This window comes from Collinsella sp. OM08-14AT (assembly GCF_003438115.1).
GTDB lineage: Bacteria > Actinomycetota > Coriobacteriia > Coriobacteriales > Coriobacteriaceae > Collinsella.
The window spans coordinates 6,133-63,803 of record NZ_QSTE01000012.1 but is presented as its reverse complement, the minus strand read 5'-3'; the positions used below and the strand labels follow the sequence as shown (position 1 = coordinate 63,803).

Genomic DNA, 57,671 nt, shown 5'->3' with positions numbered 1-57,671 from the left:
AGGACCGAAGCAGGTCTATCCAAGGCCCTGCAACAGCTTGAAAGCCTGAAAGACGAGGCAACTGCGCTGAGCAAGCCGCATGCCAATGACAGCGAGATCGCAGCCCTCGCCCGCCTGCAATCGCAGAATCAGCTGGCAACGGAGATGGTCAAAGCCATGCGCAAGCGGACCGAAAGCCTGGGTTCGCACTATCGATCGAATTAAACTGGACACCTATCTAGAGCAGAGCACAACTAATCGATATCTATGGGCCCCGTGACCTCGAAGTGGCACGTGGCCCATTCGTGTCCGCACGGCAGCGTATCCTTATTCTGAGTACAGAGCGGGCAAAGCGCGCATAGACAATAGATCAGCGAGGAGGAGATATGGACAGTAGAGATATCGAGAAGTGGCGTGTCGAACTTGATAGCTACGCCAATGTGGAAGACGGCGTTGAGTATTGGCTCGCACGCGATTTAATGGAACCCATGGGGTACACTCGATGGGAGAACTTTGCCGAAGTTGTTAAGAGGGCAAAAGTCTCGTGCGAAACAAACAAAACTCCAGTTGATTCCCATTTTCGTGACACCACGAAAATGGTAACTGCCGGTGTCGCCGCTCGCGCGGTTAAAGACTACAAGCTTACGCGCTATGCATGCTATTTAATCGCCCAAAACGGAGATTCAAACAAGCCAGAGATCGCGCTCGCCCAGGCGTACTTCGCCGTGCAGACGCGCCGCCAAGAGCTCATAGAGCAGCGCTTCGCAGAGATTCAGCGCTTGCAGGCGCGCCACTCGCTATCTGATTCAGAGAAACAGCTCTCGGGTATTGCGTTCAAACGCGGCGTGGACTCCAAAGGATTCGCAATCATCAAGTCGAAGGGCGATGAAGCGTTATTCGGCGGCAGAAGCACGGCGGAAATGAAGCAACAGCTCGGCGTATCCAAGAGCTCGGCATTGGCGGACGGGCTAGCCGATGTTCTCATCAAAGCAAAGGACCTTACGAACTCGATGACGGCCTTCAACGCCGAGGAACACGACCTGTACGGTCTGGACCAGATCAAGCAAGAGCACGTCGAGAACAACACAAGCGTGCGTGGCAGCCTCATCGACCGCGGAATTGTACCTGAGAACCTACCGCCTGCCGAAGATACAAAAAAGCTCGAGCGTCGCGTGAAGGCAGACGAGAAGAAACTCAAGGAAGGTACTGACGGTTTTACCGATCCCCAGGGTAGACTCGATCTGTGAAAGCGGCCGTGCCCTTTCGGGTTCGACCCCATGAAAGGTCAACAAAAAAGACGGTCAACTATCGCTGACCGTCTTAACATGCTTTGGTGGGCCGTCAGGGGGTCAGCCTGCTTTGCAGGCGGCCGCTGCGGCGCTTTGCGCCTTGCGCGCTGCGTTGGTAAATGCTTACGCATTTCCTCAGCTTCGCGCCCCGACGGGTTCGACCCCATGCGAGGTCAACAAAAAAGCGACCAGCCTAAGCCAGTCGCTTTAACATACTTTGGGTGGGCCGTCAGGGGGTCGAACCCTGGACCTTGGGATTAAGAGTCCCCTGCTCTACCAACTGAGCTAACGACCCGATATCAACACGAAGCAAGAACTGGGGTGGGTAAAGGGACTCGAACCCTCGACCTACGGGACCACAACCCGTCGCTCTAGCCAACTGAGCTACACCCACCGTGTCCTGTGCGCTTCGCACTCGACTATTATTGCAAGGAACGCCACGCGATGCAAGCCCCAATTTTCAAGAATTTTGAAAAGAGTTTTTCGAGACCATTTCGAGCATTTCCCACCGGTTTCATAGGAGTAAACTTGCCCCACTGCAAATGCTCGAAAGGACCGGCATGAAAGAACTCTCCAACCGCACGGCAACGTTTACCGATTCCGTCATCCGTCGCATGACGCGCATCTCCAACAAGTATGGCGCCGTCAACCTGTCACAGGGCTTCCCCGACTTTGATCCCCCGGCGCAGCTGCTCGATAGCCTCAGCACCATCGCCACCGATCCCAAGCCGCTCTACCACCAGTACTCCATCACCTGGGGCTCTCAGGCCATGCGCGAGGCGCTTGCCGCCAAGCAGGAGCACTTTATGGGCATGCCGATCAACCCCAACGAGAATATTGTAGTCACCTGCGGCTCCACCGAGGCCATGATGGCCGCCATGATGACGGTCACGAACACCGGCGACAAGGTCGTCATTTTCTCGCCGTTCTACGAGAACTACGGCGCTGACACCATTCTCTCGGGCGCCGAGCCCATCTATGTGCCGCTCAACCCGCCCACCTTTGACTTCGACCGTGAGGTCCTCGAGGCGGCCTTCCGCGACAACGATCCCAAGGCGATCGTCCTATGCAACCCGTCCAACCCCTGTGGCAAGGTCTTTACGCGCGAGGAGCTCACTTTTATTGCCGACCTGTGCAAGAAGTACGACGCCTACTGCATCACCGACGAGGTGTACGAGCACATCGTCTACGCTCCCCACGAGCACGTCTATATGGCCACGCTGCCCGGCATGTTCGAGCGAACCATCAGCTGCAGCTCGCTGTCTAAGACGTACTCCATCACCGGCTGGCGCCTGGGCTACACCATTGCCCCAGCCCAGATCACCGAGCGTATCAAAAAGGTCCACGACTTCCTCACCGTCGGCGCCGCCGCGCCCCTGCAGGAAGCCGTCGTCACTGCCCTCAATTTCGACGACAGTTATTACCAGGAGGTCCTCGACCTCTACACCGCCAAGCGCGACCTATTCTGTCAGGGACTCGACAGCATCGGCCTCACGCACAACGTGCCGCAGGGCGCGTACTACGTGATGATGGACATCTCTGAGTTTGGCTATGACAGCGACCTCGACTTCTGCGAGGATCTGGCCTCCAAGGTGGGCGTGGGCTCCGTTCCGGGCTCCAGCTTCTTCCGCGAGCCCGTCAACCACCTCATCCGCTTCCACTTTGCCAAGCGAGACGAGACGCTCAACGCAGCACTGGAGAACCTCAAGTTCCTGCGTGATAAAATCAAACCGCGCGGGTAAGGACGGCCCGGCACTAAATGCACCCCGAGGCCGGCCACATCCTGGTCACGCGCGACCCGCGCGACACCATCGGCGAGCACAGCGGCTGCCCCTTCCACGACAACTGCCTCGAGGGCCTCATCGCCGGCCCCGGCGTTAAAAGGCGCTGGGATGGCAAGAGCGCCGGAGACATGGCCGATGACCCGGAGGCCATGGATCTGCTCGCCGGCTATCTGGCGCAGGCGCTCATGACCTTCATCCTGTGCTATGCGCCGCAGAAGATCGTCATCGGCGGCGGCGTGGCCGACCACACCCCCATCGTGCCGCTCGCGCGCAAGAAGTGCGCCGAGATGCTCAACGGCTATATCGTCACGCCCGAGGTCAACGACATCGATACCTACATCGTCAACAACAGCCTCGAGGGCAAGCAGGGCATCATGGGCTGCCTGGCCCTAGGCGCACAGGCGCTTCAGTAACAGACGCACCCACAGGGCGTGGCGCACCCGGCAAATCCGACCTATGGAACGACGCCGCCACACCTCATATAAGCCCTCCAATAAAAAAGGCCGCCTAGGACCAAACAATGCGTCCTTAGGCGGCCTTTTTGGCGCACATCAGCGACCGTAAGAGATATCGGAGCACAACGCCCGTTGCCGCTCCACAGCAGTCGATCATCACATCAGCGATCATGCCGGCGCGTCCCGGCACAAAGAGCTGAATCGTCTCGTCGATCGAGGGAATCAGCAGCAGGAACACTGCCGTGGGCAGCAGCACGTCAAAGGTGCGTCGGCCCTCAAAATCAAAGGCGTGCGTTGCCAGGATGCCGAGCACCAAATACTCGGTAAAATGCGCGCACTTACGAACAACAAAGTTGGTCACCCATTCATATGGAAGTCCCACGCCGTGCAGGAAACCGCGGATAGCTTCCATGACCGTTAGGCTCAGTGAGCCCGACCCCGAGCCGGGAACCAGCGAATTGCCCCAGATCAAGAGCGCCATCAGGCAGGTTACGACCGCCCATTTTCGATTGATCTTAACCATGCAGAAGTTATGCCTCCGCACGGAGCGGCGCGAAGCTGGCGGTACCGCCCTCGATAACGCTCAGATAAGCACGGCCCGTACGCTTGGCGGTAGAGGACTGAAGACGCTCGATCTCTTCCTCGAGGATCTGATTGACGCGCTCGTGACGACGATTTTCCATAATGCCGGCGGCAATAGCCTCGGCCCGCTCGATGCTCTCACGCGAGATACGGGCAGTATCCTCGGGGAACACAGCGCTGTGACGGCCGACATAGGCGGGGGCAGCAGGCTGAGGGGCAGCGACGGGAGCGGGGGCTGAAACAGGAGCAGGCTCGTCAATCTCATCCAGAATCGCGGTGGCGGCGGCCCACATACCCTCGTGGCCCGAGTAATCGGCCATGGGGACATCAACCTCGAGCGAGGCGTCCGGAAGGTCGCCGGTGTCGATGCGATCTTGGGCATCAATCGATGCGGTGATGGCTGCAGGCTCATCGAGGTCATCGAGATCGATGCCCGCGGCACCGGAGATGATAGGCATGCTGGCGAGGTTTGCATTGTACGGCGCAGCCTCAGCCGCCTGCTGCTGGGCAGGAGCGCCCCAAAGCGAGCTTTCGGCGGCACGGCGGGCGGCAACAGCCTCCTCGTCCGCGGTCATGGCTTCATCAACGTACGAATTATCGGCAGAAGCGTTCGCGTCCGCCGAGGTAGCGCTGTAGGCGTTATTGACCGCCGCATTGGCGACGAGTGCCACGAAAGCCGCCGTGCTGCCCGCAGGGGCGGCCTGGGAGCCAGACACGGCGCGTGCCGCGGCGGCGATGTCGTCGCGATTGAAGGAGCCGGTCTGCCCGCCGTTGGTGAGCTCGTCGATGGCGACTTGATAGACGTCGCGCGAGTGTGCAGGGTCGCAGCTCACCGGCGAATCGTCGTCGAGCATACTGTCGATCATGGACCAAGCCTCGGCCTCGTCCATGGCATCTGCGGCTCGAGCGATGGTAGGGACACCATCATCGGCATGACGGCGCTGGAACGCACCAGTCAGGCCGGAAAGGAATGCCGAGGTAGACTGCTCCGCCTGAGCCTGAGAAGCAGAAGCCGCAGCGTAAGGAGTCGCATCCTGCTGCTGAGCTGGAATCGAGGCGGTCTTGAACTCGCTTTGATGCTGATTGAGATTGGCGGCACCGCCCATGGCATCAGGCTGGAACAGACGCTCTTCACGCCGCGCACGGTACTCGGAGATACCCAGCGAGGCGGCATAGATACCCACGCCCGCCACCGCGCCCACGGCGAAGGGAACCGCACCCGCCACGACCGTCTCGTTCACCGACGAAAACGGCAGCGTCGCGGCATACATAACCACGGGAGCGGCAAGGCCGATCCCGCACGAAAGTCCGGCAAGGACTGCTCGTTGTGTTGCATCAGAAGAAGCCATGAGCTCTCCCCATCTTCCAGCACCCAAATCGCATCATTCAGTTGGCTGCGCGAGAGAAGATGAAGCGGGGCTATGCCCCAAAGCAACGGTATATGGTTCGTTTCATCTGCGTTTTCCGTCGCGAAGCTTAAAAGCTATTATGCGAAACCGCCCTGTCGATTGCAAGCGACGATGTCGGATTGAAACGGGAAACCTGCTGCTTGCCAGTCTTATGGTCAAAAATAAGCGCGGAGCGGCGATATGGAAAAGGGCCGAGGCTCAAAGCCCCGACCCTTTATCGCATTGATGACTATCGCTGCGCGTGGATGACAACCTAGAACGTCTGCTCGTAGTCGCTGTGCTTTTTGGCCGAACGCACCAGGAACTCCTGGTTGGTGTTGGTGCCCTTAAGACCCTTGATAAACGATGCGGCTGCGCGCTCGGTGTTGTTCATGCCGGCAAGAATGCGACGCAGGCCAAAGACAAACGGGCGCATCTGCTCGTCGACCAGCAGATCCTCGTTGCGCGTACCGGAGGCAACGGGGTCAATGGCCGGGAAGATACGACGGTCGGCAAGATCGCGGTCGAGCTTAAGCTCCATGTTGCCGGTGCCCTTGAACTCCTCAAAGATGACTTCGTCCATCTTGGAACCGGTGTCGATGAGGGCAGAGGCCAGGATGGTGAGCGAGCCACCGTTCTCGATATTACGGGCTGCGCCCAGGAAGCGCTTGGGCGGATACAGGGCCGCCGAATCGACGCCGCCCGAAAGGATGCGGCCCGAGGCGGGCGCCGCCAAGTTGTAGGCGCGGGCAAGACGCGTGATGGAGTCGAGCACCACCACGACATCGCCGCCCAGCTCCACGATGCGCTTGGCGCGCTCGATGACGAGCTCGGCCACGCGGGTGTGGTTGTCGGCGGGCATATCGAAGGTCGAGGCCACGACCTCGCCCTTAATGGAGCGCTGCATATCGGTGACCTCTTCGGGGCGCTCGTCGACGAGCAGGCAGATGAGGTGCACCTCGGGGTTGTTAATCGAGATAGACTGGCAGATCTTCTTGAGGATCGTGGTCTTGCCGGCCTTGGGCGGGGACACGATCAGGCCACGCTGACCCTTGCCGATCGGCGACACGATGTCGATGGCGCGACCGGTAATGGAGTCCTTGCCGTGCTCCATGCGCAGCGGCTCGTTGGGATAGACCGGAGTGAGGTCACCAAACTTGGGGCGGTTGCGAATCTGCTCGGGGTCTAGACCGTTGACGGTCGTGATTTTGGCGAGGCCGGCGCGCTTGTCGCCGCCGCGCGAAGGACGCAGTGAGCCCTCGATGACGTCGCCCGTGCGCAGGCGCGCGGAGCGGATGAGGTAGGCGGGCACGAAGGCGTCGTCGTTGGACTTCATGTAGCCATGGGCGTGGATGATGCCGGAGCTGTCCGGGCGAATCTGCAGAATGCCCTTGATGTCGCGGAAGCCCTCTGCCTTCGCGGCGGTGACGTAGATCTCCTCGACGAGCTCGGCTTTCTTCTTGCCGGTCGTCTCGATCTCGAACTCCTTGGCCTTCTCGCGCAGCTCGGCGACCTTCATGGCAGCGAGCTCCTCACGCGAAAGCGTGGGCTCGGTGGGGGCGGCGTTACGCTCCTTGTTGCGCTGTTTGCGATCGCGCTGGCGATTGCGACGGTCGTTGTTGCGCTCGTTGCGTTCCTCGTTGCGCTTGTGCTGGCGACGGTTGGAACGAGTGCCGTCTTCGGCCTCGGCGGGCGCGGCAACATCGGTTGTGGCGGCGTCGGCATTGGCCGCAGCGGCGTCATTGGCCTCGGCGCCGGAATCAATCTGCGCTTCGACATCAGCCTGCTGCTCGGCGGCCTTGGCCTTAGCGGACTTCTTACGACCGCGCTTGGGCTTCTCGGATGCAGGCTGTTCGACGTCCTGGGGCTCGGCGGCATCAGTCGATACATCGGCGGTCGCCTCGGTGGAATCCTCGGACGCGCCCTTCTTGGAGGCCTTAGCCTTGGACGTGCGCTTAGCAGCGGTGCGACGGCTGCGACCGGGACGGACGTCGGCGGGCTCGGCATCGGCGGGAGCGGCCTCGGAAGTCGTAGCATCCTGGACGGGTGCATCGGCAGCGGTTGCAGACTCGGCGGTCGCCGCAGCATCCCGAGCGGCGGCGGCTGCGGCTGCGGCCTTCTCTGCCTCGACGAAGGCCTTGGGCTTGCGACCGCGACGGTGCGGGCGCAAAGCCGGATCGACAACGGGAACTTCGCTGGCCTCGACAGGCACAGCGGGCTCAGCAGGCGATGCGCCCTCCCCTGCCGCGGAACGGACCGAAGCCTCAGTGAGCTCGGGGGCTACCTGTTCCGCAACCTGCTCGGCCTTAGCAGCCGTGCGGCGGCGTGTGCGCGGTGCCGGCTTCTCGGTCGGCAGGTCGGCGGCAGGGGTCTCGGGCACAGACGGAGCTGCAAGCTCGGTCAGAGCCGCGGCCTCGCGCTCGGCAGCACGACGGCGGGCGCGCACCACCTGAGCCTCGCTAATCTGCGCCAACGCACGTGCCTGCGCGACCTCATCGGAAATCGGCGCCGAGGAGTCAGCTGCAACGGTGCGCTTGGCGCGCGTCGTGCGCGTGGTACGGCGCTTGGGCTTGGTGACCTCCTCGCCGTCAGTGGCAGGCTTGGCCGTGTGGCGCGTGAGCTTGGGCTTTGCCGGAGCAGCCTCCTCACCAGTTGCAGGCACGGCCTTCTCAGCCGCCACAGGCATAGGCGTCGAAGCAGCCTTAGGCGTCTCAGGAGCCGAGGCTTGCGCGGGCGCCGCGACCTGGTCCGACGCAACCGGTGCAGCGGGAGCGGCCTGCGTCGTCGTTATTTCGTTTTCTTGCTGTTGATCAGACACAGTGTTTGCTCAACTTTCTTTTCAAGCCCTGTAATCACATGCTCCCTGCATAAACCTTCAGGGCGGCTAAACAGTCTAGTTCCGTTCAAAACGACGGATATCATTGATCTGTATCGAGATGATTGCGTCATATACGCAGCGTTAGTGTAACACAACCGCAACCACCTGCAACTTAGTCATTGGACGTTCTTAAACGCCCAGTCATCAGGGACACTCCTCCTCAAAAGCGCCTTGAAATGTCGCGCCAGAGGAGTGAAGCCGTGGCACCCGGAATAGCCGCGCCACGAATCGCGCCCATCTACTACGTTTGCACCCGAGCCCCTGACCATACCCTTGTTTTTTTCATAAACAACGAGTCTGCTACCTGCGGTTTTAATATCGTACTTTTCGGCATGGTTCGGGATATGCGTCCAAACGTAGGAGATGAGCACGATTCGCGGCGGACGGTATCCCGCCACCCCTCCGCGAGACAAAAATGATCCATTTTCCTCCGTCCCCAAGGGACAATTTTCAAAACTACGCCGGATTACGGGGCCAGAATGCTGCAAGCCAACCATACCCTGCATTTTCAAGAAACAATAAACCGTCTAGCTGCGGTTTTATTTTCACTGCTGTCGCTATGGTCGCCAGGCAGCGATTCAGCCCCGTAAACCGGTATAGTTGCGATTTGGTAGCATTTTCCAACACGCCTAAAAGCCCCGCCAAACGAAAAAAGCCCGACCTCCGCATGGAGATCGGGCTTATAGGGTTCAGCAAAGCCGAACCTACACGGTCAAATGACCCGCAGATTACATCTGCTCGGGCGCGGAAACGCCAACGAGGGTAAGCACCAGGGCGAGCGTCACGCGGACGGCGTCGCAGGCGGCCAGACGGGCGCGCGAGAGCTCGGGGTCGACGGGACGGCCCTCGCTCGGCAGAACCTGGCAGGCGGCGTAGAAGCTGTGGAAGTCGCCGGCGAGCTCCTCGGCAAAGTGCGTCAGGCGGAACGGGGCGCGATCGCGAGCGCAGCTGGCAATCAGGTCGGTGAGCTCGTTGAGCTTACGCGACAGGGCGAGCTCGGTCGGGTCGGTCAGCAGCGAGTAATCGACGTTCTCACCGATGGCCTTGGCGGCGACGGCCTTCATGCCCATCTCGGCGGCCTGCTCGGCAGTAACGTCGGCGGCACGGCGCAGGATGGAGCACACGCGAGCGTGAGCGTACTGCACGTAGTACACCGGGTTGGAGTTGTCGCGCTTCTTGACGGCCTCGATGTCGAAGTCGACCATCTGGTTGGAGCTCTTGGAGATGAGCGTGTAGCGAGCGGCGTCGGAGCCGACCTCGTCGACGAGTTCCTGCAGGGTCACCATGGTGCCCTTGCGCTTGGACATACGGACGGGCTTGCCGTTGCGCAGCAGGTTGACGAGCTGGCCCAGCAGAACCTCAAACTTGCCGGGATAGCCAAGAGCGTCACAGACGCAGCGGACGCGCTCGATGTAGCCGTGGTGGTCGGCGCCCCAGATGTCGATGACGTGGTCGACGCGCTGGAACTTATCCCAGTGATAGGCAACATCGGAGGCGAAGTAGGTGTACTCGCCATCGGACTTGATCAGGACGCGGTCCTTGTCATCGCCCAGGTCGGTGGAGCGGAACCACAGGGCGCCGTCCTTGGTGTAGAGGTAGCCCATCTTGTCGAGCTTCTCAAAAGCGCGGTCGACGGCAGAGGTACCGGCGGTCTCGCCCTCGGTGTCCTTCACGTACAGCGAACGCTCGGAGTACCAACGATCGAAGTCGCAGTTGACGGCGTGGCAGAGGTCGCGCATGTTGTCGACCATCTTTACGTAGCCGCGCTCGCGGAAGCTCTCCATGCGCTCCTGCGGATCGGCGTCGACCCACTTGTCGCCGTCGGTGCGCCAGAACTCGGCGGCCTCGTCGATGATGTAGTCGCCGCCGTAGGAGTCCTTGCCCAGGGTCTCGGCAAAGTTGTCCTGATACGGATGGGTCTCGGGGTGCTCGTCGTTCTCGTCGGCAACAAAGGCGTCGCGGTCGGCAATCAGCAGCTTGTGAGCCTCGTCGATATCCACGCCCTGCTTGGCGATGATGTCGGCAAGCTGCATATAGCGCGTGCTGATGGAGTTGCCGAAGGTGTTCATCTGAGAGCCGTGGTCGTTGATGTAGAACTCACGCTGGATGTCGTAACCGGCGTGGTCCATAACACGGCAGAGCGAATCGCCCAGCGCGGCCCAGCGGCCGTGACCGATGTGCATGGGGCCGACGGGGTTGGCGGAAACGAACTCGACCTGGGTCTTCAGGCCACCACCGACGTTGGACTTAGCGAAGTCCATGCCCTTCTCGCGAGCCTCGCCAAAGATGGCATTCTTGACGGCAACGGAGAGGTAGAAGTTGATGAAGCCGGGGCCTGCGATCTCAACCTTCTCAATCGCGGGGTCCTCGGGCATATGGGCAACGATGGCCTCGGCGATCTTGCGCGGGGCGCAGTGAGCCAGCTTGGCGGACTTCAGGGCCATGGTGGAGGTCCACTCGCCATGAGAAGTGTCAGCCGGTCGCTCGATAGCGCAATCGTCAAGTTCAAATGCGGAAAGGTCGCCGGCCTCCTGGGCCGCAGCAAGCGCAGCGCGTACCAGCTCTTCAATCTTCTCGGGCATAGATCCTCCTTGTGTTAAAGCCCCCGAGCTCTTGGTCACTCGTAGGGCAAAAGCCAGAGTTTGTAGCACTCTATCACAAGCGAGGGACACTGTCGCAGGGTAAAGCCAATCGAAATTGCATATGCACAAAATTGACTACAGCTTGTATGGAGTCACTCAAAGATGCCAGTCTGCCTGCAGATTATGCACGCGTTGAAAATGCATAAAGGTGTGAATGAGCTGTGTCTTTTATCGAATACTCTTACCTATCAGAGTTGTGTGCTTTTCCTGCATAAAGCGAGGATTTGCGCACGTCAGCGTGTTATTCTAGACATACGTAAATTCGTATAAGTTGGAGGTAGCATGTTCTCAATCGGTCAACACGTCATTCATCCGGGTCAGGGAGTCTGCACCGTCGTCGGTTTTAGGGACGACACGCCGCAGCCCATGTTGTTGCTCGAGGCCAAGCAGGGGCATGCGCAGACGATCCTTATGTACCCCGTGGCGCAGGCCGACCGTCTGCATGCCGCCATCTCTCAGCAAGATGCCGAGCATCTGCTGAGCCACTATGACGAGCTGGAGTGCGACACCTTTACCGAGCGCAACAGCTCGCTTGAAGAGACACACTTTAAGCAGCAGCTCAAGCTGGGCGCGCCCGAGACGGTCCGCGTGGCAAAGACCATGATGCACCGCATTCGCCAGGCCGAGGAAGCCGATAAAAAGCCCAGCTCTTACTATATGCGTGTACTCAAGGAAGCCAAGCGCCGCTCCATCGAGGAGTTCGCCGTGGCATTGGGCGTCACCGAGGAGGCCGCCGAAGCCCGCCTAGCCCAAGCCGCCCTCAACTAACCTGCCAAAAAGGGACAGGTTTATTTTGGCAGGTTCTATCTGGCCAAACATCAACAAACAATCAGTAAATGGTCGGGTGCTCCGTTTTGTTTAAGAGCGCCCGACCATTTTTCTATCGCCGCAAAAATGCGTGAAGCCCATTTGCGATGACATCACGCGAGGGCCGTCCAGATCGACGTAACCAACGCCCGCATCCACAACAAGCGCGCCCGTCTTACTCAATTACCATTAAAAAGCATCAATTTGAAAACGCAATTATATTTCGGCAGGTAGCAGCTATAGTCGGTGAACTGAATCTCGACAACCGAAGCCCCCGAATGAGGTATCTTCAGCCCATCCAAGCTAAAGGAGGGGCCATGCCGAGAAAACCTCGTTCAAAGTCACCAACCGGTTATTTCCACATCACGTTGCGTGGAAACGGAGGGCAATTGCTGTTTGACGATGCCGAGGACCGAATCGCCATGCTTCAGATCCTCGATGCGATCCTCCCCAAACACAATATCGAGCTTATCGCTTGGTGCCTTATGGGAAACCACATTCATCTGCTCATCGACGATCCGGACGACCGCAAGAGCGACGCGATGCATGCGATAGCCGTATCGTATGCGGGCAGGTACAATGCGCGGACGGGGCATATCGGCCACGTGTTTCAGGAGCGGTTTTGGGATTCGCCCATTAAGTCAGAAGTATATTTACTCGAGGCAATTCGATACATTCATTTGAATCCACAAAAAGCGGGACTGGCAGCATACGACGAATATCCCTGGAGCAGCCATCGCGAGTATCTCATGAGTGCCAGGTCACGGCCGCATGTTACCGGCAGCGTTGTCGGTGTTATATTCCCAACACCTCGCTCATACCTTCGGCTCATGGAAAGTACGCCGTCGCTTCCCTATCGCCCCAGCGCAACAGCCAAGGTTCGCGAGGAAGATCTATGCGAATTTGGCACGGCAATCGTGCAGAGTGTCGCAGGATGTGCTCCGACGGAACTCAAATCCGCCTCCAAGCCACTTCGCAATGAGGCGATTCTCGCGCTTCGAAAACAAGGGCTAACGATTAAGCAGGTTCAGCTGCTGACCGGACTGGGAACATGGATTATCAAGAACGCGTCGTAGCGTCGCGTTTGCCGAGTTACGGATACGGCGAAGCGCAGCTGTCTGCCGCGAGGCGCCGCCATTCGCCAGCTTCACCATGTCAAACAGAAAACGCTTCCGCTGAATAACATCCAACGGAAGCGTTTTCCCAGATAAAACCTACCAAAATAAACCTGTCCCTTTTTGGCAGGTTAGGCCTGGAAGGTGTCGCGGTCGGGCGCGAAGGACTGCATGGCCGCGATGGTGCGGTCAAAGAGCTCGGGGAGCTCCCAGCCGAGCATCAGGGCGCCCTGCGAAATCACGTCGCGCGAGCAGCCGGCGGCAAAGCGCTTGTCCTTGAACTTCTTCTTGAGCGACTTGGTCGTAAAGTCCATAACGCTCTTGCTCGGGCGCATGATGACGGCGGCGCCGATCAGGCCGGTGAGCTCATCGCAGGCAAACAGGATCTTTTCCATCTGCAGCTCGGGTTTGGGCAGCGAGGTGTTGAAGTCCGACGTGTGCGTCTGGATGGCGCGAATGAGCTCGGGAGACGCACCTTCACCCTTAAGAATCTCGGCAGTATAGATGGTGTGGTTCATGGGGTCGTCCTCATGCTCCTCCCAATCCAAGTCGTGCAGCAGGCCGACGATGCCCCAAAACTCCTCGTTCTCGGGGTCGAACTCGCGCGCAAAGTAGCGCATGGTGCCCTCAACCGTCTCGCCATGGGTAATGTGAAACGGGTCCTTGTTGTGCTCGTTGAGCAGTTCGAATGCGCGGTCGCGGGTGATTCCGGCGGTGAGCGTCTGGGACATGGCAATACCTCCAGGTGAGTCGATGTTAGGACACGGTGTCACTATCGTATATCGCCGCGGCTCAAGCCGAAAGGCAAAAAAGTTATGCGGAGAAAAAAGCCGGGCGAACGTGTCGCCCGGCAAAACCGCAGATAAAACCTGCCAAAATAAACCTGTCCCTTTTTGGTAGGTTTAGGGGCGGACCTGGCCGGTGCCGCGGAGCTTGTATTTGTAGGTGGTGAGGGCCTCGGCGGCAAAGGGGCCGCGGGCGTGGAGCTTTTGGGTCGAGATGCCAATCTCGGCGCCCAGGCCAAACTCGCCGCCGTCGGTAAAGCGCGTGCTGGCGTTGGCATACACGGCCGAGGCATCGACCTCGTCCAGGAAGCGCTCGCAAGCATCCGTGTCCTCTGCAACGATGGCCTCGGAGTGCATCGTGCCGTAGCGGTTGATGTGCGCGATGGCCTCGTCCTCGTTCGCCACGACCTTCACGCTCATCTCGAGCGCCAGATACTCGCGACCCCAGTCCTCCTCAGTCGCGGCAACGTAGTCATCGCCCTCGGCAAGCCCGGTGTCGGCGCATGCGGCGCACGTGGCCTCGTCGCCGTGAATGAGCACGCCGTGGTCATGCAGCACGGCCACGACCGCAGGCAAAAACGCATCGGCCACGGCACGGTCGACCAGCAGCGACTCGGCGGCATTGCACACGCCCACGCGCTGCGTCTTAGCGTTGACGATAATATTGAGCGCTTTATCGAAGTCGGCGGATTCATGCACGTAGATGTGGCAGTTACCCGTGCCCGTCTCGATCACCGGAACGAGCGACTCGCGCACGCAGCGCTGGATCAGGCCTGCACCGCCGCGCGGAATGAGTACGTCGACAACACCGCGGAGCTTCATGAGCTCGCCAGTGGCCTCGCGGTCGGTGGACTCGATCATCGACACGGCCTCGCGCGGGAAGCCCTTGGCCTCGAGCGCATCGGCCAGCAGCTCAGAAATCATGGCACACGAGTGATAGGCCAGCGAGCCGCCGCGCAGAATGCAGGCGTTGCCGGTACGGATGCAGATGCCCGCGGCGTCGGCCGTCACGTTGGGACGCGCCTCGTAAACCATGGCGACCAGGCCCAGCGGCACACTCACACGGGTCAGGTCCACGCCGCTTGCAAGCACGCGGTGGTCGAGCACGCGGCCCACGGGATCGGGCAGCTCGGCGAGCTTTTCCAGGCCGGCGGCCATGCCCTCGACGCGCTCGGGCGTCAGCAGCAGACGATCGAGCAGTCCGGCCGAGGTACCCGCATCGCGCGCAGCGGACATATCGAGCTCGTTGGCGGCGACGATGGAGTCGACGCCGTCGCGCAGCGCCGCGGCCATGGCGCGCACGGCCTCCTGGCGCTGTTCATCGCTCGCCGTGGCAAGCGAGGCCGACGCTGCCTTGGCGGCAACGGCAAGATCGTGGACATACGTGGCTATATCGACCGACATGGGCGGCCCTTTCTCCTAGAAGTTTGCAACCATGGTAGCCGATTTGCGCATGGCCTCGCCCGCGGCGGTAGAATTGGTCAACCCGAAACACCGCAACGAACGGAAGACTCACATGGCCCTCATCACTTCGTACCACGTCCCCGGCCTGTATGTCGAGGACCACAGCATCGACGTCCCCCTCGACTGGCGCGGCCTGGAGCCGATGCTCCTGGCCGTCGGCAGCACCATGCGCCGCGGCGCTATACCGACACCCATCGCCGGTGCGCCCGAGAGCATCAAGCTCTTCTACCGCGTGGTTTGCGCACCCGACCGCATCAACGACGACCTGCCGCTCCTTCTCTTTTTGCAGGGTGGCCCCGGTGGCGAGAGCCCGCGTCCGCTGTCGCCCACAAGCGATGGCTGGATCGAAGAGGCCGTCAAGCATTTCCGCGTCGTGCTGCCCGACCAGCGCGGCACCGGACGCAGTAGCTGTGTAGACGGGCGCACGATTGCCGCACTGGGCGAGCGCGCCGAGGCGGCAGGCTCCGATGCGGCCCGCTCGCAGGCGGACTTCCTCAAGCGTCACCTCGCCAGCTCCATCGTGCGCGATTTTGAGTACCTGCGCCTGGTGGGCTTTGGCGGCAAGCCCTGGGTCACACTGGGGCAGAGCTACGGCGGCTTTTTGACGTTGAGCTATCTGTCGCTCTTCCCCGAGGGCGTGGCGGCAAGCTTTACCTGCGGCGGCATTCCGCACGTGCCGGCGAGCGCCAGCGAGGTCTACGCGCACACCTTCCCGCGCATGGCCGCCAAGACGCAGCAGTATTACGACCGTTACCCCGCCGATGTCGAGCGCGTGGCAGCCCTGGCCGATGCGCTCGAGGCTCAGAAGCCCGTGCTGCCCGACGGCTCGCCAATGACGGTCGAGCGCCTACAACTCATGGGCAGCGACTTTGGCATGAAGCCGAGCTTTGAGAGCATGCATTGGATTATCGATCACGCGTTTGTTACAGGCGACGGTACGCTGAGCTGCGGCTCCTCGGTATCCGACAGCTTTTTGATGCGCGCCTTCGAGCGCACCAACACGCGCACGAATCCGCTGTACTGGACGCTGCAGGAGTTCATATACGCCGACGGTGACACTATGCCCATTGGCTGGGCCGCAGCTGAAGAGAAGGCACACCACGCCGAGTTCGACACCCTCGCGCGCCCGCTCATGTTTACCGGCGAGGCCATGTTCCCGTGGATGTTCGAGCAGATGCCCGAGCTCAAGCCCTTCAAGCCCGCCATGGACCTGCTGATGGAAGACACCAGCTGGGACAAGATCTATGACCCGCAGCGCCTGGCGTGCAACGAGGTGCCCCTGCAGGCCGCGGTGTACTTCGATGACATGTACGTGGACTCGGGCATGCAGCTCGATACGCTCAGCCGCGTGGGCAACTCGCATGCCTGGGTGACCAACGAGTTCGAGCACGACGGCTTGCACGGCAGCGTGGTGTTCAAGCACCTCTTCGACGAAGCCCTCAACCGCGGAGACCTGCGCCAGATCTTCTAGCAAAGGAGTGTCCCAAAGTGCCGGCACATAAGGAACGTCCCCAAGTGCCGGAAAAGGAGAGGCAGCACTGCTGGCAAAACGAGCCGCAGCGCTGCCTCTCTTTATGCAAACACTATCAAGTTGTCCCTATGGATCGCGGGCTTCTCGGCCAGGTCTGCGAGCAGGCGGTTGCTGGCAATCTGGTCCTGGCGGCGGCCGGCGGCAAGCTCCAGCACGTCCGAATCGGCCTCGGCGATACCACGGGCGACAACCATGCCGCTCGGGTCGCACACGTCGAGCACATCGCCCTCGGCAAACTGGCCATCGACCTCGCGAATACCCACCGCGAGCAGCGACGATCCGCGGCTGACCAGCGCCTTCGCGGCGCCGTCATCGACCGTCACCGAGCCGTGCGCCTTGTCGCCCAGTGCAATCCACAACTTGCGCGGCGCAATGTCCAGGCGCTCCGCCGGCGGATCGAACAGCGTACCCACGCTCTCGCCGCGGGCCAGACGCACGAGCGCATCGGGCTCCTCGCCCGAGCAAATCACGCTTTGAATGCCCGCCGTCATGAGAATGCGGCTCGCGCGAATCTTGGTGATCATGCCGCCCGTACCCACCGATGTGGAAGAATCGCCCGCCGAGGCGATAATCTTGGCATCGATCTTATGCACGACCGGGATAAACTCGGCCGTCGGATCCTCATGCGGATTGGCGGTGTAGAGGCCATCGATGTCCGAGAGCGTCACGCACAGATCGGCAGAAACCAGGCAGCTCACAAGCGCCGCCAGCGTGTCGTTGTCGCCAAACTTGATCTCATCGACGGTGACGGTATCGTTCTCGTTGACGACCGGCACCACGCCGAGCTCCACCAGGCGAAGCAGGGCGTCGCGCGCGTGCAGGTAGGACGTGCGGCGCGCCGTGTCGTGACGCGTGAGCAACACGAGCGAGGTGAGCAGGTCGCGCGCATGGAACTCCTCGTCGTAGGCCGACGAGATGATGCACTGACCGGCCGAGGCGCAGGCCTGCAGGCTCGGCAGGTCGCCGACCGGCTTACGGTCGAAGCCCAGCACGGGATAGCCGCAGGCAATGGCGCCCGAGCTCACCACGATCAGGCGCCAGCCAAGCTCGCGCAGCGCTGCGGCCTGGTCGGCAAGCCCGCCGATAAAGGCGCGGTTGACCTTGCCGTCGGCGCCCACCACCGTGGACGAACCGATCTTTACCACCATCGTTTTATAAGAAGTCGTCATACGTCAAACCAATCAACTGTTCAGCGAACGGCCGAGCTGGCGGCCAAGGAAGCGTGACTCGCCCCTACCGCCCAAGGAATTAGTGAGCCCAGGGAAAGGCAGAAGCCGCGGCCATGTTCTTGCGCACAAGCTCGTCGCGCACCTGTGCCAAGCCCTGCTCCATGCCCACCACATAAGTCTGCGGGTACAGGAAGCGCTTGTAGACCGGATCCAGATGGTCCAGTGCCCAGGTGCAACGCTCGCGTGCGTCCTCAATGCTCTCGCGCGGGGCAACGGCGCTGCCATCGCGCACGATCGGCGCCAGCAGCTCGCGATACTCGAGCTCGGACACATCGGTCACCAGCGCAGCATCGTTCACGGCCACGAGGGTATTACCGCGCGCGGCGCCCTCCCCAGACAGATGATCCTCGTCATAGATCATGTCGCAGATCGGGCCGCCAAAGCCGTCGTAATAACGGCGCACGCGCTGCACACCCGGGATCGTGCGCTTGTAGGGCTGCTCGGAGAGCTTAACCACCGGCGTCCACGGATCCGTCTCGCTCGCACGGCGGGCGGAAAGCTTATACACACCGCCAAGCGCCGGCTGGTCGTAGCAGGTCGCGAGCTTGGTACCCACACCAAAGCTATCGATGGGCGCACCCTGATCGAGCAGCGACTGAATCGTGTACTCGTCCAGATCGTTGGAAACCGAGATCCCTACATAGGGCAGGCCCTCGGCATCAAAACGGCCACGCACATATTTGGAGAGCTTGGCGAGGTCGCCCGAGTCGATGCGAATAGCCGACAGGCGCTCGCCCACCGCCTCCATCTCCTTGGCAACCGTAATGGCATGCTCGCAGCCCTCGCGCACATCGTAGGTGTCGATGAGCAGCGTACAGTTCTTGGGGCTCGACTTGGCAAAGGCACGGAAGGCCTCGAGCTCGGAATCGAAGCTCATCACCCAGCTGTGCGCATGCGTGCCAAAGACGGGAATACCGTAGCGGCGGCCGGCGAGCACATTGGACGTAGAGGAACAGCCGGCAACGTAGCTCGCGCGCGCGACGGCCAGGCCGCCATCGGGACCCTGGGCGCGGCGCAGGCCAAACTCGGCCACGGGACGGCCGTCCGCCGCCAGCACCACGCGCGCCGTCTTGGTGGCGACAAGCGTCTGGAAGCCGACGATGTTGAGCAGCGCCGTCTCGAGCAGCTGGCACTCCAGCGCGGGGCCGGTAACGCGCACCATGGGCTCACGCGGAAAGACGAGCTCGCCCTCGGGGACGGCGTCGATGTTTACATGCGCACGAAAATCGCGCAGGTAGTCGAGGAATTCAGGCTTGAACATCGCGCCGCCGGCCGGGGCCTGGAGCGAGGCGAGGTAGTCGATGTCCTCGGGCGTAAAGCGCAGGTTCTCGACCAGCTCGGGCAGCTCGGCGGTACCGCACATGACGGCATAGGCGCTACCAAAGGGATGGTCGCGGTAAAACGCGGTAAAACAACCCTGCTCATTGGCCTTGCCGCTCTCCCACAGGCCCTGGGCCATAGTGAGCTCGTACAGATCGGTAAGCATTGCGATGTCGGTGGGATGAGAGATATCGGTCAAAGCCATGGGGCGACCTTTCGGATGCGTTGTGCAGAGGTTGAGGGTTGGACAAGGGCAGAGTGTTCGGACATGACGCCCGATGTAAATCGGTTAGAGCAGGCCCATGCTGGTCAGGATCGTGTAGCCCATAAAGATGACAAACGCGATGAGGGCAAGGACAATGATGATTTTTTGAGCCGGCGCCATGCCAGGGATCTCGTTCTCGCCCGTAGGCTCCTTGGAGGTAACCATGCGCTGGGCAAAGGTCATCTCGTCACGGCTCGGCTTGGGCTCGACGGACTTGGAACGAGCGGCCTTTTTAGGCTGAGGTTTGGGCGCGGCAGGTGCAGGCTTCGCGGCAGCGGGCTTTGGCGCGGGCGCCGGTGCGGGTGCGGCGTTCGCGGCGACCTCCTCGGCCTTCGCACGCTCGGCACGCAGGGCAGCCAGCTCCTCACGCTCGCGACGGGCCTCTTCCCGAGCCTCGCGGCGTGCCTTCTCAGCGCGGAGCTCTTCCAACTCAGCGCGCTCCTCGTCGGACAATGGTTGGGACTCAAGCTCGGCCATGGTACAGCCCTTTCTTTTAAAAAAAGCCGCCGACACAATGTCAGCGGCTTATCAAATCCAAGGGTGGAGACGAAGGGAGTCGAACCCTCGGCCTCTGCCATGCGACGGCAGCGCTCTCCCAACTGAGCTACGTCCCCAGGACAAGTCGATATTTTACCTACGGCTCGCCAACTGTCAACGCCCAATAACCAGTCTTTTTGGGGCGGGGCTATTTTAGCTACTTTCAGATGCCGGCTCGACCCCTGCCGAGAGTAGTCTTTTTGGGACGGGGCTTTTTAGCTGCCCCTGCCGTTAATCGGCCAAAACGTGTGCGCTCTCTGCTGGGGCTAAAAAAGCCCCGTCCCAAAAAGACTACTCAGCAGAGCTACTTTGCGCTGGTAAGAACACCGGTGGTGTCAAACGCCGGGGTAAAGCTCTCGTCTACCGCGCCGCCCTCTTGCCAAAACATCGTCGTAAAGCCCAGGTCGTCGGCATGGTCGAGCACCTGCTCGTACTCCTCGCGCGTTACGGCACGGGCCAACTCGCCGCCCTGCTCGCGCATGAGTGCATTGGGCGTGTACTGGTTCATAACCGAAATCGGCACGTCGCCCACCGTCTGCCACACCAGGTCCAGCACGCGGCACGAATCGTCCGCATGCCCCGGCAGCACCAGGTGGCGCACGATGATACCGCGCTTCATGAGCCCGTCCTCGTCCACCAGCTCTCCCCCGCGGCGCTCGATCTCGCACGCCATCTGTGCCAGGCCCGACACGGCCACGCGCGGGTAATCCTTAATATGAGAAAGCGACTGCGCAAGCCCGGCATCGGCATATTTAAAGTCGGTGAGCCACACATCGACCAGGTCACCCAGGGCAGCTACGGCACTCGCCCGCTCATAGCCGCTCGTGTTGTAAACGATCGGGATGTCCAGCCCGCGCTCCCTCGCTGCGGCAATCGCGGCCGGCAGCAGGTGAGCATAATGCGTCGCAGTCACCAGGTTGATGTTGTTGGCTCCCTGGTCCTGCAGTTCCAGCATAATCTCGACCAGACGCTCAGGCGAAATCTCAAGGCCAAAATTGCCGGTCGAGATCTCGTGGTTCTGGCAGTAGATACATTTAAGCGAGCAGCCGCTAAAGAAGATCGTGCCCGAACCGGCCTCGCCCGAGATAGGCGGCTCCTCCCACATATGAAGCGCCGCGCGGGCCACCCTGAGCGTGTCGTTAGCACCGCATACGCCGCGCACGCCCTCATCGCGCGCCGCACCGCAACGGCGGGGACACAAATGGCAGGCGGGCGAAAAAAGTTCGGTCAACGACGTCGGCATAAAAACATGCTCCAAAACAACGATTCAGCAGCTCAAACGTAAAGGGCCAGGCCGCGTAGACGGCTCGAGCCCCAAGGCGCCGTAATCGTCCGACACGATTTTTGTAATGTCAAGACTGGAATCGATAAAGTGCCGCTTTATGATGTAGGTATTCCGCCCCCCGCGGAGCAACTGGGTGAACCGTCGCGTTTATTTAGGGAGCCCACACAGTCGTACCTAGTACAGGTATCCTTCGTTGTTAAGGACGCTGGAACAGTCGATGAGGGCACCCACCTGTTTTAGGTGGGTTCATTTTCGTAACGTGGGGGGTGGTTTTCTTTTGCCGAAAATCACCATCACGGTTCATATGGATCCCCGTCGGCATCCCGACAAGCCATCGACAACATCCCAATATCTGGTAAGCGCGTGATTATCGCTGCGTGCAATTACATGCACCCCCCTTGGTCGAGTATTATGGTTCGGCTATGCCCTTTGCGCATGGCGTTCTTCTGACCTTTTCCTTCGACGCTTGGCGGTTTTTAGATTCATGGCTTCATCCCCGAGCTACATACCGTACCTATGCGTGGCAGCGGCGGCCTTTATCACGACCTTCCTCGCGGTGCCCCTGGTCAAGCGCTTGGCAATTAAGCTCGATGCCGTCGACTATCCTTCTAAGCGCCGCATCAACACAAAGCCCATCCCGCGTTTGGGCGGAACGGCGGTGTTTTTGGGCCTGGTCGTTGCCTGCATTGTGCAAATCCTAGGCACCTGGCACCTAGGCTGGCCACCCGTCCTGGTGCCGCACCCGCGCCTTCACATTAGCTATCCCATGCTGGCGCTCTCCTTTACCGTCATCTTTGCGACCGGCGCTATCGATGACGTCTTCCAACTCAAGCCCAAGCAAAAGCTGGCCGGGCAGGTCCTCGCCGCGCTCATCGCCTGTATCGGCGGCCTGCGGATCGGCGTCATCGTCAACCCGTTTGCCCCCGGCGAAATCATGCTCGGGTGGCTCGCCTACCCCATCACCGTAATCTATCTGGTGGCATTCACCAACATCATTAACCTCATCGACGGCCTCGACGGCTTGGCCACGGGCATCTGCGGCATCGCCTCGTTCACCATGTTTTCGATGGCCGTTCTCTCGGGCCGCATCGACGCCGCCGCGCTCTCCATTGCGCTCTTTGGCGCCTGCCTGGCCTTTTTGCGCTACAACTTCAACCCCGCAAGCATCTTCTTGGGCGACTCGGGGTCGCTGCTTCTGGGCTTTGCACTGGGCTCCATCTCGCTGCTCAACGTGAGCCGCACCGCCGCGCTCACCTCGCTTATCATCCCGCTCATCGTTGCCGGCGTGCCCATCATCGACACGTTTAGCGCCATCGTGCGCCGCAGGCGCGCCCACATTAGCATTGGGCAGGCCGACAAGGGCCACATCCACCACCGCCTAATCCAAGAAGGCTACAACCAAAAACAGGCCGTGCTGCTCATCTATGCCTGGTGCATCATGCTTTCGGCCGGCGCCGCCGCGATTAACCAGGTCGAAGTGCCCATGCGTGTGCTCATCTTTACCGTGCTCGCCATTGGCTCGGCGGCCTTCGCCAAGCACCTGCACCTGTTTGAACCCGTGCTACGCCACCATTACAACAAGCGCACGCACGAGGACGAGCTCGTCACCCCCGACGACCCCGCCTTTAAGCAGGAGGAGCAGGCAGCCGAGGAGCGCAAAGAAGAGCGCCACCACAAGCTCTAGGGCAAGCTGCCGAGGATGTGCCAAGGCACCGTTGGCCAAGCGCGGCCGCGCCGCGCCCATCGCACAAGCCGCACCACGCGCGTCCCTCTCCCGCCCTCGCCTACTTACGCACCGCCCCTCCAATAAACGCGTTATCATCTTGACCCATGAACATACGTTAGGAGCAATCATGCCAAACGAGAACAGCTACGAAGTCGCGCTGCAAAAGAGCAACGCCATTCGCGAGGGCCTGACCAAAACGCCCGAGAAGTTCACCATGCTCACCGGCGACCGCCCCACCGGCCGTCTGCACCTGGGCCACTACTTCGGTACCCTCAAGGGCCGTGTTGAGCTGCAGAACATGGGCGCCAAGACCAACGTGCTCATCGCCGACTACCAGGTCATCACTGACCGCGACACGACCGAGCACATCCAGGACAACGTGTACAACATGGTCATGGACTACCTTGCCTGCGGCATCGATCCCGACAAGACCATGATCTACGCGCACTCCGCCGTGCCCGCCGCCAACCAGCTCATGCTGCCGTTCCTGTCGCTGGTCTCCGAGGCCGAGCTGGCGCGCAACCCCACCGTCAAGGCCGAGATGGAGGCCTCGGGCCACGAGCTCACCGGCCTTCTGCTCACCTACCCGGTGCATCAGGCCTGCGACATCCTGTTCTGCAAGGGCAACGTCGTGCCCGTCGGCCGCGACCAGCTGCCGCACATCGAGCTCACCCGCACCATCGCCCGCCGCTTTAACAACCGCTACGGCAAGGTGTTCCCCGAGGTCGACGCGCTGCTGTCCGAGACCCCGCTGCTGCCGGGCCTGGACGGTCGCAAGATGAGCAAGAGCTACGGCAACGCCATCAACATCTCGATGACCGCCGAGGAAACGGCCAAACGCATCAAGAAGAGCCAGACCGACTCCGAGCGCATGATCACGTTCGATCCCGAGAACCGCCCCGGCGTGTCTGGCCTGCTTTCAACAGCCGCCATCTGCACCGGCCGTTCCGAAGTCGAGATTGCCGAGGAGATTGGCATGGGCGGCTCCGGCCAGCTCAAGAAGTACGTGACCGAGGCCGTCAACGAGTACTTCGCACCTATCCGCGAGCGTCGCCAGCGCTACGAGAACGATCTGGACTATGTGAAGGACGTCCTGCATGAGGGCAACCGTCGCGCCAATGAGATCGCCGAGCAGACCCTGGCCGAGGTTCAGGACGCCATGGGCATGGTGTACTAGACCGATTTGCTGGCTTGAGCTTTCGATTGCTTTAGGGCGGGCGCTACGGCGTCCGCCTTTTTTGGAGCCGGACCGCTTCAGCTCCATCCATCACACTCTCCCGACAAACAGGAACAGGCCCGCCGGCAGTTAGCTGCCAGCGGGCCTGTTCCCGAAGTACACCGTTGAATCGCACAGAGGGGAGGGATGCGAATCAAACTCAACAGGGCAGGCTTTTTCATCGCCTATTGCCTGCTCCGTTGCTGAAACCAATATAGTTCACCGTGGCTTACTTTCTAGCGTCAAACTACCCCAACATACCTTCTCCATAAGTTAGCCCAGGTAAACCTGCAACGGAAAGCCACCACAAAGGGGACAGGCACCTTTGTGGTGGCTTTGACCACGGCAGAGCTGTTAGAGTCCAGCAGGCCAACGACAGGCGGCCAGATCAACATGCATGGGATCGGCAAACGTCACGCCCTCCCCCATTAAGAGCTCGCGCTGAGCATCGGGGCCGCCAAAGGCAAAGCCCTCACAGATACGGCCGTCGGCAAACACCACGCGATGACAGGGAATTTGGCCAGGGCGCGGATTACTATGAAGGGCATACCCCACGTACCGCGCACTTCGTGGACGACCGGCAAGCAGTGCCACCTGACCATACGTGGCGACCATCCCCTCGGGGATCTGCTCGACCACCCCGTACACCCGATCAAAAAAGCCCTCAGACGCCATTGCTCGCTCCCTTCCACCCGGAAAAGCATAAACCATCACAAAGGGGACAGGCACCTTTGTGATGGTTTATGGCAGGTCGGTTAGTTGGCGGGCTGGAAGAAGGCTACTGCCACGGCGCCGGGGCCAACGTGGGTTCCGATGGTGGCGCCGATGGTGTGAACGGGCAGTTCGCCCTCGGTGTGACCAGCCCACAGTGCCGCGCTGTCCTCGATATACTTCTTGAGCACCGCATCCGAAAGGCCCGTATAGCCGAGCGCCAGCGGCATGGAAAAGTCGATGCCGCCCGCCTTTTCGACCTTTTGGTTCAGCAGGTTGCGGCCGTTCTTGGAACCGCGCGCCTTGCCCAGCTGCACGATCAGACCGTCCTCGACAGCCACCACGGGCTTCACGTTGAGCAGCGTGCCCACGGCGCCGGCCGCAGCAGACAGACGACCGCCGCGCACCAGGTACTCCAGCGTCTCGAGCAGGCCGATAACCACCACACGGTCGCGCACGGCCTCGACAGCCGCCGCGATCTGAGATGCACTGCGGCCCTCGTCCACCAAGCGCAGCGCATACTCGACCAGGACGCGCTCGCCCAGGGTGACGTTGTTGCTGTCTACCACGAACACGTCGCCACCTGGCGCCTCGGCAAGTGCGGTACGGGCACTCTGATTGGTGCCTGATAGCTTAGCGCCCACGGTAATAATCACTGCCTCGTCGCCGGCCTCACGTGCTTCGGCAATCGCCTGCGAAAACGCGTACGGGTTGACCTGGCCGGTCTTGGGCAGCTCGTCGCGCTCCACAAGCATCTCGTAAAAGCGCTGGTGATCGATGTCGACGCCATCCATATACACATCGGTGCCAAAGGTGACGGACAGCGGCAGAACACGCAGAGCGGGGTGCTCCGCCGGCGACATATCGCTGGCGGAATCGGTAATAATGCGGACGGACATAGCGAATCCTTTCTTGCGCAGGTCTCGCGCAGGGAATTTTGACAGCAATGTCCCGGCACGGCGTACGCGCTCAAACGGGACGATGCAGTTCTTGGCTGAAAGCTAGCTCCAGCGCGGCTCTAGATCTCGCGCAAGGTGTTGAGAATCGTGCGCAGCGACGCATACATCTGCTCGCGCTGCTCCACACCCATAGCCTTACCGGTGGTATCGAGCACCTCGCGAATGATGCGGTCCGCCTCGCTCATGCTCTCGCCGCCTAGAGCGGTCAGGCGCACCGGAGCACGATACTTAACGGCGGCATCGCCCGAATCATCGACCTCAACGTAACCGCCCTCCTCCAGATGCGCGAGCGTGCGCGAAACGGCGGCACGGGTCACGCCTGCCATGCGAGCCAGGTCAGCACCAGTCAGGCCGTCCTTGCTGCGCTCAAGATAGTACAGGCACATAACGTCGGAGCCCTTGAGGCCCAGCCTTGCGCCCTCGGATGTCTTAATGCGCTGGATCTCCTTGTAGAGCCCGCTGATCAGTCCGACAAAGTCCTCGAAACGTGTCTCGTCGTTCTGCTGCATGGGAGACGACCGCCTTTCGCTTGCATAATGCTAACGGGTAAACATCTTAGCCGTATCCAGCGACCGCCGGCCCTGCGTGCCTCATTTGTTGACCCATCAACATAAAAATCACCACAAAGGACAGGCGCCTTTGTGGTGATTTTGGGCATCAATAGGTTCTAGGCGCCGCTACAGCTCCACACAGGGATTGTCGCGGGTCACAAGCGTCTTAACGACAACCGTCGCTCCCAGATAGCGCTCGAGCAAATCGGCAAGACGGTCGATGGCGGCCTGGCAGTCCTCCATTCGCTCGGGCTCCACGCACTCAATCGCCAGGAACGCGTCGGCCGAATCGTCGGACAGGGCCGTTCGAACGCCGTCGCGCCAGTTCCAGCAGCGGCACACGGCGCCCGCATCATCGATGTAGGCGAGCTCGCCGGGCAGCGTCGGGTCATCCGCTTCCTCGCCAAGAGGCAAGAACGCATCGCCACCGTCGGTCACCTTCAAGCGAAGGTCTCCCTCGATCGCATGCAGATCCTCGCCTCCCACGGGCAGCGCGTAGGTCAGCGACACCGTGTTGTAGATGTCCACCGCGGGCGTAATGTGGCCCACAGGCTTGTCCTTAAGCACGCGCTTGAGCAAGTTCTCGATCGAGCAGCGGGCGCCTTTCTTGGTCTTGAACAGACGATAGGCCTCGCGCCATGCCTTGACCGGTGCGTTCTCGCTGATAGTGTCGCTGGTCAGATGACGCTCCACATCGATATTGGCGCGGTCGAGCAACGCCGCAATCGCATCCACGTCCTCTTGAGGAATCTGAGCCGTGGGCTTCATGCCCTCCACGACCACAACACCGACCGCTGCCTGCGGAAACAGCTCCCAGAATGAATCCTCGGCAATAAAGCCTTTCATACGTGCTCCCTTCATCGTGCGCGCCCGAGTGAGGGCGCCTAAACAAAAAGCTCCCTTACAACGGCCACCTTCAAAGTCCTACGGTGCCGTCACAAGAACGCTTGCGCTGTCCCCATCCGGAGAAGGGGACGATATGTCAGGCGCATTGTAACCCGAGTCATCCACGCGAGCAAAACCACCACAAAGGTGCCTGTCCCCTTTGTGGTGGATATGGACTCACGGCGAAGCTAGTGGCGAAGTCCCAGCAGCCCGCGGCCGCGATGACGGGCGTCGGCGTGTACTTGAACGTGCGGGCCTGCGGCTTTGACGGACTCGGGCAGGTGCGAGTACTTCTTCTCGAAGTTCTCCTCGAACATCACCGCCAGGTTGTGCGCGGCCTCGTCGAAGCGCGCGGTGCTCTGCCAGTACTGGCGCGGCACCAGGATGCCGTCGGGCACACCGTGGCACGTAGTGGGAATGTCGACATTAAAGATGTCGTCGTGCACGAACTCGCTGTCCTCGATGGTGCCGTCGAGGGCGCGGGCCACCAGGGCGCGCGTGTAGGCAAGCTCGATGCGATGACCCACGCCGTAGCCGCCGCCGATCCAGCCGGTGTTGACCAGGTACACACGCGTGCGGCCGTCGGCAATGCGCTCGCCGAGCATCTTGGCGTAAACCATGGGGTCGAGTGGCATAAACGGCTCGCCGAACAGCGAAGAGAACGTGGGCGTAGGCTCGGTGACGCCGACCTCGGTGCCGGGGATCTTGGCCGTAAAGCCCGTCACAAAGTGATACATGGCGGCATCGGCCGTTAGACGCGAGATGGGCGGCAACACGCCAAAGGCATCGCAGGTCAAAAACAGTACGACGCTCGGAGTGGTGCCCATGCCCTTGGTCCACGCGTTGGGGATATGCTCGACGGGGTAGGCCACGCGCGTATTGTGCGTGATCGAGATGTCGTCGTAGCTGGGCTTGCGGTTCTCGTCGAGCACCACGTTTTCGCAGATCGCGCCAAAGCGGACAGCGTTGAAGATTTCGGGCTCGTGGAACGCGTCCAGGCCCTCGCATTTGGCGTAGCAGCCACCCTCGATGTTGAAGATGCCCATGTCGGACCAACCGTGCTCGTCGTCGCCGATCAGCAGGCGCGTGGGGTTGGCCGAAAGCGTGGTCTTGCCGGTGCCGGAGAGGCCAAAGAACACGGCGGTCTCATGCGTGACGGGGTCCATACTGGCCGAGCAATGCATGGGCAGCACGTCGTCCTCGACGGGCAGCAGGTAATTCATGACGCTGAAAATGGACTTTTTGATCTCGCCGGAGTAGCCGGTGCCGGCGACCAGAATCACGCGCTCCTGGAAGTTAATGACCACGGCGGCGCTGGAGTTGAGGCCCTTGATGGCGGGATCGCACTGGTAGCCCGGCGCGGCGAGCACGCAGAAGTCCGGCTCGCCGGTGCGTGCGATTTCACGGGCAAGCGGGCGGGCGAGCATCTGCTTAATAAAGAGCGCCTGGCTGGCACGCTCGCAGGCGACAAGCAGACGACGCGTATGGTTGCGGTCGGCACCGGCCATACCGCGAGTGACGAACACGTCGCGCTCGTTGAGATAGTCGACGATGCCGGCCTTGATGGCCTCGTAGCTCTCGACAGACAGCGGGCGGTTGACCGCGCCCCAGGCGATCTTGTCGTGCACGTCGGGCGTGTCGACGATAAAGCGGTCGTTGGGCGAGCGTCCGGTACGCTCCCCCGTCTCGATCACCAGTGCGCCGTTGGAGGCCATGCGGCCTTCGTTGCGGCGGATGGCGTGCTCGACGAGTTCTGCTGCCGGCAGGTCAACCAGCAGGCGGGGCTGGTTCTCGGCGGGATCTTCGACCAGCGTAATGCCAAAGTTGGACAGAACTTCTGCAGGGGTAACACCTGGCATGGGGCCTCCTTTAAAAACGCGACACGTGGACGCGGCGCGCACTTTACTCACGTAAAGCCCGTTGTACCCGATATGCAAAAACGTTTTTGCGGCAACGGCGAAGCGCCCGCCCAACGGTCAAAAATCGCACGCAAGCGGCCTAGTCATTGGGGACGTTTTTAAACGACTAATCGTTGGGGACACTCTTGAACAGGCAACAACCAAGGAGTGTCCCCGGATGCCGGCACTTAGGGACGTTCCCAAAGTGCCGGCACATAAGGAACGTCCCCAAATGCCGTCTACTGAATGGCGCCGCCGAAATTATCGAACAACCTGTTCAAAAACACGACCGAACACCGTCGCGTCTATACTAGAGTGCAGCAATAGAAAGGACTCCGCTTTGAGCATCACGCCCCTCGATAGCATTCGCCGCGCCATCGCCCGCCGCAATGGCGTCGCCGACCCCACCGTATCGGACGGGGCGCACGGGCAGGGCGGACGCATCGAGAACGGCCTGTTCCCCGCATCGCACACCGCCGAGGAGCTCGCACGAATCCAAGAGCTAAGCCAGCGCAACGCCGGCGGCCCCGACAGCAGCCAGGCCACACGCCGTCGCCGGCGCGAACGCGATCGGGAGCCCGGCCCCGTCCGCCGCATGGTCAACGCTTGGTGGAACCGCCTGCTCGGAGCCGTCTACGGCGGCGGCTTCTCCACACAAGAAGCCGAGTACGAAGATCACGCCACCCGTCGCGACTACCTTTGGAATACCCTGGGCACCGCCGTGTGGGGCATGGCGTTTCCGTTGCTCACCATCGTGTCCACACAGCTCGTGGGCGCCGAGGAGGCTGGCAAATTCTCCATCGCCTTTGTCACCGGCACGCTCATCATGATCGCGTGCAACTACGGCGTGCGCAATTTCCAGGTCTCGGATATCGACGAAAAAACCTCTTTCGCCTCCTACCAGCTCAACCGCTGGCTCTGCGGAGCGCTCGCGCTGGCATGCGGCCTGGTATACAGCAGCGCCCGCGGCTACGATGCGCAGATGGCCACGATCGGCCTGGGCGTCTACCTGTATAAGGTGATCGACGGCGTGGCGGACGTGTACGAGGGCCGCCTGCAGCAGGCCGACAAGCTCTATTTGGCCGGCATGAGCCAAATGCTGCGTTCCGCCGGCGTCATCGCGGTCTTTAGCATGGCGCTGTTCCTTACGCGCAGTATGCCCATCGCGGCCATGGCCATGGGCATCGCCGCGATTGCCTCGCTCGTGCTGGTCACCGCGCCGCTTGCCCTGCTCGAGACCGAAAAATCGCGCCGCGTGAGCCTGCGCGAGGTCGGCCACCTGTTTATCCAGTGCGCCCCGCTCTTTGGTGCGCTGTTCCTGTTCAACCTTATCGAGAGCATGCCCAAGTTCGTGATGGAAGGCACGCTGGCATACAAATATCAGCTGTACTTTAATGCCCTGTTCTTTCCGGCGCAGGCTATTTTGCTGAGCATTGGATTTATCTATAAACCGCAGCTCCTGCGCTTGTCGAGCATTTGGGCTAATCCTCGCAAGCGTCGTCGCTTTGACCTGATTATTGTTGCCGTTATGGCACTGATCGTGGTCATCACCAGCGTGTGCGCCGCATTTATGGCAGGTCCCGGTATTCCCCTCATGAGCTTCATGTACGGCCTCAATTTTGAGCGCTACCGCACGCTGGCACTGCTGATGGTTGTCGCCGGCGGCGTCACCGCGGCCATCGACTTTCTCTACGCCATCATCACGGTGCTGCGCCATGCCGGCGACGTCACCAAAATCTACCTGATCTGCTTCGCCGTAAGCGTAGTGCTGCCGGTGATCCTGATCAACCTGCTGGGTCTGATGGGCGCCGTGGTGAGCTACCTAGCCATCATGGCCCTACTCCTGGTGCTGCTGATTATCGAATACGCCCACATCCGCCAACGCATCGAGCGCGACCGCAACCCGTACGGCGTCTAATTCGAATCAATTTGAAGAAAAGAAACGTCGATGTTTTGGCACCGACAGCGAGCAGTCTCAAAGTGCCCCAGGTTGGCGCGAAAGAGGAGCGACGCGTACTTCCGTACGCGAACGACGGTTTGAGCGACAAGATGGGGTGCTTCGGGGCTGCGCAGCATCAACGTGGCCGCCGTTCGGTAGAACGGCGGAACAAAGTTATTCCCCGGGGCGAATATTCGCGTAGAACTCCGCCCCATCATCGAGCCGCAGGATGCCCACGCGACCGAACTCGGAGCCGGTGGCGGCAGCGCAGTCGATGTCGATGCGATCGGGCACACCGGCGGCATCCTCGCCGCCCAGGCGCACGATCTGCCCGCGGCCCGACTCCTCATCGAGCCCCGCAAGACCACCGACCTCGCAATAACGCCCGAGCGACACCGTTGGCGTGTGACCGCTCACCACGACCGGACCCTTGCCCTCGGCAGAAAGCAGCCCGGTCGGCGCATCCCAATAGCCGTGACGAATCCACAGCAGGTCATCGGCCGACTGCACCGCGAGCATCTGCTGCAGCAGCTCGCGATCGGCACCCACCGCTCCAACGCCATCGGCACAATCGACGCCATGCTCAAGCAAAAACGCGCGCGCCGCCTTCATCTCGATTCCAGCATGTACCAGCAGATACGGGCGCTCCTCGGTCTCGGCCACCGCGTAGAGCGGCAGCGCGGCCATCCATCGCACGAGCTCCTCGTATGCGTCAAATTCCATGTCGTTGAGCTGCTCGCGCGTCGTCCAGCCACCGTTGATATCCCAGGTCTCGGCATCGAGCGGATCCTGGCCAATGATGGCATCGAGCATGATCTGCTCGTGATTGCCCTTGAGCACGCGGGCGTTGGGCAGCGAGCGCACGAGCTTAATAACGCCGACCGGATCGGGCCCGCGATCGATCATGTCGCCCAGCACGTACAGCGTGTCGTCGGACGCCAGCGAAATCTTAGACAGGGCCTCGTCAAGCGCACGCACGTGCCCGTGAGCATCAGATGTCACATAGATCGCCATGGTACGCCTCTCCTTGCATTGCGGCCGAAGCCCGGCGCCGCAACTAAAACTTCAAGTTGAACTTAAACGTTACCCATTGTACTCCGTTGCAATAAAGCTGGAAAGGGTTTCCAAGCAGAGGCAAAGACGGCAGCCGTCTATGACGATATCGCGCACGCCCGCAATCCAACCCCATAAACCCACCATCTTTGGGTACAAATAACCGCAGACAACTGACCGTGCCACGCCAACCACCCAGGAGCGGACACCATCCATGAACCAGATCCTTCTCTTTATCGGCCTCGTTATTATTCTGTGCCTGACCATCAAGCCCGTCGGCAAAAAACTCCCCTTCCCCACCCTGCTCATCTTTATCGCGCTCGGCATGCTGTTGGGCGTCAACGGGCCGGCGCACATCGAATTTAGCGACTACGCGCTCACCGAAACCGTCTGCAGCACGGCGCTGCTGTTCATCATGTTCTACGGCGGCTTTAACACCAATATCGACCGTGCCAAACCCGTTGCCGTGCCCGCGGTATTGCTGAGCACGCTCGGCGTCGTCATCACTGCTGGCATCACCGGCGTGTTCGCCCACTTTGTGCTGGGCTTCGACTGGATCGGCGGCCTGCTGCTGGGATCGGTCGTGGCGTCCACCGACGCGGCCAGCGTCTTTAGCGTGCTGCGCGAGCACAGCCTTTCGCTGAGGGGCGGCACCGACTCGCTGCTCGAGGTCGAATCGGGCTCCAACGACCCCGTCGCCTACATGCTCACCGCCGTGCTCGCCACACTCGCAGCCGGCGGCGACATCAACATTCCCGCACTGCTGGCCAAGCAGATTATCCTGGGCGCGGGCCTGGGCCTTGCCATCGGCTGGGCGGCGGGCCGCCTGATTGAACGAGCGCACGCAACGGCCGAGGGCGCGCAGACCATCTTTTTGTTCGCCGTGGCGATCGTCGCCTACGCATTGCCGAGCTATCTGGGCGGCAACGGCTTTTTGGCCGTGTACCTGGCCGGCATTGTGCTGGGCGCGAGCGACATCACCGGCAAGGTCGAGATGGCGCACTTTTTTGACACCCTCACCGAGATGGCCGAGATGACCATCTTCTTTTTGCTGGGTCTGCTCGTCACGCCCGCGCGCCTGCCGCAGATGCTGCTGCCGGGCCTGGCGCTCATGGCGTTTATGCTCTTTGCGAGCCGCCCCATCGCCGTCGGTCTGCTGCTGGTGCCCTTTAAGACGAACCCTCGCCAGGTTGCACTCGTAAGCTGGGCGGGCTTGCGCGGCGCGGCTTCGGTCGTCTTTAGCCTCTTTGCCGTGGTAGCCGGCGTTCCCGGTGGTCACGACCTGTTTGACCTGGTGTTTGTGATTGCCGTATCGAGCATTGTGGTGCAGGGTTCGCTACTGCCGGCGGTGGCGAAGAAACTCGATATGATCGATGCGGCCGGCGACGTACGCCGCACCTTTAACGACTACCGCGACGAGGACGGCATGTCGTTTGTAAAGCTCAAGGTGAGTGCGGGCCATCCGTTTGTCGGTCGCTCGCTCGCCGATATTGGCAGCGCGACGGACATGCTCGTGGTCCTGGTGCTGCGCGACGGGGCGCATCCGGTACTGCCCAATGGCGACACCGTGATCCAGGAAGGCGATCTGCTGGTGATGGCAGCCCCAACGTTCGAAGAGCGTGCCGAGGTTACGCTGCGCGAGGTCACCGTGACGCCCCACGGTCGCCTGGCCGGTCAGCGCCTGCGCGACGTGCCGCAGGGCAAGCACCCGTTTATCGTGGTGATGCTCAAGCGCGAAGGCCAGACGATCATCCCCGACGGCGACACCCTCATATACGCCGGCGACGAAGCCGTCATCGCCACGCTGGCGTCGTAGTGGCTAGGGGTAGCCGTCCCGAATTGACCATATTTGAGCATAAATCGCCCCGGCTAGGATCTCGTTGCGGACAATTAGCGTCTCTCAAAACTAAGTGAGTAGACTTTTACCGAATCGCCGACCACGTCACCAAAGCACAAGTCTGTGACCTGCGAGTTTGTTAAAGCAAATTTGTCGTGTGCTCAGGATTTCCAATAAAGCCTACTCACTTAGCCAGCAGGCAGTCAAAATAGAACGGTCGCGAGCTCATTAGACTCCATTGCGACGGTTTATCGTTCATCTTCGCGCAGCCGCGGGTGCAGACGCCCCGTCTCAAATTAGCTACCCTAGTCATCGTCGACGGCAAAGTCGCGGAGGTCGAGACCCTCGCGTTCGGCTCGGGCTAGGAGCTCTTGGGGCGACTCGTCCTCGATATCCATCACGTCGAGCATGGCAGCGGGAAAGCCAACGCCTGCCGCACTCCCCGCACGATCGAGCTGACTCTCGCGCAGCTGATCTACATCAACGTCGATCTTCAAGATGAAACCTCCTACCAGACCAGGACCCTACTCACTAGCACCGAGCGCGTCCACGGCAGCAACAAAAGCCGCAACCTGCTTGTCGTCCATCTGCGTGGCCAGGCGCCCCACGGGTTCATCGTAGGCGAACTGCACCTTATCGATAAAGCAATCCCAAGCACGCTCATCTACGCGCACGGCGGCCTCGCAATACTGGCTGAGCTTTTTGAGTCCATACCAAAACGCATTCACATGGCGCGCGGGATCCTCGTCAAACACGCCATCGTAGCAACGTCCGTTAAACTCGCGCATGCGCGCCACGGCAACCTCGAGCGAGTCGCCGCCCTCAGTCGAAGCCTCATCTACCAGCTCGGGAATCGCAACCTCGCGCCGAACAGTATGCCTGGTTGCACCATCGTACTCGCCCACCAGCACGTCCTCATCAAGCCGAGAATCGTAGTCCAAATAGCTCGTGCCACAACAAATGCCGTGCGGGGAGCCCGTGCCAAACGCACAGAACAACCCGCCGTCGGCAACAACACGGCGGTAGGTCACAAACGACTTCTTAACCTGAGCGAGCAACTCGGAAAGCTCCCCGGTATCGCACGCCGTCTCGCACGCAACGCACGCAGACTCGGGCAACGATACCGGCTCCACCGTGCTCCTCGCAATGCGGGCGGCGCGCTCCGCCCGATATGCCTGTGCCGCCAAGCGCGCTCGCTGCGCAGCGCCGCGCACGTTGGTAAGTTCACGCTCCAACGCCACATCACCAGCAACATCACCGGCCACGTCGCCCACAAACCCGTCAGCGCTCTGCGGGCCAGTCGCGCTCAGCTCGGACTCAAACGTCGCTGCGATCATGCCCGCAAGGTCCGTCGCATCGGCGGCACAACGCAACTGCTCCAGCTGCGTACACAGCAGGTCGGCATCCAAAGGAACGGCATCCACAACGCGCACGTCATTCAGGCGCGCCACGGACTGCAGCACCATAGCTCCCGCAGCATCGTACGCTGCACGAACCCTGGCCGCCGTATTGGCCCGTAACTTTACCTCGATAAACGAGAGCGTCTGCTCCAGGCGCGCCAGCAACTCAGCCTTGTCCTCCATGCGCAAAAAGGCAGCATAGCGGCGCTCCATCTGCAGCGGACCCGCAACGCCCGCCTGCTTGCGAGCGCGTGCAAGCGCAGCGCCCTCAACACGGCGAACATACCCGTCAACAGCCCGCACGGCAGAGTCGCGCGCAGCGTGCTCGGCAGCCTCGACGCCCCTAAGTACGCCCAGCAGCTCGCGGGAGCGCGCCTTGCGCACCAACTCTCCGCGATCGTACTGCTCAAGCGACGCCTGGCGCTTGGCCACCGATTCAAAGCCAAACAGCTCGTCGAGCAGCTCACCAACAGAACGCTCGTCCGCCATGGAAAGGCCTCCTCACGCACTACGCACCAACTGTTCGCGGAACGCCCGAGCACCGGACGCCCCGCACGCTCGCACCCCTACAGATCCAGCGCCTTTTTCGCGGCATCGACCGGGTCGCCATCCATGTAGAACACCGGGCTCAGCCCCGAGATAATCTCGGACGAAACGCTCTGCAGACCCGCGATGGCACTCAGCGGCAAAATCACACGCTTGGCGCCGGCGTTTTTGGCCACGCGCATAATGTCCTCGAGCCCACGAATCTCGTCCATGGAGCCCGACATACGTAAGATTCCCGGAATCGCCAGCGCGGGCATCACCGGACGGTTGCACGCCGCAGAGCACAGGCCCACAAACTCGGCGAGCGAAACTTCTTCGGACAGGCCCTTGCTCTGCAGGTCGTTGTAGAACAGCAAATAATCCTTGGAGCCGATGTGCATGCCCGGCGCCACGCGGTTCGCCAGGTTCACAAAGTTGTCGCACGCGGCCTCCAGCGTATCGCGCACCGGCTTGTTAAAGGCCACGCCCTCGTGCTTAAACTTGCACTCGCCGGCAACGGCCTTGTTCTCCAACTTGTACACGGCAACCTCGCCGCCCTGCGACCTGCCCACGCCAAACACGTGACCGGACAGCAGCGGCCCGTCGGGAATCAGCGTATCCTCGGACTGCTCGGGCACGCGCACCACGTGCACGTCCTGCGGATTGTCGGCATCCATATAGCCCAGGTTGACGTCGATAAACTCGACGCCCGCCATAATCTTGAGCTGCTCCTTTACGCGGCGACGGCCCTCGATGGCGTAGTCCAGCAGCCAACGAACGTCGTCCTTGTCCATAGCCTCGTCGGGGAACAGCAGCTTGGCCAGGCCGCTAAAGGACTTGCGCACGGCGATCTCGTCACGCTTGTTAAAGTCGCTGTTAAAGCGGAAGTAGCGGTCGATATGATGCGTAAAGTCCTTGCGGCGCATCTCCTTGCAAAACTCCGACAGGCAGTCGGTGATTAAGCCGTAATGCCCGGTCAGCAGGCTCGAGCGCATCTTGGGAATCTCCAAGCCCGGCAGGTAATAGTGGATACGGTCGAAGAAGGCCGAATCGTTGTTAAACTCCGGCGGGAACGGATCAAACAGGTGCGTGGTCTTAAGAACGTTTTGCACGGTGCCGTTGATGTTGCCCTCAAAGACCATGGAGGCATCGGCGTTAATCTGGTCGCGGCCACGCGCGTAGCTGCCGCTGGCCATGTAGTCCTTCATGATCTGCACGGCGTTGGTGTCCTTAAAGCGCATGCCGGCGACCTCGTCGAACGTCACGCAATCCCAGTGACCCACCAAGCCCACGCGATCGGCGCGCATGGAGTTCATGCGGCCGAACAGGTTGGCCGTGGTGGTCTGCCCGCCCGAAAGCAAGATGGCGTAGGGCGAGACCTCTTTGTAGATATGGCTCTTGCCGGTACCGCGGGGACCAAGCTCGCACAGGTTATAGTTGCGCTCGATCAGCGGCACCATGCGCTCGATAAAGTGCAGGCGCTCCTTCTCCGAAAGCTCGCTGGGCTCATAGCCGGCAGAGCGCAGCAGCATGTTGAGCCACTCGTCGCGCGAGAAATACTGGCGCTCGTCGATCATGGCCTCCAGGTCCAGGTTGGGCATCTGGATGGGCGTGAGCGACGCCACGCTAAACGGAGAGTCCTCGGGTCCGCGCTTTTTGCGCTTGGCCTTGGAACGGCGCGGCGCATCGTCGCCAAAGACCTCCATGCCAAACTCGTCTTCCTCTTCCATGGGATGACGATACTCGATGCTCATGATGCACCAAATGCCGCCCTGCAGAATCTTGGAGTAGTCGCGCACGTACTCGGCCGGCATCACAAACGGCTCAATGGTCAGATTGGCAAACGACGCCACGTAGATGTCTTTGTATTCGTCGAGCTTGGCCGTCACCTTATCGATAATGGTAAAGCGACCCAGCTCGCGAATCTTGGACTTGATGCGCTCGGACTCGTCGGGACGCACGTAGTTATCGGTGAGGATCTTGCGGATGCGCTCCAGGCCCTCTGCCACGGCATCCTCGTCATCGGTTGAGCAGTACATGCCCAGCAGGTACTCCAGCACAAAGGTAGGCACGTTGGCGCCACGCTTCATAAGGGCCGTGAGGTCCTTGCGCACGATCTTGCCGCCAAAGTGCTCGAGCAGCTTGCCGTCCAGTACATCCATGTCATAGCCGTCGTCCTCGGGAGCGTCGGCCACGGCCTGGGCATAGCCATCGGTCGAGGACTCGTCCTCGGCGGGTGCCGCAACCTCATCGGGCGCAGCGGCCGCCACCGGCTCCGGAACAGGCGCGGCGGCCACGGCCTCCGGGGCAGGCACAGCCTCCACCGCAGGCACCGCGGCCTCCACCGGCGCACTCACATCAATCGAGGGAACTTCCCACAGATCGTCGTCATGGCTATCAAACATAGGGCACACTCCTAAAAACCAAAGTCAGCAACAGGGGCAAACGAAACAGCAATGGTGTACGTCTCGCGCCAAACGATCTTGCCCGTCTCGCGCTCGCGGCAGACCAGATAGTACGGACCCTTGGCCGAGAATCCATCCGCTGCATGCAACGCAAACTTGGCATGCACCACGCGCTCCTGCGAGTTAACAGAAGTCTTGTTGGCATGCGCCTTGACCGTATCGCTCACCTCGTTGCCACTTGCATCGGTAAACACCAGCTCGTACTCGCACGGCAAGACCTTACCTTGGGCAGGTTCTTCCTGGATCAAGTTGACCGAGAAGAGCGAGTTGGTCACTCGGCGTCCCTCGCTTAGCACGCGCAGCGTCGCCGCGCGCGTGTCGACAAAGTCCTTGGAACCCGAGCGCGCACGCCAAAAACCGATAACGGGCACGCAGAGCTCCTGCAGGCTCATGCCGCCGTGGACGTAGTTGTTAGTGCCGCCGGGACGCTTGAAGTGCACGTTCTCGCGCGGGGCAAATCCCTCAAAACCGGCACCCAAACGTCCCATGCCAACATTAACAAACACCCCGCATGCCTCTTCCGAAAGCTTGGCCACGGCCTCGTTGGGCACCACCAGATGACGCTTGCCGTGCATGACAGGAGCGTCAAGGAAGGGAAGGTCTGGCTTGCCGAGCATCTGGCACTCGCTGAGCTCCCGACGCGTGTAGATAAAGCCGTGGTCCGCCGTTATAACAACACGCGCGCCCGGGGCGTCGGTGCACACGCGACGCGCCAACGCAGCAAGTTCCTCCACGGTGTCCGCACAGGCATCGAAGACGTCATCCTGCGTAGCGGCCTTCTCGCCCGTAGCATCGATCTTGTTGTGGTAGAGAAAAACGAGCTTGGAGTCCTTGAGCAGTGCCTTGCGCTCGGTTCCCGCCATGTTGAGGTATGCGCTCGAGCGCAAAGCGCGGGCCGTGGGCTCAACGTGGGTAAGTACGGCCTCGCGCTGCGGAGTCGTCGCAGTGGGCATGCCGTCAGCCAACACAAGCGAGCCATCCGCTGCAAGTTCAAGCGCTTGGTGCGGCAGCAGCGCGGGCATGCCCACCTCGGTGATGGAGGGAAAGACCGCCTGCATGCTAGAAACCCTGACGTTGCCGCCGCGCTCGCGCTCGAGAAGCGCCGCGACATCACGGGCCACCTCATAGCGCAGCGCGTCGCTTACGATAACGACCGTCGTTTTGGCAGACCCCACAAAGGTGGGCAGCACATGCCAGTAGAATTCATCCTGCCGTGCAGGGCCATCGATGTAGCCGCAATCGGCCCACTCCCCTTGCGCAGCGGATGTCCAGCAGGCATTGGCATCGGCCAAAAACCAGTTGCTGTAGAGATTCTCCGCCCAGTCCACCACGGCTCGGGCAGGCTCCTCGAGCACATCGCACTCGACAGAGCGCGCCCGCAAATACGCGGTGCACATATGGCGATAGGCAGCATCCATGGAATACCAATCGGACGTATAGGCATCCCACACCTGCTGGGGTTGCGCCAGATGGAACCCGCCCGCGTGTGCCTGCCTAAACGCGCACATATCGGCCACAGCGGCAAGCAAGTCAAAGTAGCTCTCAACACGACGGTACCAGCTTAGGTCGCAACGGCGCGCAGCAAATGTGCGCGCACTCTCAACACGGTCCGCACCCTGAGCAAACGAGCTGAACAACTGTGAGAGCACAGCCTCGTTGACGCACGGGAACACGTCAAGCGAGACCAACGCATCGATTGGCAGGGTCTCGAACCGCGCAAAGAGTCCACGGGCATCCTCTACCAAACGGCAGATCTCAAATAGGTCCTCGCTCGATGCCTGGACATCGGCGGCCTGGTCCCACGTACGCACCGCCTCAAGACAATAGGGGCCGTAGGCGGGAGCCACATAGCTTTCGAGTCCCTTGAGCGCCCCCTCGGGAAGCGCGGTGGATGCCGCCGTAAGGAGCACATGGGATGCAAGCATAAGCAGTGAGTCGCGCTCGTACAGCGGCCCATCAAACCCATAGCAGCGCAGCATAAAGGCAGAGAGGACGTCGCGCAAGCTGTACTTATCCACCAGCGCAGCCAGCGCCTCGGGGCCCTCGTGCAGCAGTGTGGCCATGCAGCCGCGCAGCACAAACGCGGGCCGCGCGTCGCCCGGCTCCTTGCCGCCAAAGATCACCGTAAGGATTCCAAGCTCGATATCGGATGCGCCCGCGACGTGCGGAACGCACGCGGCAAACTTAGCACAGCGGGTCTTGGCATCAAAGAAGGTCTTGTGCTCGCGCAGGCTCTCGCGCACGGCGTCGATATTCTCGATGCCCAGCTGATCAGCTAAAAGCGAAAGATAGTCAGCCTGGAACTGATCGGCATACAGCTCAACATCGGCAAGCCAATCGCCCTCAAGCCTGCCGCGCTGGCAACGGCGATACAGCAAGATATCGTTCGCAAGGTCATCGCGGTTGATGAGCTTCTTGACGGCAAACATGCGGCCCTCGCAGGCCTCAACAAACCGCACCGGACGCTCAAAGTCACCGTGAGCAGGCATTACGCCGGCATCGGCCCCCACGCCGTCGAAACCCTCGGCAGCCAATCGCTCAAACTCAGGAGCAAACTCGCCGTCCGCATCGTGCCAAACCACCACACGGCGCGGCGCGCATGCGGACAACGGCTGCAAAAACCGCAGCTTAAGCTGTTCTTCTACATCGATCTTGGGCATGAATATCCTTACCGTATCTGCATTTACTTGATCTTTGCCAGTACATCCTGAAACTTGGCGTAGTTGACCTTGACGCCGTCATCCAGGTCGATCTTAATCATCTGGTCTGCCAAGTGGTGCAACTTCTCCTCGTAGCCGATGGTCTCTTTAAGCTGGTCATTGAGCTTTTTGACACGCTTATCCAAGCGCACGCGCTCACCACGCTCAGCACTGGCAAGGGCATCGTTGGCATAGCCGATCTGCGAGCGATAGCGCTCCTGCTGCTCATGCACATAGTCGGTTCGGATGCGAGCCAACAGGTCGGGCTGATAGCGATGCATGTAAACAAGGCACTTGAAGCCGTTCTTTTTGCCGCTGTCGAACAGCCAGTAGATGGGGCGCTTCTTGTAGGTCTGACAGTGGTCCTTAAAGAAGTCCTTCAAAAAGTAGGTGCGGATGACCTCGCGCGAGGTACCCTTGCCGCCGAGTGCCTCGGCAATAAAGGCCAGGTTCTGCTCAAGCGTCTCCTCGCCATACACGGTGCGCACAAAGTCGATAAAGTAGCGCACGATGTCGTCGTCAAAGTACTCGTCGTCGGTGATGGGCAGCACGTTATCGCTATCGGGCATAAAGGTCACATGCGTGGGATCGGGCATCTTGGCCAGATAGTCATCGACCGTGGCGCCCTGATCGGCCAGAATCAGCCCGTCCACATCCAGCGAATAGCGGCCAAACATGCAGCCCACGGCATAGCTTATAAGCGAGGTGATCTCGTCACGCTTGGTGCGCACGTATTTGTTGCCCTTATAGCTCTCGGGGATCTCGTCGGCGGTATCAAAGATGCGCGCCACCGAGACGTACTTATCCTCGACCTCGATGGGCACTTCGCCCTCCATGTTGTAAATTTTGGCGAAGATGCGGTTGAGCTCCTCCTCGTTAGCACGGAGCTGCTCAAAGCGAGCATTGACCTCGGCCTTACGAGCCTCGTATTTATCTTGAAGTAATGTGGCCATGGTGGGCCGTCCTTTCGATATTGTTGAGATGCCGGCAACGAAGAAATAAAGCGTGAATCAAATCAGGGCCATCACACAACCAAGCCCGCACTCCACGCCCAGCGCGATGAGCAAAACCGAATATCCCGTATGAAGATAACTTTGTGAATCACGGCCCCGAATGCGACACATAGTTATTAGTCGTCTTTCTATTGATTACGCGGCTTACAAGGACATTGCTCCATGCACGATTCAGGGAATATGAACTCGTAGCCGGGTTCGAAGAAAGCCGCCCTAAATTTCGTGCAGGCATCGTAAACGTCGTCCACAACTTTCTTCCCGTTTAAAGCAAGTTCTTTAAAGTCATTATCAAAATGCTCTTCATAGTGCTCAAGGGACAGCAAGTTATGCATTAGTTTGTTACGTAATTTGACCCACAACCTCACTTCAGCGAATAACTCAGCTGAAAAAGAGCTGCGAACACGAGACACATCTGCGTTATATAGTCTTTCAACACACTTGATCTTGGTCCCGATTGCCAATTGGTTGCTTCCCTTACGGCATTTGCCGCCATTAACGCAATATTTGCAGTTCCGCTTATATTTGTCTAACACTCGAAAGAAACGATTCTCGAGACACGAATAGATTAGCCAAGCGGCTTCGAAGTAGAGCCCTCCCTTAATCGATTCATCAATCTTATTTAGGAAAAAATCATGCATCGTTGCCATATCGCAGCGAACGTCAATAGACTCATTTTGCTTCATTTGGTCCATCCTCTACTAAGAGTTTGGAAAGAACGACGGGCATCAATCTCCTGGCGTAATCATCAGCTATCTTCTCAAAAGGAATATTCCTATACGATCTCGCAAATATCTCCTGGCTATTACGTGGGTCTTGTCCCGAAGCAATTGCATTGATCAACTTGTCCTTAGAGAACTCAAGAAGTGACTCGCGCTGTGCAACATGGCCTTGAAACTCCGTTGCGGAAGAGCTGACAAAATAGTCATGATGGCCTATCTCGTGTAGCGTTGAATACACACAATATAAGAAACAGTCAGGCAATAAAATGCCGTTGAACTTCCGCGCGGAGGTTTTCGCACTCATAAGAACCAACTCATATGCTGCCCGAGACGCTATCTGCGCTTTCTCCTTTTCTTCAATTTCAAGCAAAGAAACAGGAGCGATGATTACGACATCTTCATCCGAGTCGTATTCAAAGAAAGTGGCGTTGTTTAACGAGATACGAATTCTAACATCAGAATCTAAAACGCGTTTAATTTTATTGGCAAGCTGAAATGCCGTCTGGTTAAGATCGATACACATACAGGTCTCCTAAACAAGGGGATTGTGACCAAAATCCCATGAGGTTTCGAAGGAGTTGTAATCTGCTTCCGACGCATCAAAGCAACGATGCGCCAGATCTTCGACGATGGAATAGTCTGAAGCAGAGGGTCGAATAACAGGCATGTTATTCACAGTGCCTGCCCCAAAATTCAACGTAGGGTTCAAAAAGCTAAAGGCTGAAGCAGCTACAGAAGAGTTCAGCAGGGCAGAAAGGTAGGAAACTCCAAGCTCCTTAGTTGAGAAAAGGCCATTAGCGCCGGAATCAAAAATAAAACCCTGGCGATATAGACGGCAGTTAAATAGCCCCGAAGTTACGCCCGTCCAAGTAAGTCCAGGCTTAAAGTAAAAGCGCTCGTTGCTTATCTTCCATCCAAGATCATCGCCCAATTCTGGGTATACAGCCTTAGTGTTAGCCTTAATCTCTTCACCATTATTAAACCAGTTAACAACGTAGTCATTGTTTCCGTACCATCTGCGAAAATTGCCTCCTTTATTGTAAGGAACCCATCGAGCACCACTATTGATTTGCTCCTCAGCAGAGCAACATCCGATAACCATGTCGCTCAGACCGACTTCATGCCACAATCTCAAAAATCTTGCATTGTCGCCCGTACGCATGCCTATTCCAGCAAAAGCTTCATCGCGAATGGAATGTCCCCCAAACGCTTCGAGCATAGCGTCGCTGGCCCAGTAGGCTATGGGGGTGCTGGGGATCTGCTTGAAGGCGTCGGCGTTGCGGCGGTAGAACCAGCCGCAGGTGGGGTTTTGGATGGCCTCCTTCAAAGCCGCATCCTTCTCACCGATTTTTTGATTCAACTTAAAATAAGCACCCTTATAACCAGGAATATGATTCGACTGAATGACCCATCCGGTATTGGCGTCAAACACGTCAGGGTGGGCATTCGAGCCGCGAGTATCAATGAGGGCAATTAGGGTGTGTTTATCTACAAGGGTGTTGCGCATACGCTCGAAAGACGAGAGATACATACACGTATCAGAGGTAACCAGAGATACCGTACCCTTAGCGCTCGCAAAATCAATAATTCGCTCGATAAAGCACGTGCAGAGATCGCTCTTCGTGTCGGGGTAGTTCTTCTTGACCCACTTACTCATAAAGGGGTTGAAGCTGCTGCTACCCATGTACGGGGGATTTGCCACGGTGCAAGTGAAGCGACGTGATAGCTTCTCGCAGATTGCGACCGCGCTCTCAAGCTTGTCCTTGGTCGCGGCGGCAAAAAGGTCGCCCGCGCAGTCGGCCGCAGCCGCTTTGAGCTTCTCGATCTCGGCATCTGTCGGATTGAGCAGCGAACCGATCTCGCCCAAATGACTCAGCTCCTCGGCGAGCTTCTTGTTACCCGGCAGCTCGTCCTCCCCAAGCGGGATGCTCGAGAGCACGGTAACGTCGGCGCGAACGCCACGCCTAAAGAAGCGACGGTCGTGCTCGCGGGCGCACATGGCAAGCGCCAGCTCCGCGATCTGTGCCGCGCGGGAATCGATTTCCATACCTGCAAGGTTTTTAGTAAGAATGAGCTCGGGAATCTCGCGCTCACGATAGCCGCGCTCCTCGTACATATGAAAGAGCAGCTCAAACGCATAGACCAAGATATGGCCCGAGCCGCATGCGGGGTCGCAGAGGGTTATCTCCTCGGGACTCGAAATGCGGATGAAGTCCTCGTGCTCAGCATCGGGCTCGATGTAGTATTTCATGCGCTCGCGTAGCGAACTCCCCGGATTGTTGAGCATCCACAGACGGCCGAGCGAGTTCTCGACCATATAGCGCACGATCCACTCGGGGGTGAAGAGCTGAGTGGCGGGAGCGATGTCCGCCGCTGCGGCCTTGCGCTTGGACTTGAAGAACTCGTCTTTAACGTCAGCGTTGTAGTACTGATACATCCAGCCCAGAACGGTCACGCCCTCGCGCCAGTCCTCGTCAGTGAGGACAACATTGAGTTTGCCCACCACGCCGTCGGACATCATGAGGCCCTGGGGCAACAGCAGCTCCATGGCTCCGCCCACGCGCTCAAAGACACCCGGCAGGCAATCGGCAAGCTCCTCGCACTGAGCAACAAACAGATAGCGCCACAGCGGTTCATCCAAGCCCGCCATCTTGAGCTCGGCTATGCGATCGGTATCGGCCGTCGCTATCTCTACGTCCAGTGCGTTCTCCACGGCCTCGCTGCCATGGCTGCCGTCCGCACGACTTAGCATGCGCATGCGGCTGGGAAGCCATCCGCGTGCATCCATGAAGCGAATGGCCACGATGCGGTTGAACCAGGTGTAGGCCGCACGGTCGCGCAGCGCCTCGTGACCCACCTCTGCCTGCATGCGCAGCAGTTCGTCGCGTTGCTCAATCTCAGCCGGACTTAGGGGCAGGCCGCTAACGGTCTCGGACCCAACGGGCGCGGGTGCAGGTTCGGTGATGCCGTAGCGCACCATCTGCGCCTCCACGCCTTTGATGAGCTCCGTACGGGCCCAGGTGCAGAAGCTCTTAAGAGCAGAATCGTTCATGGTTGATGAGCCTTTCTAAACGCCATAAGCCACCGGTGCGCGCTTTGGCACCGGTGGCTCCGCGGGTTAGTTGATACGGATCTCGTCGTTTGCAGCGAGCGCCTGCATAAGGCGGGAGCGCAAGTCGTCCACGTAGCGCTCCACATCCTCTGCGGACAAGAGACGACTCGGCTTGGCCAGATCGGCGCGGCGCACAGTCTTGATCTTGCGCTGGGGCTTGGGCGCGGGCACGGGAGCAGACGATGCGGCGCCCTTGTTGGAGACCTTCTTGACCACCTCACCCGTACTCATGACCTCGGTGGTGCGGCGCTCGTTGTCCATACGCACGCGGGCCTCATCCACAGCGTCGTACATCTCGTTGGCCGCCGCACTGAGCCAGTCGCCCCAGTTAGTTGCAACAACGCTCAGTTCGTTGAGACTTTGAGCGCTGTGGGCACGGTTTTTGAACGACTCGTATTTGGTGCCGGCGTCTGCTATGGCATCCTTGCCCTGATTGACAAAGCCCTTTTGACTCTCGGCCTGCGCCCGCAGGTCTTGCAGATCGCTCTCGATGCGACACAAAAACTCATTGCGGCGGATGCCCAGCAGCTTTTTCATGTCATCCTCGACGGGATCCATAAGCGGCTGCAGGTCTTTAATACGGCCGTAGGGCTTGGGATCTTTGAGGATCTCACGCACCTTTGCCACGTTCTCCACCGCGCTGGGAATGTCATCGGAGGCATACTCGATACCCTCGGTGCGGTTCAAGAAATCCCTGGCGTGGTCAAACGCTGTTCGTTGATTGGACTCGACGAACTCAACCACCTTGTCAAAGTCTTCCTTAGCATCGAGCAAGCGCTCCTCATGCTTGGTGAACGTGGTCAAGAACGCCTCGGCCTCGTTCTGGTCCTTAAGGACGTCGGCCACCTCCGAGCGCATCTTCTCGCACTCGTCCTCACCGGGATACGGGTAGGCCGGCTTGATGCCCGTGTAGTAGTCGCGTGCTATGGCGAGGCACGCCTCGCGCAAGCCCTCAAGGCGCTCTTTGAGCTCGGCCACGAGCTTATCCTCGTTGGAGGGCACGGTCTTGAGATCAAACAGGTCACACATGAGTTCGCCCGCGGCGCGTAGCAACCGGTCGCTCATGCGCATGCGCAAGCGCACCTGGGCCTTATCGGCATCCTTGCGCAGGAGCGCCACCATGCGGCTGTCGTTAGCTTGAACCGTCTGACCGCCAAACAGCACCTGCGCGCGCTGCTCCACCACAAGCTGCGCCACCACATTTGCGATGTCGACCTCGCGCCAGCCAAAGGGCCTTTGCTGGTACTGGCGCTGGATATCGCCCATAGCGGTATCCAGGTGGCGCTGGTGCTGCACTTTGAGGTAGTCCTCGACCTCCTTGAGCGCACGCGTGTTACCCGCGTCCATGCCAGCGAGCCCCACTTGAACGTTGCCCGCCAGAGTGGAGCGAATATCGGAATCGCTCGTGACCGGCGCACCGATATAGTCGGCCTTATCAAAGACCACATCGCACAGCTGCGCCAGCACTTGCTCAAAAACCTGAACGGGTTTGGCCGCGCGGACCTCAACCATGCGGCCGTTGACCGCGCAACGTGCATGGAGCACGGCCTCGCTCAAAAGGGTATCGGCCTCTTTCTCGTTATAGGCCGCCTCGCGCATCTTGGACTCGACGATCTGGCGCGTACTCGGCTGAAGCTCCTGGAGATTTCGCGTCTTGGCGTACTTGCGGATCTTGGCGGCGTTGACGAGTGGAGCCCAATAATCCACCTCGTCGCTCAAGGCCACGATGGCCTTATCCACGGATTTCAATGCCAACTCGGCATCGTCCGAACGGCCCAGATCGCTGGCCATGGTCACCACGGAAAGTGCCATGCCGCCCATGTTGGATCCATGAATCGAGCCATCCACGTAGCGGTCAAAGGGGAAGTCGTTGGCCCCGCGGTTGAGTTTGCGCGCAGTGTAGATGCTTTCGAACAGGCGCTTCTTGATGTATTCAATCACCTTCGCGTTGTCGATCGGGGTGCGTGCGATCTCCTGCGCTATCTCCTGCTCCTCGTCGGTGAGGAAGCTATAGGTATCGCCCTGGCGTGCCACGTAGTTCTCGCGCTCCAAGCGGGCGAGAGATTCCTTGACGCGGTCCTTAAGGGCGCGCTTGTCCACGTCCAGGCTATCAATCATAAGGATGGAGATGTTCTCGACCGTGGCCTTGACGTAGCCGATGTAGCGGATCAAGTACAGGAGCTTAAGCACCCGGACATCGTAGCTCTCAAGACCCTCTGCGTTTTCAGCCGCGCGCTCCGCACAGACGACGACTTGAATGATGCCGTGCTCCAAATCCTTGGAGATTGTGTCGAAGAAGCGCCAGAACGGCACGAGTGCACCAGTCTGGTCATGCTGGATGGCCTGAGCGCTCTCCTGAAACGCGCTCAGCATGGAGCGCTCGCCCGTGGACATGTGCTTGGCCTTAACACCATGCTTGCGTACCTCGGTCATCACGTCGGGCAGGAGCTTAAACTGGTAGCCCACAAACGGGTAGCTGGCCACAAAATCCTTGGAGTTGGCGTAGCCGGCAAGGTCGGAGCGCGAGCCGCCCTCAAAGGTAAAGTTGTTTTTGAGGACGGCGGCGTCTTGCTCGTAGACCTGTGCAAGCATATCGGCCGCCGGCGCGGTCTTCTCGAGCACACGGCGTTGGATGACCTCGTCCACGCTGGAGCTGGAGAGCGAAAGGCGGGTATTGAAACGGCCCTGGATCTTTGAAAAGTCGTTGCCCACGGGCAGACTCAGGTTGTCGATGGCCTCCTGGCTCGTGACCATCACCCACACGCGGCCACCGCAGGCGGCACCCAGCTCCTCGACGATGGTCTGAAGGCTCAGCATAAGGCTTGGGTCCTGGTCGTTTGTAATAAACTGACCCACCTCATCGACCATAAAGAGCAAACGGAAGTTGCCGCCGTGGGCCGCTGCCTGAGCGTCCACGTAGTCCTTGACCTTTTTGGCAAAGACATCAGGGGCCAAAACCTCGTCCTCAGAACCCTCGAGCCAGTTCCATGCGGCCTTTTCGCTCATGCCGAGCACGCTCTGCAGCACCTCGACGACGTCATCCTCAAAGTAGCTGTAGGTATCGCGAGTCTGGAGCCAGGACTCGCCGTTGATGCGCTCAAAGGCCTCGCGGAACTCCTGGGTCTTGCCCAGGGAATCGATGTAGTCCTCGAGCTTTGCAAGCTTGAGGTCCTCGCCGTAGAAGCCGCGCGCCTCGTAGAACATGCGCTCAAAGCCGCGAAGCAGCGCCGTGGGAGCCGTATCACCCTGCTTCCACTGGCCCGCCTTGCTATCGATGTTAAAGAGGATGGCCTGCGTGGGCACCGAGCACGCGCGCTCCATGGCAGCCGCGACCATGGGGTCGACGATTTTGCCGTCAAAGTAGCGGATGGCGCTCTTGCCGCCGATCTGGCGATTCTCGAGCAGGTAGCTCAGCATCTTGAGGAAGTGCGATTTACCGGAACCGAAGAAACCGCTGATCCACACGCCGATCTTGTCGGTGCGCGCATCGATGGCATCGCCGTAGGCCTTGAAGAAAGTGGCAAAGTGCCTCTGCAACTCGCGCGTCACCACGTACTCGTCAAGCTCCTGGCGGATGGACCCATCTTTTGAATCCTGGACCTTGACCACGCCGTTGATGGAGCGGTTGATGTCTTTTGCAAAGAGGTCGCGAATGATCGTGTTGTCCATGGGTGCTCCTTTGGGTTTGGGAATGTTATGGCAAAGGGTTGTTACCGGCGGCAGGGACTTGCCTGCGGGGAGCCGTGCTTACGAGATATCGATGGCGCGGTAGTAGTTGTCGGCCGGCAGACGGTTAAAGAGCTGGAAAGAAGAGCCGTTGAAACTGCCCGGATAGGCGGCGACCACAGGCACCTCATCAAAATCCGCAAGCATGCAATGGAGAAGCGTGTGCATGCGAAAGAATGGGAAGACCTCGCCCGCGCCGGTGAGGAGAACGACGTCTCCAGGCGCGTGCGGCTCGGTCTGCTCAAGGATGTACGCGGCGACTTTCTCGGGCGAGGCGAACTTGGCCACGTCCTCGAGCACGCGCTGGGTACCGCGGCGCTCCTCTTGGCGTGGGATGGCCTTAAGGACACGGCGCTTTTCGAGAATTGCCAGCACGGCGTCGTAGAGGTTCACGACCTTGAGCGTGCACGGAAGCTTGTCGGCCTCGGCATCGCGTGAAAGGGCGTCAAATAATGCACGCGCTTCAAACTCCAGCGCAGGGTCATAGCAAAAGGTGTGGAAGCCGATCTCATTGCCTATGCCCTTGTTGGCCAAAAAGTCCTCGCTGCACAGGCACTCGCGCAGAAGCTGCGCGCGTCGCTCAAATTCCTGATGGGCGTGCTCGGAGCGGACATGCGCCGCCACGACGCTCTTACGGGAATGGATGCCAATATTGGTGGTGAGATCGGTCGCCGGGGTGATAGCAGGTTCGGCGGCGTTGTTGACGGGGGCCACGCTACATCACCGCCCTGCCGGTAAGGGCCGCGATAAGCGACTGCTCGCCCAGCTGGACCAAGGCTCGCTCGACATCGGAATCGAGGAAGAGTGGTGACAGGCGCTCAGACTCCGGCCCCTGACCCTCGCCGATAAGGGCGGCATGGCGGAGCGTCTGGCGGAGCGAGCCCTTAATGCGCTTGACCGTGGCCTCGGTCCAGCGGGCCGCGTCCGGATACTCCGTGGTAAAGCGCGTCATAAAGGCGTTGAGGTCAACCGCCGTGAAGGCATAATCAAAGTTTTGCAGGCGCTCCCCTACCTCGACGAGCACGAGCTCGCGCACGATGTCGTAGCGGCAGATCATGCTGTAGAAGATGGCCTGGTCCGCCTGCGTGGGGGTGCCAGATGCCATGAGGCTGGTTAGGGATGACGCAGCCTCGACGGCGGTTTTGGGGTCGATGCCGCGCGCGGCGCATGCGGCGTCCGTGGGCACCATGGCGTCGAGGCGGCGAAGGCACACGGTTGCGCGGTTGGCGACCATGCGCTCCGTGGGATATTGAAAGAGGTTCTCGCTCTTTACGCGTACAATGACCTGCTCGTCGCTTGCGCCCTGCATACGAAGGGCAGCGACGATGCGCATCTCATGCGGGAGGAATTGCTCGCGGGTGAGCACCCCCCCCCCCGAACGCTTTTTGTGGTTATATCCACAGTACACGCTCCAAGGGTGTCAAAGGCTGTCACAAGTGCGCCGCAACCCGGCAGGCAGGTGCGGCGCACATGACAATAATCATACCTGTTGGTAAAAAAGTTACCACGCCCAGAGTGTCAAATGTTGAGCAACATAATTAAATCCGGTCAACGGTCATTTTCGCAGCTCAGAAGCTTTGACGAGATCGCCCCAAATCACACTTGCCAGACAACCGCGCTTACGAATGCAGGCACGCACACGCCCAACGCCATCCTCCGCTATATTCAATATAGAGTTATACATATGCTTCTATGTAAGGAGTTTCGTATGCCTGTCGTAAAGTCTATTTCTGATCAGACGCGCGCACTAACTACCATTCAGGAACGCGAAGATCACATTCAACGTGCCATCGCTCGTGGCTATGACGACCTCACCAACGGTCGAGTGCGCCCCTGGAAACAAGCGAAGGCCGAGGCGGATCGGATACGAGCCTCGAGATAATCCCTCCCCCATGTAACCATCCTGTAAATCATAGCGGCGCACTCGAGTTTTACCGTGATGCGGTCGCGCCCGGCGCTCCACTGTGCTAAAGTATCCCGAACGTTCAAACGACTCCGAGGGGGACCTAGAAGATGGCACGTGTGCACAACTTCTCAGCAGGCCCGGCCGCACTGCCCACCAGCGTGCTTGCCGAGATCGCCGACGAGATGATGGACTACCGCGGTTGCGGCATGTCCGTGCTCGAAATGAGTCATCGATCTAGTATGTACCAGCAGATTATCGACGACGCCGAGGCAACCCTGCGCCGCCTGCTGAGTATCCCCGACAACTACCGTGTCCTGTTTTTGCAGGGCGGCGCCACGCTGCAGTTTGCGGGCATCCCCATGAACCTCATGCGCCGCGGCCGCGCCGGCTACGTCGTCACCGGCAACTTTGCCAACAAGGCGTACAAGGAGGCCGCCAAATATGGCGAGGCCGTGCTGCTCGCGAGCTCCGAGGACACCAATTTCGACCGCATTCCCACCATGGCCGACGTCAACGCGCGCATTGCCGCCGAGGCCGCGGGCGACGGGCTCGACTACGTCTACATCTGCCAGAACAACACTATCTTTGGCACCATGTACCACGAGCTGCCCAACTGCGGCGATGTGCCGCTGGTCGCCGATGTCTCGAGCTGCTTCCTGTCGCAGCCGCTCGACGTTGAGCGCTACGGGCTCATTTACGCCGGCGCACAGAAAAACGCCGGCGCTGCGGGCGTGACCGTGGTCATCGTGCGCGACGACCTTATCGCAGATGGCCCCGCCTTTGCGCAGACGCCGCAGTACCTGGACCTTAAGACCCAGGCCGCCAAGGGCTCCATGCTCAACACGCCCAACACCTTTGGCATCTACGTATGCGGTAAGGTGTTCCACTGGGTCGAGGAGACCGGCGGACTTGCCGCCATGGCCGAGCGCAACTGGGCCAAGGCCAACCTGCTCTACGACCTGCTCGAGCACAGCGAGCTGTTCCACGGCACCGCTCAGGCCGACAGCCGTTCCATCGCCAACGTCACCTTCCGCACCGGTGACGTCGAGCTCGATGCGGCCTTTGTTGCAGGCGCCGCCGAGCACCAGATTCAAAACGTCAAGGGCCATCGCCTGGTAGGCGGCATGCGCGCCAGCGTCTACAACGCCGTGACAATGGAAGACGTACAGGCACTGGCCACGTACATGAAGGACTTCGAAGCACAGCATAGTTTGAGCCCGCGATCTAACTAGCCCGCAACGCGCGGGCCGACCAGCCACTTCAAACCACTTGTTTTAAACAAACCTGCTAAGGAGTTTTCCATGCGCAAGATCAAGACCATCGACGACATCACCAAAGACGGCAAAGTCGAGTTTGGCGAGGGCTACGAATTTGTGAGCACCGCCGAGGAGGCCGACGCCATCCTGATGCGCTCGACCGACCTGCACGGCTACGAGCTGCCCGAGGGCATTCGCGCCATCGCCCGCTGTGGCGCCGGCGTCAACAACATCCCCGTCGAGGAGTACGCCAAGAAGGGCGTCGTCGTCTTTAACTCGCCCGGCGCCAACAGCAACGCCGTCAAGGAGCTCGTCCTGGGCATGCTGGTGCTTTCGAGCCGTGGCGTGGTGCAGTCGATGAACTGGGTGCGCGACAACGCCGACGACCCCGCGATTCAGGTCGATGCCGAGAAGGCCAAGAAGGCCTTTGTGGGCCGCGAGCTCAAGGGCAAGCGCATCGGCGTCATCGGCCTGGGCAACGTGGGCTCCAAGGTCGCCAACGCCTGCGTCGATTTGGGCATGGACGCCTACGGCTACGATCCGTTCATTTCCGTTGAGCACGCGTGGGTGCTGAGCCGCGAGGTGCAGCGCGTGGGCACACTCGAGGATCTGTGCCGCGGCTGCGACTACCTCACCGTGCACGTGCCCAGCAAGGCAGACACCATCGGCATGATCAGCACCGAGCAGATTAACCTGCTGGCACCCAACGCCGTCCTCATCAACTACGCGCGCGAAACCATCATTGACGAGGACGCCGTCGACGCTGCCCTGCGCGAGGGCAAGCTGAGCTGGTTTAGCTGCGACTTTGCCACGCCCAAGACCGTCAAGATGCCCAACACGTTTGTCACCACGCACTCGGGCGCCGGCACTGGCGAGGCCGAGGCCAACTGCGCCGATATGGCCATTAGCGAGCTCAAGGATTACCTGGAGAACGGCAACATCGCGCACAGCGTCAACTACCCCGCCTGCAGCATGGGCAAGGCGCGCGCCGCAAGCCGCATCGCCTGCCTGCACGCCAACGTGCCCAACATGATTGGCCAGATCACGGCAATCCTTGCTAAGGACAACGCCAACGTGCAGCGCATGACCAACGAGTCCGCCGGCGAGAACGCCTACACCATGTTCGACACCGACGAGCACCTGGACAGCAGCACCATCGAGGCGCTCAAGCAGATTCCGTCGATGTATCGCGTGCGCGTGATTAAGTAGCGCCGGCGCCAAACCTGCCAGACAGACCACGAAGCCCATTCGCCCCCCGTTTTCACGAAACGGGGGGCGATTTTGTTGCTCCGGATGACTTTAAAATGATACCCAGAACAAGTTTTTTCAGATAATCGATAGTGAGGCTCCAGTCGCTAAGCACACCCGCTTTGATAAACAGCTTTATCAGGGACTTTAGTAGGTAAAAATCGGTCTCTATGTGCCGAATGTAAGTTGACTGTCCATTTTCCGAAACAACTTATTCTAGGTAGCATTTTTAAGGCCCGTCCAAGGCAAAATATAAGTATTTTGCGACCAAAACTCTAGTCCGCGCGACCATTTTCCGCCCGCGCGGCTACATTCCCGCCCAATCGATAAAAATCTCCTCACGAAGCCGCCGTTCGAGCTCCTGCTGCCGCGGCGTCTTGTCTTTCAGCGGCACATCGAGATAGGACATGATGAGCTCCATCACCACGCGGAAGGCATCGGAATCGGCCAGCTGACCATAGGTCATCAGAACGACGGGATATCCCATGGCTTGCAAAGCCGTCGTTCGATCGGAGTCCGAGATCTTGGATTCTATGGATCCGTGTATGGCTTTACCTTGGCATTCAACCAGGCACTCTCGGCTGCCGTCCTTATTTGCCAGCAGAATATCGGCATAGCGCCTATCAAGCCCCGAAATCAGGCGGGCACTGCGCGTCAAGCGAATCTCGACGTTATTGGTAAGGCGCAGCCCTTCGCCGCCGCGCAACCTCGTAAGGCCAAACAGCATCGAAGCCTGGACCTCGAGCGGCGATGCCGCCACCCCCGTAATGCATTTCGCGGCACGCGTGAACGATTTAGCGCCGCGGAGCCCCGGGATCTTATCGACGTACTCGGTAAGCTCAGAGAGCTCGATCAAGGGAGGTCGTTTCCACAAGTCCGTTGGATTCCCCGAGACATCCTTTACGTTTTCCCAGCCCGACCGTGCGTCACCCCACCGGCCCCCGTATGCCTGCTCAAGTGCCGACTTTACCTGAGGTGCAATCTTGCACACGGCAAAGGTGCCGCACATCTCATACATGCACATGATTAGACGCTCGTTTGAGACCGAGGAAGCCAGGGTCAGCAGGGTAAAGAGTGGGGACGCAACATCGAGGCCAAACTCCGTCTGCCGCACGGAATCAAACGGCCTCTCCCCGTTCCAAACATGCCTGACAATGCGATCGCCCTTACGTCCGCAGCTGCCCTGCGCCAACACGTGTAACGGGGTGCCCAGGAAATGCGTGACGAGCGGATGCTCACATAGGTGCTCCCTGCGCGGATCGTCCGCAGAATCGGGCAGGTCCGGCATTATTGCCAAGACCTGTGGAGGTATCCGGTGATACCGAAAGGCAGATATGTCGCACAGCATGTCGTCCATGAAGGGTACGTACCCGCTGCGTCGCTTGTGAACCCGCTCGGACGGCAAACGCGCTGGCTCGGCCTGCGAACGGTAAATACTGCCACGCCCACGTCGCGGATCTCTCAGGAGGCTTACAATCGGTTTGGAAAGCAAACTGATTGTGAGGTTGCATATGGTTGATGAGGACTTTGCCTGGCGGCTTACGCAAGGACTCGTGCGGATCGACAGCTCAGACCCGGGCGCGTATGAGGATGAAATTGAGCGCTTCATTAAGAGGCTCATTGAGCAGCAGCTGGCACAACTTGATAGTTCTGCGCTCGATGCCGTGCAGATTGAGGAGCTCGAAGTGCTGCCCGGGCGCCGCAACCTTAAAGTCACCGTGCCGGGCCAAAGCGACGAGCCGCGGCTGGTCTATATCTGCCACATGGATACCGTCACCTTGGGCGATGGCTGGGACGCAGACATCGCACCGCTTGGGGCGGTTGTGCGCGACGATAAACTCTATGGCCGCGGTGCCTGCGATATGAAGGGTGGCCTGGCCTGCGCCATTGCCGCACTGGTCCATACGCTCGAGCGCGTGGCGGCGGATGGCGCGCTGCCACGCCGCGGCTTTTCGCTCATCTGCTCGGTCGACGAGGAAGACTTTATGCGCGGCTCCGAGGCGGCCATCAATGCCGGCTGGGTCGGCTCGCGCGAATGGGTGCTGGACACCGAGCCCACCGACGGGCAGATCCAGGTGGCGCACAAGGGGCGTACGTGGTTCGAGATTGAAATGGCTGGCGTGACGGCGCATGCAAGCCAGCCTTGGAAGGGCGCCGACGCCGTCGCCGCCATAGCCGAGGTCGCGTGCTCGCTTCGTCGCACGTTTGCGACGCTACCTTTACATGAGGAGCTGGGGCCATCGACCATCACGTTTGGACAGATCGAGGGTGGCTACCGTCCCTATGTCGTGCCCGACCACGCTAAGGTCTGGGTCGATATGCGCCTGACCCCGCCGACTGATACGGCCGCCGCGACGCGCATGGTAGAGCAGGCCATCGCCGTCGCCGAAGCCGCCGTTCCCGGTTGCCATGGCAGCTACACCGTGACGGGCGACCGCCCCGCCATCGAGCGCGACCCGAACTCTCCCCTTCTAGCAGCGCTCAAGCGTGCCGCCGATGACGTGACGGACGCGGACACGACCGTCGGCTTCTTTACCGGCTACACCGACACCGCCGTCATTGCCGGCAAGACAGGCAACCGCAATTGTATGAGCTACGGCCCCGGCTCGTTGGCGCTCGCACACAAGCCCGACGAGTATGTGCCCCATGCCGATATCGTTCGCTGCCAAAACGTGCTCATCGTGCTTGCCGATAACACGCTCTGGGACGCAAGCGGCCAAGTTGGGGCATAATAAGCCGCGAACAAACCGACTCGCGCGTTAGGACCGCCCATGAAAGCACTTCCGTTTCCCTGCATCCGCCCGGCTCAGGACCGTGTGCTCGAGGCGCTGCCTGCGATGGGCGGTATCCTGAGCGGCAACGACGCCCTGCGCGGCGCCATTGCTGACGGCCTAATGCTCAAGGACCCGGGTGCGGCGTATTACGTGTACGAATGCTCGGGCGAGCCGGGACGTGCGACGGGCGTCGTGGCGATTTGCCCGGTTAACGTGCTGACGGGCGGCGACGAGACTGCCGCCGAGAGCATCGACGCACTCGCCACCGCGCGCGCGATCGCCGAGCTCAAGGTGCAGCCGCGCCCCGTGTCGCTCGCCTACGAGGCGTCGCCCGTCATGGATATCATTTTGAGCGCTGCCAAAGAGGGCGCATCGCTCTACGCCGTCACCGATCCCGCGGGCGTCACACATCGCGTGTGGGAGGTCAAGCGCGAGGACGCCGTTGCCGCCATCCGTGCCATGCTCGATCAGGCGCCCGACCCGTTGTTCGCCGGTGACTCCGCCTATGTCGCCGCACTGGCTGGGGCATCGCAGATTCTGGCCGACGAGGCCCGCGCTGCCGGCGCCTACTCTGGCAAAGAGCCGTTCAACTTTGCTGTAGCCGTGCTGTTCCCCGCCGCGCAGGTCAGCGGCAGCGCGCCGCAGGTTCCGACGGGTCTGCTCACTCACCAGGTCTCACGGTTCTAGCGAACTCAAACGCTAAGCTGGAAAACCCAGC

General features: G+C 60.2%; 44 protein-coding genes and 3 tRNA genes (1 of these 47 running past the window's edge). 16 read left to right on the top strand and 31 right to left on the bottom strand.

All coding sequences use genetic code 11. The annotated features are described in order from the left end of the window. On the top strand, nucleotides 1-204 hold the final stretch of the coding sequence (locus DXC18_RS07575) for an FAD-dependent oxidoreductase (RefSeq protein WP_117629102.1). 1,323 nt of this gene lie to the left of the window's left edge; 204 of the gene's 1,527 nt are visible here — the last part of the coding sequence; the start codon falls outside the window, past its left edge; its stop codon occupies nucleotides 202-204. A gap of 161 nt (nucleotides 205-365) precedes the next feature. Then, complete coding sequence (gene dinD, locus DXC18_RS07570) at nucleotides 366-1,226, top strand: DNA damage-inducible protein D (protein WP_117629101.1); 861 nt, start codon at nucleotides 366-368, stop codon at nucleotides 1,224-1,226. Nucleotides 1,227-1,490: 264 nt separating this feature from the next. On the opposite strand, the gene DXC18_RS07565 is transcribed toward dinD, so the two are convergent. Then, a tRNA-Lys gene (locus DXC18_RS07565) sits at nucleotides 1,491-1,563 on the bottom strand. 22 nt (nucleotides 1,564-1,585) lie between these two features. Further along, nucleotides 1,586-1,662 (bottom strand) — tRNA-His (locus DXC18_RS07560). Between the two features lie 148 nt (nucleotides 1,663-1,810). Between DXC18_RS07560 and DXC18_RS07555 the strand changes: the two genes are divergently transcribed. Further along, on the top strand, nucleotides 1,811-3,010 hold the full coding sequence (locus DXC18_RS07555) for a pyridoxal phosphate-dependent aminotransferase (protein WP_233509044.1): 1,200 nt from the start codon (nucleotides 1,811-1,813) through the stop codon (nucleotides 3,008-3,010). 17 nt (nucleotides 3,011-3,027) lie between these two features. Then, nucleotides 3,028-3,465 (top strand): ROK family protein, encoded by a 438-nt coding sequence (locus DXC18_RS07550; RefSeq protein ID WP_233503826.1) that lies wholly within the window; start codon nucleotides 3,028-3,030, stop codon nucleotides 3,463-3,465. Nucleotides 3,466-3,580: 115 nt separating this feature from the next. Here the strand turns inward: DXC18_RS07550 and DXC18_RS07545 are convergent, their stop codons facing one another. The 4 genes from DXC18_RS07545 to argS all read right to left on the bottom strand — a co-directional run bounded on the left by DXC18_RS07545 (nucleotide 3,581) and on the right by argS (nucleotide 10,937). Continuing rightward, nucleotides 3,581-4,030, bottom strand: a complete 450-nt coding sequence (locus DXC18_RS07545; protein ID WP_117716827.1) for a VanZ family protein — start codon at nucleotides 4,028-4,030, stop codon at nucleotides 3,581-3,583. A 7-nt stretch (nucleotides 4,031-4,037) separates the two neighbouring features. Beyond that, on the bottom strand, nucleotides 4,038-5,438 hold the full coding sequence (locus DXC18_RS07540; protein ID WP_117716826.1) for a hypothetical protein: 1,401 nt from the start codon (nucleotides 5,436-5,438) through the stop codon (nucleotides 4,038-4,040). 313 nt (nucleotides 5,439-5,751) lie between these two features. Continuing rightward, nucleotides 5,752-8,295, bottom strand: a complete 2,544-nt coding sequence (gene rho, locus DXC18_RS07535; protein WP_370445791.1) for a transcription termination factor Rho — start codon at nucleotides 8,293-8,295, stop codon at nucleotides 5,752-5,754. 788 nt (nucleotides 8,296-9,083) lie between these two features. After that, a complete protein-coding gene (argS, locus tag DXC18_RS07530) occupies nucleotides 9,084-10,937 on the bottom strand; it encodes an arginine--tRNA ligase (RefSeq protein ID WP_117716824.1) in 1,854 nt (617 codons plus the stop codon). A gap of 342 nt (nucleotides 10,938-11,279) precedes the next feature. Here argS and DXC18_RS07525 point away from each other — a divergent pair, with 342 nt between their 5' ends. Both DXC18_RS07525 and DXC18_RS07520 read left to right on the top strand, forming a co-directional pair. Next, nucleotides 11,280-11,765: a CarD family transcriptional regulator gene (locus DXC18_RS07525; protein ID WP_089572030.1), complete on the top strand. Its 486-nt coding sequence runs from the start codon at nucleotides 11,280-11,282 to the stop codon at nucleotides 11,763-11,765. A 356-nt stretch (nucleotides 11,766-12,121) separates the two neighbouring features. Next, complete coding sequence (locus DXC18_RS07520; protein WP_158552035.1) at nucleotides 12,122-12,880, top strand: transposase; 759 nt, start codon at nucleotides 12,122-12,124, stop codon at nucleotides 12,878-12,880. Nucleotides 12,881-13,050: 170 nt separating this feature from the next. Here the strand turns inward: DXC18_RS07520 and DXC18_RS07515 are convergent, their stop codons facing one another. Together DXC18_RS07515 and DXC18_RS07510 are read right to left on the bottom strand one after the other, a co-directional pair. Continuing rightward, on the bottom strand, nucleotides 13,051-13,650 hold the full coding sequence (locus DXC18_RS07515) for an HD domain-containing protein (protein WP_117583747.1): 600 nt from the start codon (nucleotides 13,648-13,650) through the stop codon (nucleotides 13,051-13,053). 171 nt (nucleotides 13,651-13,821) lie between these two features. After that, a complete protein-coding gene (locus DXC18_RS07510) occupies nucleotides 13,822-15,108 on the bottom strand; it encodes a glutamate-5-semialdehyde dehydrogenase (RefSeq protein ID WP_117655690.1) in 1,287 nt (428 codons plus the stop codon). A gap of 112 nt (nucleotides 15,109-15,220) precedes the next feature. Here DXC18_RS07510 and DXC18_RS07505 point away from each other — a divergent pair, with 112 nt between their 5' ends. Continuing rightward, on the top strand, nucleotides 15,221-16,639 hold the full coding sequence (locus DXC18_RS07505; protein ID WP_117716823.1) for an alpha/beta fold hydrolase: 1,419 nt from the start codon (nucleotides 15,221-15,223) through the stop codon (nucleotides 16,637-16,639). Nucleotides 16,640-16,740: 101 nt separating this feature from the next. Here the strand turns inward: DXC18_RS07505 and proB are convergent, their stop codons facing one another. The 5 genes from proB to DXC18_RS07480 form a co-directional block, all read right to left on the bottom strand. Then, nucleotides 16,741-17,868 (bottom strand): glutamate 5-kinase, encoded by a 1,128-nt coding sequence (gene proB / locus DXC18_RS07500; RefSeq protein ID WP_089572036.1) that lies wholly within the window; start codon nucleotides 17,866-17,868, stop codon nucleotides 16,741-16,743. 79 nt (nucleotides 17,869-17,947) lie between these two features. Continuing rightward, complete coding sequence (locus DXC18_RS07495; RefSeq protein ID WP_117655692.1) at nucleotides 17,948-19,453, bottom strand: nicotinate phosphoribosyltransferase; 1,506 nt, start codon at nucleotides 19,451-19,453, stop codon at nucleotides 17,948-17,950. Nucleotides 19,454-19,537: 84 nt separating this feature from the next. Then, nucleotides 19,538-19,990 carry a hypothetical protein gene (locus tag DXC18_RS07490; RefSeq protein ID WP_117716822.1) on the bottom strand — a complete coding sequence of 151 codons (453 nt, stop codon included), beginning with the start codon at nucleotides 19,988-19,990 and terminating at the stop codon, nucleotides 19,538-19,540. 64 nt (nucleotides 19,991-20,054) lie between these two features. Further along, a tRNA-Ala gene (locus DXC18_RS07485) sits at nucleotides 20,055-20,127 on the bottom strand. A 227-nt stretch (nucleotides 20,128-20,354) separates the two neighbouring features. Further along, on the bottom strand, nucleotides 20,355-21,293 hold the full coding sequence (locus tag DXC18_RS07480) for a radical SAM protein (protein ID WP_117716821.1): 939 nt from the start codon (nucleotides 21,291-21,293) through the stop codon (nucleotides 20,355-20,357). A 526-nt stretch (nucleotides 21,294-21,819) separates the two neighbouring features. On the opposite strand from DXC18_RS07480, the gene DXC18_RS07475 reads away from it, so the two are divergent. Together DXC18_RS07475 and trpS are read left to right on the top strand one after the other, a co-directional pair. Continuing rightward, nucleotides 21,820-23,019, top strand: a complete 1,200-nt coding sequence (locus DXC18_RS07475) for an MraY family glycosyltransferase (RefSeq protein ID WP_117716820.1) — start codon at nucleotides 21,820-21,822, stop codon at nucleotides 23,017-23,019. A 169-nt stretch (nucleotides 23,020-23,188) separates the two neighbouring features. Then, nucleotides 23,189-24,238 carry a tryptophan--tRNA ligase gene (gene trpS / locus DXC18_RS07470; protein ID WP_117716819.1) on the top strand — a complete coding sequence of 350 codons (1,050 nt, stop codon included), beginning with the start codon at nucleotides 23,189-23,191 and terminating at the stop codon, nucleotides 24,236-24,238. Nucleotides 24,239-24,631: 393 nt separating this feature from the next. Here trpS and DXC18_RS07465 read toward each other — a convergent pair whose 3' ends face one another. From DXC18_RS07465 to pckA, 5 genes are all read right to left on the bottom strand, one after another. Then, on the bottom strand, nucleotides 24,632-24,952 hold the full coding sequence (locus DXC18_RS07465) for an MGMT family protein (RefSeq protein WP_117716818.1): 321 nt from the start codon (nucleotides 24,950-24,952) through the stop codon (nucleotides 24,632-24,634). 80 nt (nucleotides 24,953-25,032) lie between these two features. Beyond that, nucleotides 25,033-25,887: a DegV family protein gene (locus DXC18_RS07460; protein WP_117716817.1), complete on the bottom strand. Its 855-nt coding sequence runs from the start codon at nucleotides 25,885-25,887 to the stop codon at nucleotides 25,033-25,035. Nucleotides 25,888-26,006: 119 nt separating this feature from the next. Beyond that, nucleotides 26,007-26,456 (bottom strand): MarR family winged helix-turn-helix transcriptional regulator, encoded by a 450-nt coding sequence (locus DXC18_RS07455; RefSeq protein WP_022093866.1) that lies wholly within the window; start codon nucleotides 26,454-26,456, stop codon nucleotides 26,007-26,009. A gap of 168 nt (nucleotides 26,457-26,624) precedes the next feature. Continuing rightward, on the bottom strand, nucleotides 26,625-27,344 hold the full coding sequence (locus tag DXC18_RS07450) for a B3/4 domain-containing protein (RefSeq protein ID WP_117716816.1): 720 nt from the start codon (nucleotides 27,342-27,344) through the stop codon (nucleotides 26,625-26,627). Nucleotides 27,345-27,571: 227 nt separating this feature from the next. Then, nucleotides 27,572-29,242: a phosphoenolpyruvate carboxykinase (ATP) gene (gene pckA, locus DXC18_RS07445; protein WP_117716815.1), complete on the bottom strand. Its 1,671-nt coding sequence runs from the start codon at nucleotides 29,240-29,242 to the stop codon at nucleotides 27,572-27,574. A gap of 379 nt (nucleotides 29,243-29,621) precedes the next feature. Between pckA and DXC18_RS07440 the strand changes: the two genes are divergently transcribed. After that, nucleotides 29,622-31,199 (top strand): lipopolysaccharide biosynthesis protein, encoded by a 1,578-nt coding sequence (locus tag DXC18_RS07440; RefSeq protein ID WP_369831443.1) that lies wholly within the window; start codon nucleotides 29,622-29,624, stop codon nucleotides 31,197-31,199. 195 nt (nucleotides 31,200-31,394) lie between these two features. Here the strand turns inward: DXC18_RS07440 and DXC18_RS07435 are convergent, their stop codons facing one another. Continuing rightward, on the bottom strand, nucleotides 31,395-32,234 hold the full coding sequence (locus DXC18_RS07435) for a metallophosphoesterase (RefSeq protein WP_117629084.1): 840 nt from the start codon (nucleotides 32,232-32,234) through the stop codon (nucleotides 31,395-31,397). A 253-nt stretch (nucleotides 32,235-32,487) separates the two neighbouring features. On the opposite strand from DXC18_RS07435, the gene DXC18_RS07425 reads away from it, so the two are divergent. Then, nucleotides 32,488-34,089 (top strand): potassium/proton antiporter, encoded by a 1,602-nt coding sequence (locus DXC18_RS07425; protein ID WP_117629082.1) that lies wholly within the window; start codon nucleotides 32,488-32,490, stop codon nucleotides 34,087-34,089. Between the two features lie 326 nt (nucleotides 34,090-34,415). Here the strand turns inward: DXC18_RS07425 and DXC18_RS07420 are convergent, their stop codons facing one another. The 11 genes from DXC18_RS07420 to DXC18_RS07370 form a co-directional block, all read right to left on the bottom strand. Continuing rightward, the gene (locus tag DXC18_RS07420) at nucleotides 34,416-34,607 is read right to left on the bottom strand and encodes a hypothetical protein (protein ID WP_117583757.1); all 192 of its coding nucleotides are present in this window, start codon (nucleotides 34,605-34,607) and stop codon (nucleotides 34,416-34,418) included. A 27-nt stretch (nucleotides 34,608-34,634) separates the two neighbouring features. Then, nucleotides 34,635-35,999, bottom strand: coding sequence for a hypothetical protein (locus DXC18_RS07415; RefSeq protein ID WP_117583758.1), 1,365 nt, complete (start codon nucleotides 35,997-35,999; stop codon nucleotides 34,635-34,637). A 77-nt stretch (nucleotides 36,000-36,076) separates the two neighbouring features. After that, nucleotides 36,077-38,440 (bottom strand): protease Lon-related BREX system protein BrxL, encoded by a 2,364-nt coding sequence (gene brxL, locus DXC18_RS07410; RefSeq protein ID WP_199412241.1) that lies wholly within the window; start codon nucleotides 38,438-38,440, stop codon nucleotides 36,077-36,079. Between the two features lie 11 nt (nucleotides 38,441-38,451). Then, nucleotides 38,452-41,160, bottom strand: coding sequence for a BREX-1 system phosphatase PglZ type A (gene pglZ, locus DXC18_RS07405; RefSeq protein ID WP_117716814.1), 2,709 nt, complete (start codon nucleotides 41,158-41,160; stop codon nucleotides 38,452-38,454). A gap of 23 nt (nucleotides 41,161-41,183) precedes the next feature. Then, the gene (locus DXC18_RS07400) at nucleotides 41,184-42,152 is read right to left on the bottom strand and encodes a hypothetical protein (RefSeq protein WP_117583760.1); all 969 of its coding nucleotides are present in this window, start codon (nucleotides 42,150-42,152) and stop codon (nucleotides 41,184-41,186) included. A 188-nt stretch (nucleotides 42,153-42,340) separates the two neighbouring features. Further along, nucleotides 42,341-42,895 carry a hypothetical protein gene (locus tag DXC18_RS07395; RefSeq protein WP_117583761.1) on the bottom strand — a complete coding sequence of 185 codons (555 nt, stop codon included), beginning with the start codon at nucleotides 42,893-42,895 and terminating at the stop codon, nucleotides 42,341-42,343. Then, the gene (locus DXC18_RS07390) at nucleotides 42,882-43,454 is read right to left on the bottom strand and encodes a hypothetical protein (protein WP_117583762.1); all 573 of its coding nucleotides are present in this window, start codon (nucleotides 43,452-43,454) and stop codon (nucleotides 42,882-42,884) included. Before DXC18_RS07390 ends, DXC18_RS07395 begins: the two co-directional genes overlap by 14 nt. A gap of 9 nt (nucleotides 43,455-43,463) precedes the next feature. After that, nucleotides 43,464-45,983 carry a BREX-1 system adenine-specific DNA-methyltransferase PglX gene (gene pglX, locus DXC18_RS07385; RefSeq protein ID WP_117716813.1) on the bottom strand — a complete coding sequence of 840 codons (2,520 nt, stop codon included), beginning with the start codon at nucleotides 45,981-45,983 and terminating at the stop codon, nucleotides 43,464-43,466. A 66-nt stretch (nucleotides 45,984-46,049) separates the two neighbouring features. Next, the gene (brxC, locus tag DXC18_RS07380) at nucleotides 46,050-49,712 is read right to left on the bottom strand and encodes a BREX system P-loop protein BrxC (protein ID WP_117716812.1); all 3,663 of its coding nucleotides are present in this window, start codon (nucleotides 49,710-49,712) and stop codon (nucleotides 46,050-46,052) included. Between the two features lie 78 nt (nucleotides 49,713-49,790). After that, on the bottom strand, nucleotides 49,791-50,483 hold the full coding sequence (locus tag DXC18_RS07375; protein WP_117716811.1) for a DUF1788 domain-containing protein: 693 nt from the start codon (nucleotides 50,481-50,483) through the stop codon (nucleotides 49,791-49,793). A gap of 1 nt (nucleotide 50,484) precedes the next feature. Continuing rightward, on the bottom strand, nucleotides 50,485-51,135 hold the full coding sequence (locus DXC18_RS07370; protein WP_117629075.1) for a BrxA family protein: 651 nt from the start codon (nucleotides 51,133-51,135) through the stop codon (nucleotides 50,485-50,487). 342 nt (nucleotides 51,136-51,477) lie between these two features. Between DXC18_RS07370 and DXC18_RS10465 the strand changes: the two genes are divergently transcribed. The 3 genes from DXC18_RS10465 (at nucleotide 51,478) to DXC18_RS07360 (ending at nucleotide 54,140) form a co-directional block, all read left to right on the top strand. Next, nucleotides 51,478-51,651, top strand: coding sequence for a hypothetical protein (locus tag DXC18_RS10465; protein ID WP_158551585.1), 174 nt, complete (start codon nucleotides 51,478-51,480; stop codon nucleotides 51,649-51,651). Nucleotides 51,652-51,782: 131 nt separating this feature from the next. Continuing rightward, on the top strand, nucleotides 51,783-52,907 hold the full coding sequence (gene serC, locus DXC18_RS07365) for a 3-phosphoserine/phosphohydroxythreonine transaminase (protein WP_117629074.1): 1,125 nt from the start codon (nucleotides 51,783-51,785) through the stop codon (nucleotides 52,905-52,907). 69 nt (nucleotides 52,908-52,976) lie between these two features. Beyond that, nucleotides 52,977-54,140, top strand: a complete 1,164-nt coding sequence (locus tag DXC18_RS07360) for a phosphoglycerate dehydrogenase (protein WP_117629073.1) — start codon at nucleotides 52,977-52,979, stop codon at nucleotides 54,138-54,140. A 346-nt stretch (nucleotides 54,141-54,486) separates the two neighbouring features. Here the strand turns inward: DXC18_RS07360 and DXC18_RS10595 are convergent, their stop codons facing one another. Then, a complete protein-coding gene (locus DXC18_RS10595; protein WP_158551582.1) occupies nucleotides 54,487-55,467 on the bottom strand; it encodes a hypothetical protein in 981 nt (326 codons plus the stop codon). A gap of 223 nt (nucleotides 55,468-55,690) precedes the next feature. On the opposite strand from DXC18_RS10595, the gene DXC18_RS07350 reads away from it, so the two are divergent. Together DXC18_RS07350 and DXC18_RS07345 are read left to right on the top strand one after the other, a co-directional pair. Then, on the top strand, nucleotides 55,691-56,911 hold the full coding sequence (locus DXC18_RS07350) for a M20 family metallopeptidase (RefSeq protein WP_117629072.1): 1,221 nt from the start codon (nucleotides 55,691-55,693) through the stop codon (nucleotides 56,909-56,911). 39 nt (nucleotides 56,912-56,950) lie between these two features. Beyond that, on the top strand, nucleotides 56,951-57,640 hold the full coding sequence (locus DXC18_RS07345; RefSeq protein ID WP_117716809.1) for a DUF1015 family protein: 690 nt from the start codon (nucleotides 56,951-56,953) through the stop codon (nucleotides 57,638-57,640). Nucleotides 57,641-57,671 lie beyond the last annotated feature (31 nt).

Coding starts and splice junctions, on each gene's coding strand:
- DXC18_RS07520 (WP_158552035.1), top strand. CDS start 12,122: ATGCCGAGAAAACCTCGTTCAAAGTCACCAACCGGTTATTTCCACATC.
- DXC18_RS07540 (WP_117716826.1), bottom strand. CDS start 5,438: ATGGCTTCTTCTGATGCAACACAACGAGCAGTCCTTGCCGGACTTTCG.
- DXC18_RS07345 (WP_117716809.1), top strand. CDS start 56,951: ATGAAAGCACTTCCGTTTCCCTGCATCCGCCCGGCTCAGGACCGTGTG.
- DXC18_RS07545 (WP_117716827.1), bottom strand. CDS start 4,030: ATGGTTAAGATCAATCGAAAATGGGCGGTCGTAACCTGCCTGATGGCG.
- pglX (WP_117716813.1), bottom strand. CDS start 45,983: ATGAACGATTCTGCTCTTAAGAGCTTCTGCACCTGGGCCCGTACGGAG.
- trpS (WP_117716819.1), top strand. CDS start 23,189: ATGCCAAACGAGAACAGCTACGAAGTCGCGCTGCAAAAGAGCAACGCC.
- DXC18_RS07390 (WP_117583762.1), bottom strand. CDS start 43,454: ATGTGTATCGATCTTAACCAGACGGCATTTCAGCTTGCCAATAAAATT.
- DXC18_RS07395 (WP_117583761.1), bottom strand. CDS start 42,895: ATGAAGCAAAATGAGTCTATTGACGTTCGCTGCGATATGGCAACGATG.
- DXC18_RS07400 (WP_117583760.1), bottom strand. CDS start 42,152: ATGGCCACATTACTTCAAGATAAATACGAGGCTCGTAAGGCCGAGGTC.
- dinD (WP_117629101.1), top strand. CDS start 366: ATGGACAGTAGAGATATCGAGAAGTGGCGTGTCGAACTTGATAGCTAC.
- DXC18_RS07455 (WP_022093866.1), bottom strand. CDS start 26,456: ATGCAGCAGAACGACGAGACACGTTTCGAGGACTTTGTCGGACTGATC.
- DXC18_RS07515 (WP_117583747.1), bottom strand. CDS start 13,650: ATGTCCCAGACGCTCACCGCCGGAATCACCCGCGACCGCGCATTCGAA.
- DXC18_RS07350 (WP_117629072.1), top strand. CDS start 55,691: ATGGTTGATGAGGACTTTGCCTGGCGGCTTACGCAAGGACTCGTGCGG.
- DXC18_RS07510 (WP_117655690.1), bottom strand. CDS start 15,108: ATGTCGGTCGATATAGCCACGTATGTCCACGATCTTGCCGTTGCCGCC.
- pckA (WP_117716815.1), bottom strand. CDS start 29,242: ATGCCAGGTGTTACCCCTGCAGAAGTTCTGTCCAACTTTGGCATTACG.
- DXC18_RS07480 (WP_117716821.1), bottom strand. CDS start 21,293: ATGCCGACGTCGTTGACCGAACTTTTTTCGCCCGCCTGCCATTTGTGT.
- pglZ (WP_117716814.1), bottom strand. CDS start 41,160: ATGCCCAAGATCGATGTAGAAGAACAGCTTAAGCTGCGGTTTTTGCAG.
- DXC18_RS07360 (WP_117629073.1), top strand. CDS start 52,977: ATGCGCAAGATCAAGACCATCGACGACATCACCAAAGACGGCAAAGTC.
- brxL (WP_199412241.1), bottom strand. CDS start 38,440: ATGTTTGATAGCCATGACGACGATCTGTGGGAAGTTCCCTCGATTGAT.
- DXC18_RS07495 (WP_117655692.1), bottom strand. CDS start 19,453: ATGGCTTTGACCGATATCTCTCATCCCACCGACATCGCAATGCTTACC.
- DXC18_RS07490 (WP_117716822.1), bottom strand. CDS start 19,990: ATGGCCGAGCTTGAGTCCCAACCATTGTCCGACGAGGAGCGCGCTGAG.
- DXC18_RS07550 (WP_233503826.1), top strand. CDS start 3,028: ATGCACCCCGAGGCCGGCCACATCCTGGTCACGCGCGACCCGCGCGAC.
- serC (WP_117629074.1), top strand. CDS start 51,783: ATGGCACGTGTGCACAACTTCTCAGCAGGCCCGGCCGCACTGCCCACC.
- DXC18_RS07475 (WP_117716820.1), top strand. CDS start 21,820: ATGGCTTCATCCCCGAGCTACATACCGTACCTATGCGTGGCAGCGGCG.
- DXC18_RS07425 (WP_117629082.1), top strand. CDS start 32,488: ATGAACCAGATCCTTCTCTTTATCGGCCTCGTTATTATTCTGTGCCTG.
- DXC18_RS07435 (WP_117629084.1), bottom strand. CDS start 32,234: ATGGCGATCTATGTGACATCTGATGCTCACGGGCACGTGCGTGCGCTT.
- DXC18_RS07460 (WP_117716817.1), bottom strand. CDS start 25,887: ATGTCCGTCCGCATTATTACCGATTCCGCCAGCGATATGTCGCCGGCG.
- proB (WP_089572036.1), bottom strand. CDS start 17,868: ATGACGACTTCTTATAAAACGATGGTGGTAAAGATCGGTTCGTCCACG.
- DXC18_RS07525 (WP_089572030.1), top strand. CDS start 11,280: ATGTTCTCAATCGGTCAACACGTCATTCATCCGGGTCAGGGAGTCTGC.
- DXC18_RS07465 (WP_117716818.1), bottom strand. CDS start 24,952: ATGGCGTCTGAGGGCTTTTTTGATCGGGTGTACGGGGTGGTCGAGCAG.
- DXC18_RS07555 (WP_233509044.1), top strand. CDS start 1,811: ATGCTCGAAAGGACCGGCATGAAAGAACTCTCCAACCGCACGGCAACG.
- DXC18_RS10465 (WP_158551585.1), top strand. CDS start 51,478: ATGCCTGTCGTAAAGTCTATTTCTGATCAGACGCGCGCACTAACTACC.
- DXC18_RS07415 (WP_117583758.1), bottom strand. CDS start 35,999: ATGGCGGACGAGCGTTCTGTTGGTGAGCTGCTCGACGAGCTGTTTGGC.
- brxC (WP_117716812.1), bottom strand. CDS start 49,712: ATGGACAACACGATCATTCGCGACCTCTTTGCAAAAGACATCAACCGC.
- DXC18_RS07505 (WP_117716823.1), top strand. CDS start 15,221: ATGGCCCTCATCACTTCGTACCACGTCCCCGGCCTGTATGTCGAGGAC.
- argS (WP_117716824.1), bottom strand. CDS start 10,937: ATGCCCGAGAAGATTGAAGAGCTGGTACGCGCTGCGCTTGCTGCGGCC.
- DXC18_RS07450 (WP_117716816.1), bottom strand. CDS start 27,344: ATGAAAGGCTTTATTGCCGAGGATTCATTCTGGGAGCTGTTTCCGCAG.
- DXC18_RS10595 (WP_158551582.1), bottom strand. CDS start 55,467: ATGCCGGACCTGCCCGATTCTGCGGACGATCCGCGCAGGGAGCACCTA.